At 70.1% G+C, this 57671-nt stretch carries 48 protein-coding genes and 2 pseudogenes (1 of these 50 running past the window's edge); 30 read left to right on the top strand and 20 right to left on the bottom strand.

The annotated features are described in order from the left end of the window. Both A4R44_RS20170 and A4R44_RS47395 read left to right on the top strand, forming a co-directional pair. Positions 1-1269 carry the 3' portion of a hypothetical protein gene (locus A4R44_RS20170; RefSeq protein ID WP_067582804.1) on the top strand. It extends 318 nt beyond the left edge of the window, so the window shows 1269 of its 1587 coding nt (coding positions 319-1587); its start codon lies off the left edge, out of view; the stop codon is at positions 1267-1269. Between the two features lie 131 nt (positions 1270-1400). After that, positions 1401-1667: a YciI family protein gene (locus tag A4R44_RS47395; RefSeq protein WP_232791692.1), complete on the top strand. Its 267-nt coding sequence runs from the start codon at positions 1401-1403 to the stop codon at positions 1665-1667. Between the two features lie 45 nt (positions 1668-1712). On the opposite strand, the pseudogene A4R44_RS45945 reads toward A4R44_RS47395, so the two are convergent. Next, positions 1713-2994: pseudogene (locus A4R44_RS45945) on the bottom strand (TrpB-like pyridoxal phosphate-dependent enzyme); the annotation flags it as partial. Positions 2995-3263: 269 nt separating this feature from the next. On the opposite strand from A4R44_RS45945, the gene A4R44_RS20160 reads away from it, so the two are divergent. Continuing rightward, the gene (locus A4R44_RS20160; RefSeq protein ID WP_067582798.1) at positions 3264-4043 is read left to right on the top strand and encodes a PIG-L family deacetylase; all 780 of its coding nucleotides are present in this window, start codon (positions 3264-3266) and stop codon (positions 4041-4043) included. Positions 4044-4844: 801 nt separating this feature from the next. Here A4R44_RS20160 and A4R44_RS20155 read toward each other — a convergent pair. From A4R44_RS20155 to pucD, 3 genes are all read right to left on the bottom strand, one after another. Continuing rightward, on the bottom strand, positions 4845-5327 hold the full coding sequence (locus A4R44_RS20155; protein ID WP_067582795.1) for a (2Fe-2S)-binding protein: 483 nt from the start codon (positions 5325-5327) through the stop codon (positions 4845-4847). Then, on the bottom strand, positions 5318-6196 hold the full coding sequence (locus A4R44_RS20150) for a xanthine dehydrogenase family protein subunit M (RefSeq protein ID WP_067582792.1): 879 nt from the start codon (positions 6194-6196) through the stop codon (positions 5318-5320). Before A4R44_RS20150 ends, A4R44_RS20155 begins: the two co-directional genes overlap by 10 nt. A 194-nt stretch (positions 6197-6390) precedes the next feature. Beyond that, a complete protein-coding gene (gene pucD / locus A4R44_RS20145; protein WP_067582789.1) occupies positions 6391-8715 on the bottom strand; it encodes a xanthine dehydrogenase subunit D in 2325 nt (774 codons plus the stop codon). Positions 8716-8797: 82 nt separating this feature from the next. On the opposite strand from pucD, the gene A4R44_RS20140 reads away from it, so the two are divergent. Continuing rightward, on the top strand, positions 8798-9793 hold the full coding sequence (locus A4R44_RS20140; RefSeq protein WP_067582786.1) for a LacI family DNA-binding transcriptional regulator: 996 nt from the start codon (positions 8798-8800) through the stop codon (positions 9791-9793). 25 nt (positions 9794-9818) lie between these two features. On the opposite strand, the gene A4R44_RS20135 is transcribed toward A4R44_RS20140, so the two are convergent. After that, positions 9819-10802, bottom strand: a complete 984-nt coding sequence (locus A4R44_RS20135; protein ID WP_067582783.1) for an amidohydrolase family protein — start codon at positions 10800-10802, stop codon at positions 9819-9821. 340 nt (positions 10803-11142) lie between these two features. Here A4R44_RS20135 and A4R44_RS20130 point away from each other — a divergent pair, with 340 nt between their 5' ends. The 7 genes from A4R44_RS20130 to mtnA all read left to right on the top strand — a co-directional run bounded on the left by A4R44_RS20130 (position 11143) and on the right by mtnA (position 19822). Further along, positions 11143-12549 (top strand): amidohydrolase family protein, encoded by a 1407-nt coding sequence (locus A4R44_RS20130; RefSeq protein ID WP_067582780.1) that lies wholly within the window; start codon positions 11143-11145, stop codon positions 12547-12549. Positions 12550-12584: 35 nt separating this feature from the next. Further along, positions 12585-13946, top strand: a complete 1362-nt coding sequence (locus A4R44_RS20125) for a nucleobase:cation symporter-2 family protein (RefSeq protein WP_198545368.1) — start codon at positions 12585-12587, stop codon at positions 13944-13946. A 211-nt stretch (positions 13947-14157) separates the two neighbouring features. Further along, on the top strand, positions 14158-15519 hold the full coding sequence (locus A4R44_RS20120; RefSeq protein ID WP_067582777.1) for a nucleobase:cation symporter-2 family protein: 1362 nt from the start codon (positions 14158-14160) through the stop codon (positions 15517-15519). 9 nt (positions 15520-15528) lie between these two features. After that, a complete protein-coding gene (locus A4R44_RS20115) occupies positions 15529-16134 on the top strand; it encodes a UbiX family flavin prenyltransferase (protein ID WP_067582774.1) in 606 nt (201 codons plus the stop codon). Then, positions 16131-17486: a UbiD family decarboxylase gene (locus A4R44_RS20110; protein ID WP_198545367.1), complete on the top strand. Its 1356-nt coding sequence runs from the start codon at positions 16131-16133 to the stop codon at positions 17484-17486. The genes A4R44_RS20115 and A4R44_RS20110 overlap by 4 nt, the downstream gene beginning before the upstream one ends. Positions 17487-17499: 13 nt before the next feature. Beyond that, complete coding sequence (locus A4R44_RS20105) at positions 17500-18480, top strand: GTP-binding protein (protein ID WP_067582768.1); 981 nt, start codon at positions 17500-17502, stop codon at positions 18478-18480. 376 nt (positions 18481-18856) lie between these two features. Further along, on the top strand, positions 18857-19822 hold the full coding sequence (mtnA, locus tag A4R44_RS20100; RefSeq protein ID WP_067582765.1) for an S-methyl-5-thioribose-1-phosphate isomerase: 966 nt from the start codon (positions 18857-18859) through the stop codon (positions 19820-19822). A gap of 49 nt (positions 19823-19871) precedes the next feature. Here the strand turns inward: mtnA and A4R44_RS20095 are convergent, their stop codons facing one another. Together A4R44_RS20095 and A4R44_RS20090 are read right to left on the bottom strand one after the other, a co-directional pair. Continuing rightward, a complete protein-coding gene (locus A4R44_RS20095; protein ID WP_198545366.1) occupies positions 19872-20087 on the bottom strand; it encodes a ferredoxin in 216 nt (71 codons plus the stop codon). A 2-nt stretch (positions 20088-20089) separates the two neighbouring features. Then, positions 20090-21280, bottom strand: a complete 1191-nt coding sequence (locus tag A4R44_RS20090; protein ID WP_067582760.1) for a cytochrome P450 — start codon at positions 21278-21280, stop codon at positions 20090-20092. Between the two features lie 123 nt (positions 21281-21403). Here A4R44_RS20090 and A4R44_RS20085 point away from each other — a divergent pair, with 123 nt between their 5' ends. The 3 genes and pseudogenes from A4R44_RS20085 (at position 21404) to A4R44_RS52455 (ending at position 22905) form a co-directional block, all read left to right on the top strand. Continuing rightward, positions 21404-22120 (top strand): bifunctional 2-polyprenyl-6-hydroxyphenol methylase/3-demethylubiquinol 3-O-methyltransferase UbiG, encoded by a 717-nt coding sequence (locus A4R44_RS20085; RefSeq protein WP_067582757.1) that lies wholly within the window; start codon positions 21404-21406, stop codon positions 22118-22120. Positions 22121-22225: 105 nt separating this feature from the next. Continuing rightward, positions 22226-22564 (top strand): annotated as a pseudogene (locus A4R44_RS52460) (maleylpyruvate isomerase N-terminal domain-containing protein); the annotation flags it as partial. Between the two features lie 8 nt (positions 22565-22572). Continuing rightward, the gene (locus A4R44_RS52455; RefSeq protein ID WP_338080271.1) at positions 22573-22905 is read left to right on the top strand and encodes a hypothetical protein; all 333 of its coding nucleotides are present in this window, start codon (positions 22573-22575) and stop codon (positions 22903-22905) included. Here A4R44_RS52455 and A4R44_RS20075 read toward each other — a convergent pair. Then, positions 22902-23297, bottom strand: a complete 396-nt coding sequence (locus A4R44_RS20075) for a hypothetical protein (RefSeq protein ID WP_067582754.1) — start codon at positions 23295-23297, stop codon at positions 22902-22904. The two genes, A4R44_RS52455 and A4R44_RS20075, sit on opposite strands and share 4 nt — an antisense overlap. After that, positions 23294-23806, bottom strand: coding sequence for a MarR family winged helix-turn-helix transcriptional regulator (locus A4R44_RS20070; protein WP_198545365.1), 513 nt, complete (start codon positions 23804-23806; stop codon positions 23294-23296). Before A4R44_RS20070 ends, A4R44_RS20075 begins: the two co-directional genes overlap by 4 nt. A gap of 91 nt (positions 23807-23897) precedes the next feature. On the opposite strand from A4R44_RS20070, the gene A4R44_RS20065 reads away from it, so the two are divergent. From A4R44_RS20065 to A4R44_RS20045, 5 genes are all read left to right on the top strand, one after another. Next, positions 23898-25334, top strand: a complete 1437-nt coding sequence (locus tag A4R44_RS20065; RefSeq protein ID WP_067582748.1) for an FAD-dependent monooxygenase — start codon at positions 23898-23900, stop codon at positions 25332-25334. Then, positions 25335-26753, top strand: a complete 1419-nt coding sequence (locus tag A4R44_RS20060) for an MFS transporter (RefSeq protein ID WP_067582745.1) — start codon at positions 25335-25337, stop codon at positions 26751-26753. Positions 26754-26880: 127 nt separating this feature from the next. Further along, the gene (locus tag A4R44_RS20055) at positions 26881-28089 is read left to right on the top strand and encodes a cytochrome P450 (protein WP_067582743.1); all 1209 of its coding nucleotides are present in this window, start codon (positions 26881-26883) and stop codon (positions 28087-28089) included. A gap of 70 nt (positions 28090-28159) precedes the next feature. Then, entirely contained in the window at positions 28160-28726 is a 567-nt protein-coding gene (locus A4R44_RS20050; RefSeq protein ID WP_067582740.1) for a TetR family transcriptional regulator, read from the top strand. Between the two features lie 619 nt (positions 28727-29345). Beyond that, a complete protein-coding gene (locus A4R44_RS20045) occupies positions 29346-29600 on the top strand; it encodes a hypothetical protein (protein ID WP_067582737.1) in 255 nt (84 codons plus the stop codon). Between the two features lie 27 nt (positions 29601-29627). On the opposite strand, the gene A4R44_RS20040 is transcribed toward A4R44_RS20045, so the two are convergent. Next, on the bottom strand, positions 29628-30254 hold the full coding sequence (locus A4R44_RS20040; protein ID WP_067582734.1) for a YigZ family protein: 627 nt from the start codon (positions 30252-30254) through the stop codon (positions 29628-29630). Between the two features lie 551 nt (positions 30255-30805). Between A4R44_RS20040 and gltB the strand changes: the two genes are divergently transcribed. Both gltB and A4R44_RS20030 read left to right on the top strand, forming a co-directional pair. After that, a complete protein-coding gene (gltB, locus tag A4R44_RS20035; RefSeq protein ID WP_095213472.1) occupies positions 30806-35338 on the top strand; it encodes a glutamate synthase large subunit in 4533 nt (1510 codons plus the stop codon). 65 nt (positions 35339-35403) lie between these two features. Then, positions 35404-36855: a glutamate synthase subunit beta gene (locus A4R44_RS20030; RefSeq protein ID WP_067582727.1), complete on the top strand. Its 1452-nt coding sequence runs from the start codon at positions 35404-35406 to the stop codon at positions 36853-36855. Between the two features lie 126 nt (positions 36856-36981). On the opposite strand, the gene A4R44_RS20025 is transcribed toward A4R44_RS20030, so the two are convergent. Both A4R44_RS20025 and A4R44_RS20020 read right to left on the bottom strand, forming a co-directional pair. After that, complete coding sequence (locus A4R44_RS20025) at positions 36982-38628, bottom strand: amidohydrolase (RefSeq protein ID WP_067582724.1); 1647 nt, start codon at positions 38626-38628, stop codon at positions 36982-36984. Positions 38629-38633: 5 nt separating this feature from the next. After that, positions 38634-39938, bottom strand: coding sequence for an MFS transporter (locus tag A4R44_RS20020; protein WP_067582721.1), 1305 nt, complete (start codon positions 39936-39938; stop codon positions 38634-38636). 100 nt (positions 39939-40038) lie between these two features. Between A4R44_RS20020 and A4R44_RS20015 the strand changes: the two genes are divergently transcribed. Both A4R44_RS20015 and A4R44_RS20010 read left to right on the top strand, forming a co-directional pair. Further along, positions 40039-40914 (top strand): LysR family transcriptional regulator, encoded by an 876-nt coding sequence (locus A4R44_RS20015; RefSeq protein WP_093576255.1) that lies wholly within the window; start codon positions 40039-40041, stop codon positions 40912-40914. Positions 40915-41049: 135 nt separating this feature from the next. Beyond that, complete coding sequence (locus A4R44_RS20010; protein WP_067582715.1) at positions 41050-42288, top strand: hypothetical protein; 1239 nt, start codon at positions 41050-41052, stop codon at positions 42286-42288. On the opposite strand, the gene A4R44_RS20005 is transcribed toward A4R44_RS20010, so the two are convergent. Beyond that, on the bottom strand, positions 42272-42736 hold the full coding sequence (locus tag A4R44_RS20005; protein ID WP_067583016.1) for a phage tail protein: 465 nt from the start codon (positions 42734-42736) through the stop codon (positions 42272-42274). The two genes, A4R44_RS20010 and A4R44_RS20005, sit on opposite strands and share 17 nt — an antisense overlap. Positions 42737-42889: 153 nt before the next feature. On the opposite strand from A4R44_RS20005, the gene A4R44_RS20000 reads away from it, so the two are divergent. Both A4R44_RS20000 and A4R44_RS19995 read left to right on the top strand, forming a co-directional pair. Further along, positions 42890-43984 carry a sensor histidine kinase gene (locus tag A4R44_RS20000; protein ID WP_095213471.1) on the top strand — a complete coding sequence of 365 codons (1095 nt, stop codon included), beginning with the start codon at positions 42890-42892 and terminating at the stop codon, positions 43982-43984. After that, entirely contained in the window at positions 43978-44619 is a 642-nt protein-coding gene (locus A4R44_RS19995) for a response regulator transcription factor (RefSeq protein ID WP_067582712.1), read from the top strand. The genes A4R44_RS20000 and A4R44_RS19995 overlap by 7 nt, the downstream gene beginning before the upstream one ends. A gap of 171 nt (positions 44620-44790) precedes the next feature. On the opposite strand, the gene A4R44_RS19990 is transcribed toward A4R44_RS19995, so the two are convergent. Together A4R44_RS19990 and A4R44_RS19985 are read right to left on the bottom strand one after the other, a co-directional pair. Further along, positions 44791-46269, bottom strand: coding sequence for a cobyric acid synthase (locus tag A4R44_RS19990; protein WP_067582709.1), 1479 nt, complete (start codon positions 46267-46269; stop codon positions 44791-44793). Further along, positions 46266-47270 (bottom strand): cobalamin biosynthesis protein, encoded by a 1005-nt coding sequence (locus tag A4R44_RS19985; RefSeq protein ID WP_067582706.1) that lies wholly within the window; start codon positions 47268-47270, stop codon positions 46266-46268. The genes A4R44_RS19990 and A4R44_RS19985 overlap by 4 nt, the downstream gene beginning before the upstream one ends. Positions 47271-47306: 36 nt before the next feature. On the opposite strand from A4R44_RS19985, the gene A4R44_RS19980 reads away from it, so the two are divergent. The 3 genes from A4R44_RS19980 (at position 47307) to A4R44_RS19970 (ending at position 50095) form a co-directional block, all read left to right on the top strand. Then, positions 47307-47912 carry a bifunctional adenosylcobinamide kinase/adenosylcobinamide-phosphate guanylyltransferase gene (locus tag A4R44_RS19980; protein ID WP_067582703.1) on the top strand — a complete coding sequence of 202 codons (606 nt, stop codon included), beginning with the start codon at positions 47307-47309 and terminating at the stop codon, positions 47910-47912. A gap of 10 nt (positions 47913-47922) precedes the next feature. Beyond that, positions 47923-48936, top strand: a complete 1014-nt coding sequence (cobT, locus tag A4R44_RS19975; RefSeq protein ID WP_067582701.1) for a nicotinate-nucleotide--dimethylbenzimidazole phosphoribosyltransferase — start codon at positions 47923-47925, stop codon at positions 48934-48936. A gap of 403 nt (positions 48937-49339) precedes the next feature. Next, positions 49340-50095, top strand: a complete 756-nt coding sequence (locus tag A4R44_RS19970; RefSeq protein WP_232791683.1) for an adenosylcobinamide-GDP ribazoletransferase — start codon at positions 49340-49342, stop codon at positions 50093-50095. 54 nt (positions 50096-50149) lie between these two features. Here the strand turns inward: A4R44_RS19970 and A4R44_RS19965 are convergent, their stop codons facing one another. After that, complete coding sequence (locus A4R44_RS19965) at positions 50150-50386, bottom strand: hypothetical protein (protein ID WP_067582698.1); 237 nt, start codon at positions 50384-50386, stop codon at positions 50150-50152. A 394-nt stretch (positions 50387-50780) separates the two neighbouring features. On the opposite strand from A4R44_RS19965, the gene A4R44_RS19960 reads away from it, so the two are divergent. Next, positions 50781-51980: a hypothetical protein gene (locus tag A4R44_RS19960; RefSeq protein ID WP_232791682.1), complete on the top strand. Its 1200-nt coding sequence runs from the start codon at positions 50781-50783 to the stop codon at positions 51978-51980. Here A4R44_RS19960 and cobC read toward each other — a convergent pair. From cobC to A4R44_RS19940, 4 genes are read right to left on the bottom strand one after another with little or no spacing between them, the layout of a single operon-like run. Then, on the bottom strand, positions 51958-52983 hold the full coding sequence (gene cobC, locus A4R44_RS19955) for an Rv2231c family pyridoxal phosphate-dependent protein CobC (protein WP_067582695.1): 1026 nt from the start codon (positions 52981-52983) through the stop codon (positions 51958-51960). The genes A4R44_RS19960 and cobC overlap by 23 nt on opposite strands. Then, positions 52976-54328, bottom strand: a complete 1353-nt coding sequence (locus tag A4R44_RS19950) for a cobyrinate a,c-diamide synthase (protein WP_067582692.1) — start codon at positions 54326-54328, stop codon at positions 52976-52978. The genes cobC and A4R44_RS19950 overlap by 8 nt, the downstream gene beginning before the upstream one ends. Then, entirely contained in the window at positions 54322-54936 is a 615-nt protein-coding gene (cobO, locus tag A4R44_RS19945) for a cob(I)yrinic acid a,c-diamide adenosyltransferase (protein WP_067582689.1), read from the bottom strand. Before cobO ends, A4R44_RS19950 begins: the two co-directional genes overlap by 7 nt. Next, entirely contained in the window at positions 54936-56909 is a 1974-nt protein-coding gene (locus A4R44_RS19940) for a putative cobaltochelatase (protein WP_067583000.1), read from the bottom strand. Before A4R44_RS19940 ends, cobO begins: the two co-directional genes overlap by 1 nt. Before the next feature lie 70 nt (positions 56910-56979). On the opposite strand from A4R44_RS19940, the gene cbiE reads away from it, so the two are divergent. Next, a partial coding sequence (cbiE, locus tag A4R44_RS50520; RefSeq protein ID WP_232791690.1) for a precorrin-6y C5,15-methyltransferase (decarboxylating) subunit CbiE occupies positions 56980-57671 on the top strand: 692 nt, incomplete at its 3' end.

Raw genomic sequence — 57671 nt, 5'->3', positions numbered from 1 at the left:
GTGGGCATCACCGCGTTGGTGAGCCTGCTGGCGTTCCTCGGCTTGGTGTTCTACGGGCTGCGGTTCGGAGCCGGCGCCGCGCTCGTCGGTCTCGTGTTCACCGTGCTGCAGCTGGCATTCGTAGTGCTGCTGTACCGCGTGGTGATGGCCGCGCTCGGTGCGCTGCTGACCTCGCGCAAGGGCAAGGAACTGGGCATCATCCTGGTGGCGCTCACCGGATTGTCCGGCGTCGCGGTGAACTACGTGATGAACAGCGTCGGCCCGGCCATCGTCAGCGGCCGGATGCCCGGCTTCGTCAGCGTCATGCACGCCCTTCCCTCGGGCTGGGGCACTCTCGCGGTGCACGCGGCCGGAGCCGGCGAATGGGGCACTGTCGGCGGTCTCTTCGCCGCGTTGCTCGCCGTCGTGGCGGTTCTGGTCGTGCTCTGGGGCGCTCTGCTGGCCCGCCAGGTCACCACTCCGTCGTTCCGCGGTGCCTCCCGCACCCGCGCGAAGAGCACCCGCACGCGACGCAGCCTGCTGCCCGCGACTCCGGTCGGCGCCGTGGCCCGCAAGGAGCTGCACACCTGGTGGCGAGACGCCCGCCGACGCGTCGCCCTGCTGTCGACGCTGCTGATCGGCTTCGTCATCACCGTCGTGCCAGCCCTGTCCGGCGGCGGTGGCCGGTCGGTGATGCTGCCGTATTTCGGTGTCGCAGTAGTGCTTTTCGCCTCGATGCAGTCCGGCAACCTGTACGGAATGGACGGCAGCGCCCTGTGGCACACGCTGGTCGTCCCCGGAGCCGAACGCGCCGACATCCGCGGCCGCCAGCTGGCGTGGGCCCTGATCGTCGCACCCGTGGCCGTGGTGCTGGCCCTGGTCCTGCCCGGCGTCACCGGCGTACCAGGCGCGTACCCATGGGTCCTCGGCCTGGTCCCGGCCACACTGGGTGCCGGCGCCGGGGTCCTGATGCTGCAATCGGTCTTCCTGGCCTTCCCCCTGCCGGATCAACGCCGCAGCGGCAGCCCGTGGTCGTCCGGCGGACGCCCCGGGTGCGCCCGAGCCGCCCTGATGCTGGCGACCACGCTGCTCATCGTGCTCGGTGCGTTGCCGGTGGTGGCGCTGTGCGTGGCCGGGAAGCTGGCGGACCTGCCGGTGCTGCAGTGGCTCGGCATCCCCGCCGGGATCGCGACCGGCGTCGCGCTGGCGTGGTGGTGGGGTTCGCTCGCCCAGCAACGGCTGGTGACGCGGGGCCCGGAGCTGCTGGCGACCGTCTCCAAGGAACGGTGACGGATTTTCTTGCCGAGGTGTCGGATGGTGTCGCACGCGTTCGTGGCCACGAGCGGTCCCGCTGTTTGAGGAGTTCGCCAGGAAGCAGTAGCTGCTGGCCGTCCAGGGAGACGAAACCACGCTGGAGGCCGGTGCCGGGCTGGCCGCCGCACCACCAAGGGCACCGACGACAGGAAGCCGCCGGTGCCTGGGTATTCGTCGGCGGCTTGCGCCCCGCGCACGCCATCACCGTCGTCCGCCCCGCCAACGGCACCAGCACGATGACCGACGGCCCGTTCGCCGAAACGAAGGAGCAGCTGGACGGCTTTGGGGTGATCCAGTGGTGGACCGCCCCATCGAGTACGCCCGTTCGCCAACGGCCCCGAGGACGTTGCGTGCCGCTGGACGCGGTCTGCTGAGCCGAGCACGGCCGCTTCCCGCGGCCCGTCGGCCGCTCTCCTTCGGGGCAGCGCCGCCAACGATTCCTCCAGTGCCGTGTCCGGAAGTTCGTTGTCGACCATGTCGCCCGCCAGATACGCGCCATACGCGGGCAGGTCGAGGTGCGCGTGTCCGCAGAGCGCTGTCAGGATCACCTTCTCTTCGCCGGACTCCTTGCAGCGCAACGCTTCTTGGATGCACGCGGCCAACGCGTGCGTCGGCTCGGGCACGGGAATGATGCCTTCCGTGCGGGCGAACTGCACACCCGCGGCGAAGCATTCCTGCTGGCCGATCGCGAGCGCATCGACGAGACCCAGCTCGTAGATGTGCGAGATCAGCGGCGACATGCCGTGGTAGCGCAGGCCGCCGGCGTGGATCGGGTCCGGGATGAAGCCGTGGCCGAGCGTGTGCATATTCAGCAGGGGCGTGAGGCCGGCGGTGTCGCCGAAGTCGTAGGCGTAGCGGCCGCGGGTGAGGGAGGGGCAGGCGGCCGGTTCGACCGCGCGGATCACCGGGTTCATCCGGCCCGGCCAGTTTTTCCCGCAGGAACGGGAAAGCGAGCCCGCCGAAGTCGGAGCCGCCGCCGGTGCAGCCGACGAGCACGTCCGGGGTGTCGCCGGCCAGTTCGAACTGCCGAAGCGGTTCCTCGCCGATCACCGTCTGGTGCAGCAGCACGTGGTTGAGCACGCTGCCCAGCGCGTACCACGCACCCGGATCCGCCGCGGCCTGTTCGACGGCTTCGCTGATCGCGATCCCGAGGCTGCCCCGTCGACCGCGGGTTCTCCGCCGGGATCGCCCGGCCCGCGGCGGTGCGGTCCGATGGACTCGGGTACACCTGCGCGCCGAAGGTCTCCATCATCAGCTTGCGGTACGGCTTCTGGTCGTACGACGCGCGCACCTGCCAGACCTCGCAGGACAACCCGAACGTGGCGCGCGCGAACGCCGGCGCGCTTCCCCACTGCCCGGCCCCGGTCTCGGTGGTGAGCCGGGTGACGCCCTCGGCCGCGTTGCAGAACGCCTGCGGCGCAGCGGTGTTCAGCTTGTGCGAGCCGACCGGGCTGACGCCCTCGTACTGGTAGAAGATCCGGGCCGGGTTCCGAGCGCCTTCTCCAGCCTGCGGGCGCGGTAGAGCGGGGACGGACGCCAGAGCCGGTAGACGTCCCGGACTTCCTCGGGAATGTCGAGGTAGCGCTCGGTGGTGACTTCCTGCTCGATGAGCGCCTGCGGGAACAGCGGAGCCAGGTCCGCGGGCTCGCGGGTTCCCGGGTGCAGCGGCGGAGGCGGCGGCTCGGGCAGGTCCGGCACCACGTTGTACCACTACGCCGGGAGATCGGCCTCGTCCAGGAGGCATTTCGTGCGTTCTGCCATGACGCCTTCTCGGACCGGCGGATCCCAGCGTAAGCCGGGCGGCGGGAGAAGCCAACCGCCGGAGCGCGCGAGGGGACCCCTCGCACCGATAAAGCGGCAGGTCCGCCCGGGTAGCCGGCCTGTCCACAATGGAGGGTGTGGCTGATTCCCCGGAAGCCGTTTCGGGTGGGCGCCGGTTTTTGTCGGTGGGTGCCGGTAGGTTCGCTGGCATGGCGACATTGGTGACGTTCCACGCCCACCCGGACGACGAGGCGATCATGACCGGCGGCGTGATGCGCAAAGCGGCCGACGAGGGGCACCGGGTGGTGCTCGTGGTGGCCACGCGCGGAGAAAAGGGCGAGATCCCCGAGGGCCTGCTCGACGACGGCGAGCAGCTCGCGGACCGCCGGGTGCAGGAGACGCGGGCAGCGGCCGAGGTGCTGGGCGTCTCGCGAGTGGAGTTCCTGGGATACCAGGACTCCGGGATGATGGGCGACCCTTCCAACGACGGCCCGGACACGTTCTGGAGCGCGCCGGTCGAGGAAGCAGCGGAGCGGCTGGCGGCGATCTTGCGCGCGGAGTCGGCCGACGTGCTCACGGTGTACGACGATTTCGGTGTCTACGGCCACCCGGACCACATCCAGGTGCACCGAGTCGGCATGCGCGCGGCCGAACTCGCGGGCACGCCGCGGGTCTACCAGGGCTCGGCGAACCGCGACCGGATGCGCCGAGCCGCCGAAGCCGCGCGCGCGGCGGGCGAGGAAGGCGGCCCGGACGAGGACATGATCATCGGGAAACCGGAAGCCGAGCTGACGGCCGAAGTGGACGTCACGGCGTACCTGAAGGTGAAGCGGGCGGCGATGCGGGCGCATCGGAGCCAGATCAGCGAGGAGTCGTTCTTCCTGGCGCTGCCGGACGACAAGTTCGGCGAGGCATTCGGGACGGAATGGTTCATCCGGGAAGGACAGGGGCCGGGGGTGACGGAGACGGATCTGATGAACGGCCGGTGACCGGGACTGGCCAGCCGTAGGGCGAGGGGCTCCGGGCGGGTTGCGGGGTCCGGGATCCGTTCGAGCAACCGCCGGGCATGAGCTGCCGCCCGGACGGCGACCCCGCGACCAGCTCGGCGAACCATCGGACGCGGGTTGCCGTCACGAGCCGCACGCCCGGGGGCAAGCCCGCGCGCCCGGATCGCCGTCACGAGCCGCACACCCGGGACAAGCCCCGGGGCCAAGCCCGCGCGCCCGGATCGCCGTCACGAGCCGCACACCCGGGACAAGCCCCGGGGCCAAGCCCGCGCGCCCGGATCGCCATCGCGAGCCGCACACCCGGGACAAGCCCCGGGGCCAAGCCCGCGAGTGCAGGTTGCCGTCACGAGCCAAACATCGGCACGGGTGTGCTCTCGAACCGAGCCATTTTCATGGACCGCGGAACCGAGGCGGGCTCGGGCGAGATGTCGGGCGGTGGCATTCCGGCACGGATCGGAGGTCCGGAGCCGGCCATCGTAGCCGGTACCCGGTATGCGGCGAGCCGTCCGCTGGCTGGGCGGAAGCGACCGCCTAGCGTGGGCGGCGATCCACGAGCACCCTCGAACTGCGCCCTCCCCGCACAAGACCACATGCACCGACGCCGCGGACCCCAGCTCAAGTCGACTCGACAGAAGCGACCCACCCAACCTCGACAGCGATCCACGAGCACCCCGAACTACGCCCTCCCACACAAGACCACATGCACCGATGTCGCGGAGGCTTGAGTCGCGGACGTGTTCCACCGTTCGCCGCAGACTCGCGGGCGTGAGCTGCCCGCAAGCATCATGCGGGCCCCGCAGTCTCCCCTACTCGGGCCGAGGCCAGGCGGACTGCGTCCAGGATCTTCTCGTATCCCGTGCAGCGACACAGGTTCCCCGCCAACGCCTCGCGGATCTCCGGATCCGAAGGGGCACCCGCCCGGTGCACCAGTTCGTGCGCGGCGACGATCAACCCCGGCGTGCAGAAGCCGCACTGCACAGCACCGGCGTCGACGAAGGCTTGCTGTACCGCGTCCAGCTGGTCGCCGTCCGCGAGGCCTTCTACGGTGCGGACATTCCTGCCCTCGGCTTGGCCTGCCGCGACCAGGCACGAACACACTGGGGTACCGTCCAAATACACTGTGCAGGAACCGCATTCGCCTTGTTCGCAGGCGTTTTTCGAGCCCGGCAAACCCAGTTGGTCGCGCAGCACGAAGAGCAGGCTCTGTCCCTCCCACACCTCGTCGACGGTGCGCGGCTCGTCATTGACAGTGAGGTTCAGGCGCATTTCGGCTGCCCGCCTTTCCGATAGTCTTCCCAGGCCCAGCTCAACGTCCGGCGGGCCAGTACGGCGATCGCGTGGATGCGGTAGTCGGCGCTGCCCCGGACGTCGTCGATCGGGGACGCGGCGCTCGCGGCCAGTTCGCCGAAGCGGCGGACAACCGTGTCCGGCAGCGGAGTGTGGGAGGTCCACGCATCAGACAGGGCGTCGCGGAGGAAGTCCTCGGCGGCGGTCGCTCGCCGCGGGGTCGGGGCGGCGGAACCGACGGCGGCGCCTATCCAGCCGGTTTCCGGGGCCAGGTCCAGGGCGAATGAGCACACTGCGATGACCATCGCGTTGCGGGTGCCGACTTTCGCGAACTGCTGTGGGCCGGTCGCCACCGGGAGGTGGACGGCGGCGATCAGCTCGTCGGGGGCCAGTGCGTTGCGCTTGACGCCTTGGTAGAACTCTGTCGCCGGGATCAGCCGGGTGCCGCGGACGGACGCGATCTCGATCGTTGCGTCGCAGGCCAGGAGCATCGGGTGGGTGTCGCCGGCGGGAGAGGCCGCGCCCAGGTTTCCGCCGACGGTGCCCCGGTTGCGGATCTGCGGGGAGCCGACGGTGCGGCTCGCCATCGCCAGGCCGGGGAGGCGAGTGCCTAGCTCGGTGATGATTCGCGTGTACGACACGCCCGCGCCCAGGCGGATCCGGCCGTCTTTCTCGGTCCACCCGGCCAGGTCCTCGATCCGGGTGAGGTCCAGCAGCGCGGTCGGGCGGCGGTGGTCGAAGTTGAGTTCGACCAGGACGTCGGTGCCGCCGGCAAGGGGGACGGCGTCCGGGCGGTCGGACTTGGCGGCCAGGGCTTCGGCCCAGGTCGCGGGGGTCAGGAAATCCACGGGGCACCTCCAGGAGGCGGCTGCCGGTCAGGGACGGAAAAGAGGGGCGGGATCGTGGGCCTGGCGAGGAGCGGAGAGGGAGGCCAGGCCAAAGCGGAGCGGAGAGGGAGGCCAGGGCAAAGCGGTGCGGAGAAAAGGCCCCGCCGGACCGCTGCGCACGAGGTGGTCGGTCAGCACGCGAGGGGCCGCCGCGCTCACGAAGCGGCACGGCCCTCGGCTAGCGCGATGTCGTCCGGGCGGATGGGGGCGTTCGGCAAGGGCAGGCCGGTCGCGGAGCGGAGGGCGTTCAGGATCGCGGGGGTCGACGACAGGGTCGGCGGCTCGCCCACGCCGTTCAGGCCGTACGGCGAGTCCGGGTGCGGGAATTCGAACAGGCTGATCGGCATCGGCGGGACGTCCAGCACTGTCGGGATCAGGTAGTCCGTGAAGGACGGGTTGCGCACCCGGCCCTCGCGATCGACCAGGATTTCCTCCATCAAAGCCAACCCAAGTCCCTGTACGCTGCCGCCTTCGATTTGGCCTTCGACGGCCAGCGGGTTCATCGCCTTGCCGACGTCCTGCGCGGTCGCCAGCTCGACTACCTTCACCAAACCCAGTTCGACATCCACGTCCACCACGGCTCGGTGGGCGGCGAAGGCGAAAGCGATGTGCGCGTTGCCCTGACCGGTTTCCGGGTCGATGCCTTGGGTGGGGCGGTGGTGGTATTCGAAGGTGTGCGAGACGGTGTCCGAACCTACCAGGTCGGCGATAGGGCACACCGGATCTCCGCCGCTGTCCAGGACGTGGTCATTGCCGAGCGACAGGGCTGAAGCTGGCAGGCTGCAGGCGTCAGCGGCGCGGCGCAGGAGTTCCCGGGCGATGTGGCGGCAGGCGCCTTGCACGGCGCCGGTCGACATCCACGTCATGCGGGAAGCGGACGCGGAACCAGCGTCGCCGATGTGGGTGTCGGCGGGGAGGACGACTACCCGGGAAACGCCCAGTTCCGTGCTCGCTACCTGTGACTGCACCGTGGTGACGCCTTGTCCGCATTCCGCGGCCGCGGTGTGCACCGAGACCACCGGGGCACCGTTCACCACGGTCAAGGCGACTCGGGCCGTCGAAATGTCGTCGACGCCTCCGGAGTAGCCGATCGCTTTCACCCCGACCGCGTAGCCGACTCCGCGACGCACCCCCTCGCCGTGCGTCGTGTTGGCGGCTCCGCCGGGCAGGGAAAGCAAATCCGCAGCACCGGCCGGCGGCAGCGGACGGTCGCGAAGGGCTTGCAGCAGTTCCGCGACCGGGGCTGGGCCGTCGACGGCTTGGCCGGTGGGCAGAACGGTGCCCGTGGTCATGGAGTTGCGGAGGCGCAATTCCATCGGGTCCATGCCTAGTTCGCGCGCCAGTTTGTCCATATTGGACTCGCAGCCGTATGCCGATTGGACTGCGCCGAAACCGCGCATTGCGCCGCAGGGCGGGTTGTTCGTGAAGACCGCCAGGCCGTCGATTTCGGCATTCGGGACGTCGTACGCGCCGGTGACGAAATAGCAGGCGTTGGCGATGACTACCGGCGAAGTCGAGGTGTATGCGCCACCGTCCAAAATCAGGCGGGCTTTGACATAGACCAGACGGCCGTCCTTGGTGGCACCGTGTTCGTAACGCATCTTGGCCGGATGGCGGTGTACGTGGCCGAAGAAGGATTCGTAGCGGTTGTAGGACATCTTGACCGGACGGCCGAGCCGCAGGGCGAGCATGCAGGCGTGCACGTGGACCGAGAGGTCCTCTCGGCCGCCGAAGGCGCCGCCGACACCTGCCAGGGTCAGTCGCACTTTTTCTGTTGGCAAGCCCAGACACGGGGCCAGTTGTTCGAGGTCTTTGTGCAGCCATTGCGAGGAAACGTAGAGTTCGACGCCACCGTCCTCGGAAGGAATCGCCAGGCCGGATTCCGGGCCCAGGAAAGCCTGGTCCTGCATGCCGACTTCGTACTCGCCGGTGACGACGACATCCGCTTCGGCGCGGGCTCGTGCCGGATCGCCGTGCCGGATTTTCACGTGCCGCACCAGGTTGCCGTCCGGATGAATCGGGCGGACGCCCTTGTCCAGGACCGTCGTCGGATCGGTGACCGGGTCAAGCGGTTCGTAGTCGACGATGATCAGTTTCGCCGCCTGACGGGCGGTTTCCGGGTCGTCGGCGGCGACCAGCGCCACCGGTTCGCCGTGGTAGCGGACCTCGTCGACGGCGAGGACCGGCTGATCGGCGGATTTCATGCCATACGTTTTCGCACCGGGTACGTCCTCGTGGGTGAGCACGGCGTGCACGCCTGGCTGGGCGAGGGCCTTGCTCGTGTCGACGGACCGGATCCGCGCTGCCGCGTACGGGCTGCGCAGCGTGGTCGCCCAGACCATGCCCTCGATCCACAAATCCGACGAATAGGCGAACCTGCCGGTCACCTTGGCGGTGCCGTCCGGACGGAGGGCGCTTTCGCCCACCCCGGCGGCTTTCCCGGTTTCCGCGGCGCGTACCAGCGAGTCCACAGTGACCACCAGCTTTCCTGCGTTGCCGACCGCACGGATTCAACACGTGTAGATCGGGACTGTCAACGGCTCTTCGGGTATCGTCCGGCGCATGCAGCGGGTCACCCGGGACGATGTCGCACGGCTGGCGGGCACCTCGCCGGCCGTGGTCAGTTACGTGCTCAACAACGGCCCGCGTCCGGTCGCGCCCGCCACGCGAGCGCGGGTCGAACAAGCGATCGCCGAGCTCGGCTACCGGCCGAATCTCGTCGCGCGGGCGTTACGCTCCACCCGCAGCAACGTGCTCGGGCTGGTCGTGCCGGACAGCAGCGAGGGCTACTTCACCCAGCTCACCCATGCGGTCGAGCGGGCCGCGTTCGCTCGCGGATCCCTGGTGCTGCTCGGGAATTCGGCGTTCTCCCGGGAGCAGGAGCTGCGGTACGCCGAATCGCTGGCGAACATGCGCGTGGACGGTCTGCTGCTGGTCCGCGCCGAGGTCGCCGGAGCGGCGGCCACCCACTCCGCTTTGGACGTTCCGGTCGTCTACCTGCATCACCACGCCCCGGCCGGCACTGCCGCGCCGTCGGTGGTGCTGGACAACAAAACGGGCGGACGGTTGACCACCGAACACCTGCTCGGGCACGGCTACCGGGAGATCGGCTGCCTCACCGGAACCGCGCGGTCCGGGCCGGTGGCCGAGCGGGCCCGAGGCTGGACCGAGGCGATGCGGGCGGCGAAGCGGAGCGCGGGCAACGTCGTCCGCACCGGTCTCGATCGGCATGCCGCACGGGCCGACATCCGGCGTTGGTTGCAGTCGCCGGAGCGGCCGCGCGCGATCATGGCGACGGCGGACGGGCTGGCGCTCGACACGCTGACGGTCGCGGCGGAACTCGGCTTGAGCGTGCCGAAAGACCTTGCGGTGATCGGCTTCGGCGGCACCGACGCCGCCGCGCACAGCTGGCCCGCGCTGTCCACTGCCGGACATTCCTTCGACGATTTCGCCGACGCCGCAGTGTCCACTCTGGACCAGCTCCGCGAGAACACCCAGCCGGAAGACCGCATCCTCGACGTCCGCCTGACCGCGCGCGCCAGCTGCGGGTGCGATTGAACTCGCAACTGACGCGCCAACGGAATCAGGAGTTAGCGGCCTCTGCCCACGCTGAAGGCGTATAGCCGAGATAATGCGACGCGTGCGTATTCGCCGCGGAAGCCTGCGGAAGGTCGCCGCGCAAGTACGCCTCGGCTTCCGCCTTGTCCTTCGGCGGCGGCGTCGGCGCGAGGCCGAGCAGCTTGGCCATGTTGTTGCCGAGGTAGCCCTCCAGGTCGTCCTCGGACAGGTTCAGGCCCTGCGGCGGCTGGTGGCACAGCACTTCCAGCTCCCGCGCCCACATGCCGGGCTCGTTCGGCGGAGAATCGGTGCCGAAGACCAGGTCGCTCTTCTTCATCTCCTTGGCGAATTCGACGATCCGCGACTGCAGCAGCCAGCCCGATTCGCCGATCACGTTCGGCGAGTCCTGGATCATCCAGAACGCCTCGAAACAGTAGACGCCGCCGGTCTGGATGCCGAAATGGCCGAGAATGAACGTGACGTTCGGGAACTCGCGGATGATCGGGTAGAACTGGGTCGGGATCGAGTACGGCCCGTCCCCGGTGTGGATCAGCACGATCACGCCGAGTTCGTCGCACACCCGCAGCACCGGCCGCAGCCAGTCCAGCGCCCGGTCCGGGCGGTAGGAGTGCATGTTGGCGTGCAGCTTCAGCATCTTGTAGCCGTATTCCTTCACGTGGAAGGCCAGCTCCGCCGCGCCGTTTTCCGGCCCGAACCGCGGGTTGTACATGAAGTTGCCGACGAACCGGTCCGGGTACCGCTGCACCAGCGAGGTCACGTACGCCTGGTATTCGCGGATGCCTTCACGGCCGGTTTTGTTGCCCTCGCGCCAGGTCGTGTTGCCCGGCGGCGGCATGATGCAGCTGACGTCCACGCGCCGCGGCTTGCCGTTGATCCAGAATGGACCGTCCATCATTTCCAGCGTGCGCTCGCCGGTGAACGGGGTTCCGGTGTGCCGCCAGGCTTCGTCGACGAGATTCGTCGGATGGACATGGGTATCGATAATCACCGGATGTCTCCTTACGCAAGACTTGAGTAAAGGACTCCCCGGCCGCGCTTCACCGCACCTACGGGACCCGGAAGCGCGATCCGCGCTCCGGCGCAACCGAGTGCAACATCTTCGCCGCCCGGTGTCAACACATGATCGCCGGATGCGTTGCGCGGCAAGACTTTTCCAGACGATGCTCTTGACACCGGTGCCGCGAGGGCTTTGCATTGAACGACCCGGCGGTGCTGCCGGGCGCCGGTGACCTCCCGTTTCGGGCCAACCGTTCGGCCAAGTGCCTCCAGCCGCGCGCTGGAGACGACCGCCGGGCCGGGTCCGACCCCGCCCGGGGAAGGGCGGCCCGATGTCGGCTGCGGAACCGGAACCCTGCGATCTCCTGCTGACCGGCGGCACCGTGGTGACCGTCGACGACCAGCGCACTGTCCACGACAACGGCCACGTCGCGATCATCGGCGGCCGGATCGCCGGGGTCGGCGAAGGACCTGGCACCGAGCGCTGGCACGCCGCCGAGGTCATCGACTGTCGCGGCAAAGCCGTGCTGCCCGGTCTGGTCGACGGGCACAACCACCTCTACCAGGCGCTCGCTCGCGGGCTCGGCGAAGGCATGTCGATCGTGCCGTGGCTGTGCGAGTTCATGTGGCCGTATTCGATCGCGATCACCGGGCCCGAAGCAGTGGCCGGGGCACGGCTCGGTGCGGTCGAAGCGTTGCGGGCCGGCATCACGACGGTGATCGACAACCATTACGCGCCAAGCGATCTTGAAACGACGCTCGCCGTCGCCGACGTCATCGAGGAGGCCGGGCTGCGCGGTGCGGTCGCGCGCGGCATGCTGGGCGAACGCACCGAAATCGCCGATCGCCGAGGACAGCCGATCGAGCTGTTCCGCTATTCCAGCGAGGACGAATTCGCGATCACCCGCGAGGCGATGGAGCACCGGCCGCCGGCCGCCAAGGTCGCGGTGTGGCCCGCCGCGCTCAACCTCTGTTACGTGGAGCAAAAACTCGTCCGCCGGACGGTCGAACTGGCCCGGGAATTCGGCACTCGCTGGCACACCCATTGCTGCGAGAGCGAAACCGATCCGGTCAGCTACCTCGAAACCCACGGGGTGCGGCCGGTCGAATGGCTCGCGAAAGAAGGCCTGCTCGACGAACGGGCCACGCTCGCGCACGCGATTTGGCTCGACGAAGCCGAAATCGAGCAGGTCGCGGCAACCGGCGCGGGAGTTTCGCACAACCCGGCGTCCAACGGCTACCTCGCGTCCGGTACCGCGTGGATCGCGAGCATGCGCAAGCAGCACGTCCCGGTCGCGCTGGGCACCGACGGTCCCAGCTGCGGCCATCGGCAAGATCTTTTCGAGGCCATGAAACTCAGCGTCTTCGGCCAGCGAACGGCCACTTTGGACCCGACGGCGCTGCGGGCCGAGGACGCGCTGGAAATGGCCACCCGCGATGGGGCCCGTTACGCCGGAATCGACGCGGGCGTGCTGAGCGAGGGCAAACTCGCCGACGTCATCGTGACCGCGCTCGACCGTCCGCACGTGCGCCCGGTGCACCGGGCGGTCGCCGCGCTCGTCTACTCCGCCCGCGGGTCCGATGTGGAGCTGACGATCGTGGGCGGGGAGATCGTCTACCGCGCCGGACAGTGCGTCCGCGTCGACGAAGCGGCCGCCGCCGACGAAGCGGAACGGCACGCGGCCCGGCTGCTGGAACGCAGCGGCATGGGCGGACTGCTCACTCCCTGGGCGCGGTGATCCGCGCTCCCCCTTTCCCCGCTGTGGAGGAAACCATGCGATTCCGTCCGCGCACCACCCGAGCCGAAGCCACCACCCGCGACGCGGTCGACACCGTCCCCCGGTTCCGGCAGATGCTCCCGCTCGGCATCCAGCACCTGCTGGTCGCCTATTCCGGAATGGTCACCGTCCCGCTGCTGATCGGGCTCGGCGTCGGCCTGTCCACCGCGCAGATCGCCACGCTTGTCACGGCGAACGTGCTGGTCAGCGGCATCGCGACGCTATTGCAGACGCTCGGGATCGGCAACGTCGGCGTCCGGCTGCCGATCGTGATGGGCTCGACCTTCACCGGCATCACCCCGGCCATCATCGTCGGCAAGGAGGCCGGGCTGCCCGCGGTCTTCGGCGCGACGATCGTCGCCGGACTGCTGACCTGGCTGGTCGCGCCGTGGTTCAGCAAGCTGATCCGGTTCTTCCCGCCGATCGTGACCGGGACGATCATCGCGATCATCGGATTTTCGCTGCTGCCCTCCACCGCGACGCTGATCGCCGGGTCCAACCCCAGTGCGTCCGACCACGGTTCGGCCGGACGGCTGATTCTCGGGCTGGGCACCATCGCGGCGACGGTCTGCTTGGAACGGTTCGCCCCGCCCGCAGTGCGCCGTTTCGCGATCCTGATCGCGCTGGCCGCCGGCACTCTCGTGGCGATTCCGCTCGGCATGGCCGACTTCAGCTCGGTCGGGCAGGCGGACTGGGTCGGCCTCGTCAAGCCCTTCGAGTTCGGCCTGCCGACGTTCGCGTTGTCCGCGTTGCTGCCGATGATCATCGTGCAGCTGGTGAACATGGTGGAATCGACCGGCGACACGCTCGCCATCGGGCAGATCGCCGGCCGCGCCGTCGGGCCGCGCGAGATTTCCCGGGCGCTGCGCGCGGACGGGATCGGCACCGCGTTCGCGGGCGTTTTCGGCTCGTTCACCGTCGTCACCTTCGGCGAGAACGTCGGGCTGGTCAGCATCACCCGTGTGATGAGCCGGTTCGTGGTGGCCACCGCGGGCGCGGTGCTGGTGCTCATGAGCCTGGTGCCGAAACTCGGCGCGGCCGTCGCGTCGCTGCCCGGGCCGGTGCTCGGCGGCGTCGGCGTGGTCATGTTCGGCACTGTCGGAGCGGTCGGCCTGCGCATCATGAGCCAGGCGGATCTGAGCAACGGCCGCAATATCTTGATCGTCGCCATCTCGTTCGGCTTCGGGCTGCTGCCGGTCGGCGCGCCGGAGTTCTACCAGCATCTGCCGGTTGTCGTGCAGACCGTGCTGACGAGCGGCATCGCCGCCGGCGGCATCGCGGCGTTCCTGCTGAACCTCGTGCTCAACCGCCGCGAGCGGGCTCCGCGCACCGGGCCGGAAGCCGCGCCCGGGTATTGACCCTCGGCGGCTTCCGATGCACCATAGTCGAAACTCCTTGCAGGGAAGGAAAAATCTTCGGACATCCCCTAACCCCGTAGGTGCGGCGGCAGGATTCGCGCGCGGCCGGGGGTCATCGCCGCCGGCAGCCCGTCCGGCTCCGGCGACGCCCCGCGATCCGCCCGGCCCGGCCGTTTGCCCGGCCTCGCCGGCCCAACGAGGTGAGGGAATCATGGCCAGTCACCCGTCTCCCCCGTCCCCGGTGGACGAACGTCCCCGATTCGGCCCGCTGGTGCTGCTGGGTTTGCAGCACGTGCTCGTGATGTACGCCGGTGTCGTCGTGGTGCCGATCGTGGTCGGCGCCGGACTCGGGCTGCCGCAGTCGCAGATCGCCGACCTGGTCAGCGTCGACCTGGTGCTCGCCGGGATCGGCACCATGCTGCAGGCGTTCGGCGTCTGGAAATTCGGCATCCGGATGCCGCTCGTGGTCGGTGCCGCGTCCAACGGAATCGTCCCGATGGTGCTGATCGGCAGCACGCAGGGGCTGTCCACAGTGTATGGCTCGCTGCTCGTGGTCGGCGTGGTCTGGGTGCTGATCGCGCCGTTGTTCAGCAAACTGCTCAAGCTGTTCCCGGAAGTCGTCACCGGAACCGTCATCACCTTGATCGGGCTGACCCTGATTCCGGTCGGGCTGAAGCTCATCGCCGGTTCCGATCCGTCCGCGCACAACTACGGTGCGCCAGCGAATCTCGCGCTCGCCGGGTTCACGCTCGCGCTGATCGCGGTGTTCTACCGGGTGTTTCGCGGCCTGCTCGGCCAGCTCGCGATGCTGATCGCGCTGACCGTCGGGGCGATCGTCGGCTGGCTGACCGGGCTGGGCTCTCTCGCCGGAGTCGCCAACGGTCCCGTTTTCGGATTGCTGAAACCACTGCACTACGGAGCGTTGCATTTCGACATTCCGTCAATTCTGCTGTTCCTGGTGATCGTTTTCGTGCTGATGGTCGAGGCGTCCGGACAAGGCCTCGCCGTCGGGCAGGTGGTCGGCAAGAAGGTCGGACCGCGCGACATCGCCAATCTGCTCCGGGTGGACGGACTGCTCACCGCACTCAGCGGCGTGTTCAACGGTTTCGCCTACACCACCTTCGGCCAGAACATCGGACTCGTCGCGCTGACGAAGGTGCGCAGCCGGTATCCGGTCGCGGTCGGCGGCGTGATTCTCATCGTTTTCGGGGTGGTGCAACCGGTCGGCCGGGTGATCGCGGCGATCCCGCAACCAGTGATCGGCGCGGCCGCGGTCGCCACGTTCGCGGCGCTGACCGTGTCCGGCATTCAGCTGCTGTCCCGAGTGGACTTCAACCAGACCGGCAATCTGGTGATCGTCATGCTGTCGCTCGGCGTCGGCCTGATCCCGGCTGGCGCCCCGGACTTCTACCAGCAGTTTCCCTTTGCCGCTCAAGTTTTCCTCAAGAGCGGCGTGGCTACCGGAACCGTACTGGCGGTCCTGCTGAATCTGCTTTTCTTCGCTGTCCGGAAACGACGGCCGGAAGAACCGCTCGTGCACCGAGAACCCGCCGCAAAGCTTTCCCAGTCCTGAAAGGGCGTCATGGGCACCGAACCGCAGCGGCCCCGGCTGATCGTCGGCATCACCGGGGCCAGCGGACCGCACCTGGCTGTCCACCTGCTGACCGCGCTGCGCAAGCTCGGCACGGTGGAAACGCATCTGGTCATGTCGCGAGCCGCGCACCGCACCATCGAACTGGAAACCGGCATGCCGCCCGCCGAGGTCGCCGAACTGGCCGACGTCCGCCATGCGCGCGGGGACATCGCCGCGTCGATCGCGTCCGGTTCCTTTCGCACCATGGGCATGGTCGTCGTGCCGTGCTCGATGAAAACCGTCGCCGGGATCGCCCACGGCTACAGCGACGAGCTGCTCGTGCGCGCCGCCGACGTCACGCTGAAAGAACGCCGTCCGCTCGTGCTGGTGGCCAGGGAGACCCCGTTGAGCCTCGTGCACCTGCGCAATCTGGTGGCGGTGACCGAGGCGGGCGCGACCGTGCTGCCGCCGGTGCCCGCCTTCTACCACCAGCCCGAGTCCATTGAGGACATCCTCGCCCACCTGAGCGGCAAGGTGCTCGACCAGTTCGGCATCGAGAACGAACTGTTCGCGCGCTGGCAGGGGCCGCCCGTCTCGCAAGGAGTTTCGCGGTGAACCAGGATCCGCACGCTTTCCTCGCCCAGTATCGCCGCGATTTTCCCGAAGACGTGCTCGTCCTCGACGATCCCGTCCCGGCCGACGAGGGCGTCACCGGGGTGATTTACGAACTCGCCGCGGCCGGACGGCACGAGATGGTGCTGTGCCGGAAGGTGACCGGACTTGACGTGCCGGTGGTCAGCAACATGTTCGCTTCGCGGCAACGCATCGCGCGCATGCTCGAAACCGGACCGTCCGGTTTGCACAGTGCCTACCAGCAGCGAGCACTCCGGGCGGTGCCGCCGCGAGCGGTCGACAGCGGGCCGGTGCTGGACGACGTGACAACGGATGTCGACGTGGCGGCCATCCCGATGCTCCGGCACTTCGCCAGCGACCGCTCCCGCTACGTCACCAGCGGAATCATCGTCGCGGAGGATCCGGACACCGGCGTCGGCAACCTGAGCTATCACCGGGCGATGCCGCATTCCCGCACCGAACTGGCGACCAGTCTCCATTCTCGCGGGGATCTGTGGCGGATGCTGCAAAAGTACGCCGAACGCGGCGAGCCGATGCCGGTCGCGATGGTGCTCGGCGGACATCCGTTGTTCATGCTGGCCGCGTCCGCGCGAGTCGGCTACGACGTGGACGAGCGCGCGGTGGCCGGCGGGCTGTTCGGCGAACCGCTGGAACTCGTGCGTACCCCGCGGCACGGCATCGGCGTCCCGGCTTGGTCGGACTTCGTGCTGGAAGGCACGATCGACGCCTCCGAGCACGCGGACGAAGGCCCGTTCGGCGAGTTCTCCGGCTATTCCTCGAATCGCTCGACCAACAACCTGCTCCGCGTCCAGACCGTCCTGCGCCGCTCCGACGCCATGCTCATCGACGTCGTCGGCGGCAATACTGACGAGCATCTGAACCTCGCGCGGGTGCCACGAGAATCGGAGATGGCGGAGAAACTCAGAGCGCGCTTCCCGGACGTCACCGCCGTGCACTATCCGACGTCCGGCACGCACTTCCATTGCTACGTCGCGCTACGCCAGCGACGACCGGGTCAAGCCCGGCAGGTAATGCTCGGCCTGCTCGGCTGGGACCCGTATGTGAAGACCGTGATCGCGGTGGACGAGGACGTCGACGTCACCAGTGACAGCGCCGTCCTCTGGGCACTCGCCACGCATTTCCAGCCGCACCAGGACTTGTTCACTGTGGACGGTCTGCCCGGCTCGCCGCTCGACCCGTCCTCGGGCTCCGACGGCACGACGTCCCGGATCGGCCTGGACGCGACCCGCGGCCCGCACTTCGACGGCAACCGCATTGTCGTCTCCGCGGAAGCACGCCAGCACGCTCGCCGGATTCTCGGCGGGAACGTTTAAGGAGGGAATCATCATGGCCACAACCCCGGTGACCGTACTGACCGGCTTTCTCGGCTCCGGCAAGACCACGCTCGTCAACCACATCCTCACCGCGAACCACGGGCACCGGATCGCGGTGATCGAGAACGAGTTCGGCGAGATCCCGATCGACAACGCGCTCGTGCTCGGCGGCGACGAGAAGATCATCGAAATGAGCAATGGCTGCTGCCTGTGCTGCACCGCGCGCACCGATCTGATCGAAATCCTGCAGTCGCTGCTGCGCCGCCGCGAACAGTTCGACCGGATTCTCATCGAGACCAGCGGCATGGCCGATCCGAACCCGGTCGCGCAGACGTTCTTCGTGGACGACGAGGTGTCTTCGGCCTTCGCGCTGGACGCGATCGTGACGCTGGTCGACGCGCGGCACGTCGGCAGCCATCTCCAGGAGGGCGAACACGACGGGGTCGGCGGCCAGGTGAGCAACCAGATCGCGTTCGCCGACCGGATCGTGCTCAACAAGATCGACCTGGTCACCGCGCCGGAAATCGAGGCACTGCGCACGCGGCTTCGCTCGGTCAACGCGACCGCGGACATCCTCACCTCCACCTACGGCAGCGTTGACCTGGACGACATCCTCGGCATCAACGCCTTCGACCTGAACCGCACCGTCGCGGCCGACCCGGACTGGCTCGAAGACGAATCGCACCACCACGACCCGACGCTGGAATCGGTGTCCATCGAACTCGACTATCCCCTGGACCGCACCGCGTTCGAGCAGTGGCTCACCGCTTTGCTGGCCGAACGCGGCGACGACCTGTACCGGTTCAAGGGAATCCTCGCCTTCGACCGCAAGACTGTGCTGCAGGGCGTGCATCGGATCTACGAACTGACCGATGCCGGTGAATGGGGCGCCACGCCCCCGGTCAGCAAGCTCGTCCTCATCGGCCGGAACCTCGACCGCACGGAGCTGACCGGCACCGTGTCCCATTGCAGTTTGGCCGCGGCCGGGCAGTGATTCAGGCGAGTGCCGCGGTCGACGAGCTGGCCCGGAAAGCCCAGGCAGGTCACGCTGACCAGCGTGCACCCGGTGGTGAACGCCGCCGCGAGGGCCGGCTCGCCGGAGGCGGCCACGCAGGTCACCGTGCGCACAACGTCCTCCGGGGTCGCGCCGGCCTGAGCGAGCGCGACCCCGATGTTGGCGACGACCTGGTCCACCTGCGCTGGGGACCACCTTGCCGTCGAAGGTCAGCGGACACTGGCCGGCGAGGTGCACGCGGTGGTCGCGTGGGGTGGATGCGGGGAGGGCGGGTTCTGCCGTTGAATGGTCACGAGGCGGATCGTCGCTCGCCGCAGCGGCGTTCCGCCACGGGATTTCCACGACGGGAGGACGTATGCGCAGGACCATCGACTGGGCCGACGGGGCGATCGTGATCGTGGACCAGGTCGCGCTTCCGGGCGAGTACCGCACGCTCACGCTGCGCACGGTGACTGAGCTGGTCGACGCGATCCAGCGGCTGGCCGTCCGCGGAGCACCGGCGTTGGGAGCGGCGGGCGCTTTGGGGGTCGCGCTGGCGGCCCGTCAGGGCGGGGATGTGCGGGCGGAGGCGGACCGGATCGCGCACGCCCGGCCGACGGCGGTCAACCTGGCTTGGGGCGTTTCCCGGGCACTGGACCGGTTGCCCGACGGCGCCGACGCGGTGCTCGCGGAGGCGCAAGCGATGCTCGACGAGGACGAGCAGCGCAACCGCGCGGCGTCGGCGAACGCGGCGGAGGTCGTACTGGGTGCGTGCCCGCGCAGGCCGTTGCGGCTGCTCAGCCACTGCAACGCAGGGCACTTGGCGACCGTCGCGTGGGGCACCGCGCTCGGGGTCGTCTGGCACCTGCACGCACGCGGACTGGTGGAATCGGTGCTGGTGGACGAGACACGGCCATTGCTGCAGGGGTCCCGGCTGACCGCTTGGGAACTCGAGCAGGCCGGAGTGCCCTACCGCGTGCAGCCGGACGGCGCGGCGGCCGCGGCGATGGCGCGCGGACTGGTCGACTGTGTGCTGGCCGGCGCGGACCGGATCGCGGCGAACGGCGACGTGGCCAACAAAATCGGCACCTACGGGTTGGCCATTTCGGCCGCGCACCACGGTGTTCCGTTCGTGGTGGTCGCACCGACGTCCACAGTGGACAAAAGCATCGCCGCCGGGACGGACATCGACATCGAGGAACGTGCGCCGTCCGAGCTGACGGAGTTCGGCGGGGCGCGGGTCGCGCCGAAGGGGGCGGCGGTGTTCAACCCGGCCTTCGACGTCACGCCGGCAGCGCTCATCACCGCAGTGGTCACCGAGGACGGCGTGTTCCGTTCGTGAGCCTGACGCCGGAGAAGCCGTGGGGGCCCTCGCGAACCGCCCGCGAGAGCTACGGGCGTGGGCCGACGACCTCGGCCCCGTCCCGCACGGTGATCGCCATCGCGGGGCAGGAATCCGCCGCGTCCAGCACGGTTTCGTCCGGTTCCACCGTCTCAGCGACAGCCCGCGCGGTCGCGCCGTCCAGCACGAACGTCTCCGGCAGCAACGCCGCGCACATCCCGCTGCCGATGCACGTCCCCCCGTCGACCTCGATCTTCCAGGTCATCGTCACCACCCTATCGGCATCGACCGCGGCCCGCGAACCAGCATCTGCGTCTTCCACTCAATATCCCCGGCGAGCCGCAGTCCCGGCAACTCCCGGGTCAACGCCCGCAACGCCTCCTGCAGTTCCAGCCGTGCGAGCGGAGCACCCAGACAGTGGTGCACCCCGTGCCCGAATCCGAGATGGTGGTTGTCCCCGCGGTCCAGAACGAGCTGGTCCGCGGTGGCGAACCGCAGCCGGTCGCGGTTGGCCGCACCGATCGCCACCAGCACCGGTTCCCCCTGGCGCACCAGGACATCGCCGACCTCGACGTCCTCGGTCGCGTACCGGGCGAACCCAGCACCGGCGCCGAGCGGCACGAAGCGAAGCAGTTCCTCCACCGCAGCCGGGATGAGCGACGGGTCCGCGCACAACCGGTCCCAGTGCTCGTGCTGGTCCAGCAGCGCATACACGAAGTTGGGAATCTGGCTGGCAGTCGTTTCGTGGCCGGCGACCAGAATCCCGACGCACAGGTCCACCAGCTCCAGCTCCGTGAGCCGGTCCCGCACGTCCCGGGCCTCGATGAGCGCGGTCATCAGATCGTCCTGCGGCTGCGCACGGTGCTCGGCAATCAACCCAGCCATGTACGCCCGCAGCTCCTCGCGGCTGCGCTCCGACTCCTCCGGCGTGAGCCGCGTCGTCGACAATGCCGCGTCGCTCCACTCGCGAAACTGCGGCCGGTCCGCCACCGGCACGCCGAGCAGCTCGCAGATCACCGCGACCGGGATCGGCAGTGCGTACAGATCGACCAGGTCAGCCGGTTGCCCGTGCTCCCGCAGTTCCTTGATCAGGTCGTCAGCCAGCCGCGCGACCCGCGGGCGCAGTTCTTCGACCCGCCGCGCGGTGAAGGCCTTCGCGACGAGGGTGCGCAGCCGGGTGTGATCCGGCGGGTCCATCGAGAGGATGCCGCCCGGACGCCGGTACTCCGACATCCGCGGTTCGTCGCTTTCCTGCGCCAGCGCGCGGGAAAACCGCCGGTCCCCGAGCACGAGACGCGCGTCGGCGTAGCGGGTGGCGAGCCAGGCGGCCTCGCCGTGCGGCATCTGGACGCGGATCATCCCGGCGTTCTCGCGGGCGGCGGTGTAGGCCTCGTTGAGCGCGAGGCCCGCCTCCTCGTTGAACGGGTAGGCGAGCGGTTCGGTGTGCGTGGTGGTCATGCCAACGACTCCCCGGATCCCTTTGTAAGCAGGTGCTTACATGCCTACACCTGAGGTCGGCCGCGCGTCAATCCGCCAGGAGCTTCCGGAAAATCCCGAGACAGCCGCCCTAGGCTCGATCCGGTGACGTGGACGAACGATGCCGCCGTCCAGCAGTGGAACTCCGGGAGCGCCCGGGCATCGATGGAAGCGACCGCCGAGCGCGGGGACTTCGCCAACCAGCATCTGCTCAACCCGGTCCTCCTGCGGCTGCTCGGCGACGTGCGCGGCCGGCGGGTGCTGGACGCGGGCTGCGGCAACGGATACTTCAGCCGGATGCTCGCCGGGCGCGGGGCCGAGGTCACCGGGATCGAACCGGCGGAGAGCCTGATTTCGTTCGCGCGGGAGAAATCCACGGAAGTTTCCTACGTGCGGGCGGAGCTCGCCCGGCTGCCGGAACTCGAACCGTTCGACGCTGTCGTGTGCGGCATGGTGCTGACGGCGATTCCCGGGTGGAAGCCCGCGATGCGCGCCTGCGTCGAGGCGGTGCGCCCGGGCGGGCTGTTCGTGTTCGCCATCACGCACTCGGCGTTCGAGGAGTTGTCCGGCATCTGGCGGAAGTACGGCGAGTACCGCCAGAAGGAGCATCTGGCGGAATACGAGATCGCCGGGCGGGACGCGTCCGGCTTCCACCGGCCGATTTCCGCCTACCTCACCGAAGTGGCCGCACCCGGATGCCGGCTGCGGGAGGTCGTCGAGCCGGGGCTGGATCCCGCGGTGGCGGACGGGATCGAAAGTTACCTGCGCATGCCGAACTTCTTGCTCGTTTCGGCCGAAACCGCCTGCCCGCTCAGCCCATAGCCGCTTCCCGAACGACCCGGCCGCGACCGGGTTGCCGACAGCGTGGTCGCATGCTGGACCACGGCCTGGATTTGTCCGACATAACCCGCGAAGCCGCCCTGCCGGATTTGCTCGCGGAAGGCGACGACCTCGACGCGGTGGTGTCCGCCGAACCCGACTGGTCGAGACCGACCCCGGCCGGGGGGATGGACGATCGCCCATCAGATCGCGCATCTCGCGGCAGCCGACGCGAACGTCGTCCTCGCTGTCCGCCAGCCGGAGAAGTTCGCCGCGGTGCTGGACGAAGACGCCGACGCGGTCGCGGCCGAGGGAGCCGCGCGACCGCGTGCGGAGTTGCTGGACCATTGGCGCGCCGGCCGTGCCGAAGCGGCGGCGTTGCTCGGCGAGGTCCCGCTGGACCAGGCGTTTCCGTGGTACCGCTCGCTCGCGGTGGCGCTTCGGCTGATGGAAACGTGGGCGCACGGGCAGGACATCTTCGACACCGTGCGCGTCGAGCGCCGTCCGACCGGCTCAAGCACATCGCCGCGCTGGGCGTGGCCGGGCGCGGGCTGTCGTTCCACGCCGCCCGGCTGCCGCTGCCGACCGCGCCGATCCGGGTCGAACTGACCAGCCCCGAGTGGGTCGTCTGGGGTGGGGGCCCGGACGACGCCGCACAGCGAATCCGGGGCAGCGCAAGGGATTTCTGCCTTCGCCTCACCCAGCACCGCGGCTTGGCCGAAACCGGGCTGGCCGCGATCGGCGAGGACGCGAAGGCGTGGCTGGAGAACGCCCGAGTGTTCCTCTAATGCCTCGGCCGCAGCAACGCGACCCCCGCCGACAACGCACTTGTCGACGCGACGTGAATCGCCAGCGCCTTCCGATTCGGCGCCCACACCCCCGTCGTCGGGCCACCAGACCACATCGCCGCCACGAAACCGCCTGCGGCACAAGCCATTGCCCGCCACAGCGCGGGCGAGCGATCCCGTCCGGCCGCCAAACCGGCGCCCACCGCACCGAAAGCGCCCGCGGTGATCAGGGCTTCGCGGGCCATGTGGTACTGCACGTGACCTTCGCCGTGGCGGACCTCCGGTGCGCGGTAGCTCGGATCGGTGATGTGCGTGACCGTCTGCCACACCGAGGGCGCGGCGGCGGCCAGGCCCGCGACGATGGCCGCCGCACCAAGGGTTTCCCGCTTCATTGCTCGTCCTTTCCTTTGAGGTGGTGCGAGACCCGCCGCAGCGCGTCGTTCACCACGTCGATGGTTTCCGGGTCGAGAGCCTTCGCGATTTCGCGTTCGATCTCCGTCTTGAGCTCGAACGACGCGAGCGCCTGCCGCTTGCCTTCCGCGGTGAGGGAGACGAGCACCGAACGCCGGTCGTCCGGGTCCTTGTCGCGGCGGACCCAGCCGCGCGCCTCCAGCCGGGTGATCCGGTGCGTGACCGAACCCGAGGTCAGCTCGACCGCCGTCATCACCTGCCCCGGCGTCAGCCGGTGCCCGGGCGCGCGCTTGAGCGCGGCGAGCATCTCCAGCTCCCACAGCTCGATCCCGTGCGCGGACAGTTCGCGGCGCATGGCCAGTTCCAGCTGGTGCGCGACCCGCCGCAGCCGGTAGGACAGCGACTTCGCGCCGAGCACGTCCTCGCCGCCGCCGCCGCGCCGGACGGCGTCCACCAGGTCGTCGACCGCGTCCCGGGGCGCAGTGTTCACCGGCGCAGCCCTTTCTCTCGACATCAAGACAGTGAGAGAATACCTTGACATCAAGAGAGTTCGCCAGCGGAACATCGACAAAGGGGGAAATATGGACATCGAGGTCGCGGTGATCGGCGCCGGACCGGTGGGCATGACGGCGGCCGCGTTCCTGTGTCAAGCCGGGGTCGCGGTCCGGGTCTTCGAGGCGGATCCGGACCGCGCGGCGCAGTCGAGGGCGACGACGATCCACCCGCGCACCCTTGAGGTTTTCGACTCGATCCCGCACGAGCGGGGGTCGCTGGCCGCACGCCTGGTCGCTGCCGGGAATCCGGTGCCTGCCGCGCATTTCGCGACCCTGCCGAACCGGTTGGACTACAGCGGGCTCGACACCTCGTTCCCGTTCGTGCTCCTGCTGCCGCAGCCGGAAACCGAGCGGCTGCTCGCCGAGCATCTCGCCGGGCAGGGCGTCGTGGTCGAGCCCGGGTGGAAACTCGCCGACCTGACGCAGGACGGGCAAGGCGTCACCATCGTCTCGGAAACCGGTGACACCCGGCGGGCCGGTTACGTCGTCGGCGCGGACGGCGCACACAGCGCGACCCGGCATGCACTCGGCCTCGACTTCCCCGGAACTCCCGCATCCACCATGGGATTCCTCGCCGACGTCAAGCTGGAACGCCCGCCGGCCCAGCCGCACAACTGGGATCACGAACGCGGCTCGTACAGCGTTCTGCCGCTGCCCGGCGGCATTCACCGCATCTTCGGCCACGAACCCGGCGACGTCGGCCTCACGCCGGAGGAAGCCGCGCGCCGTCAGGCCCAGATCCCCGACGAGGCCGAACTGCGTGCGACGCTCAAACGGCTCACTGACGACGATTTCGGCATCACCGAGGTGCTGTGGTCGTCTCGGACCGGCGACACCACGCGCCATGTCGAGCAGTACCGTACCGGCCGGGTGTTCCTCGCCGGAGACGCCGCGCACGTCCACCTTCCGGCAGGCGGCCAGGGGCTCAACGTCGGCGTGCAGGACGCGGCGAACCTCGCGTGGAAGCTCGCCGCGGAGGTGCGGGGACGCGCGCCGCGGCGGATCGTCGACGGCCCGCAGTCCTACGACGCCGAACGCCGCCCCATCGCGGCCCGGCTCGCGGCGAACACCCTCGCCCAGGCCGCGCTCATGGTCACCTTCACGCCGGGCGGAAAAGCGTTGCGGGACTTGATGTCCGACCTCATCGGGCGCAACGGCGACACCGCGGACGAGCTGCGCGGCTGGCTGTCCGGGCTGGACGTTTCCTACGCCGAAGACGGCAGCCTCGCCGGCCGTCGAGTACCCAACCTCCCGCTCGCCGACGGTCGCACCCTCCATCGTGCGCTGCGGCCGGACCGGTTCACTCTCGTGGCTTTCGGCGCCACCGCCGCAGCCGGCGAGCATGTCGTGCGCTCGACCCGAGACTGGCACGGCTTGGCCGCCGTCCTCGTCCGCCCGGACGGATACGCCGCCGAAGTCTGGACCGCGGGCGAAGAGATCACCACCGGCTGGACGGAGCACTGAATGGGAGCCGGCACCGCACGCGGCCGTTTCGGCATTCTCGCGATCCTCTGCTCCAGCATCCTCGTGGTCGCGATGGACAACACGATCGTCAACGTCGCGCTCCCGGTCATCCGCACCGATCTCGACGCGTCGATCAACGGCCTGCAATGGACGATCGACTCCTACACGCTCGTGATCGCCTGTTTCCTCATGCTCGGCGGGGCCACCGGAGACCGCCTGGGGCGCAAGCGAACCTTCCTGGCCGGGCTGGTCCTTTTCGGACTCGGCTCGCTGCTGTGCAGTGTGGCCCCGTCGATCGGCTGGCTGGTCGCCGCGCGGATCGTGCAGGCGCTCGGCGGCGCGATGCTGAACCCGGTCGCGATGTCGATCATCACGAACGTCTTCGCCGACCCCGGCGAGCGGGCGCGGGCGATCGGGGTGTGGGGGTCGATCGTCGGGATCTCGCTGGGCGTCGGCCCGGTGCTCGGCGGCGTGCTGACCGAGAGCATCGGCTGGCGGGCGATTTTCTGGGTCAACGTGCCGGTGGTCGTCGCGGCGCTCGCGCTGACCGCGCGCTACGTGCCGGAATCGCGGGCGCCGCACCCCCGTCGCCCGGATCCGGTGGGACAGGTGCTGGTCGTGGTGCTGCTCGGGTCGGCGGTGACCGCGGCGATCGAAGGCCAGCGGCTGGGCTGGGGTTCGCCGGCGATCCTCGGACTGGCCGGGCTCGGCGGGCTTGCCTTGCTCGCGCTGATCCGCTGGGAACTCCGCCGCCGGGAACCGCTGGTGGAGCTGCGCTTCTTCCGGAGTGCGCCGTTCTCGTCGGCCACGATCAGCGCGGTATGCGGGCTCGCCGCGTTCGGCACGTTCCTGTTCTTGTCGCCCCTGTACCTCCAGGACGAGCGCGGGCTGTCGGCGTTGCAATCCGGTCTGATGCTGCTGCCGGCCGCCGTGGCCGTGACGATCGCCGCACCGCTGTCCGGCCGTCTCGTCGCCACGCGCGGCGCGCGGATTCCGCTGCTGGCCGCGGGGATCTCGATGACGGTCGTCGCCGTCTTGCTCACCACCGCCTCCGGTGCCACGCCGCTGTGGATGCTCGCGATCGCGTACGGGGTGTTCGGCCTGGGCTTCGGGCTGCTGAATCCGCCTGTCACCAACGCCGCGGTCAGCGGCATGCCCCGCTCCCAGGCCGGAGTCGCCGCCGCGGTCGCGTCCACCTCCCGGCAGGTCGGGCAGACACTCGGCGTCGCGGTCGCGGGCAGCATTCTCGCCGCCGCAGCCACCCCGCTCACCGGATACGCCACCGCCTGGTGGGCCGTCGCGGGCGGGACCACGGTGATCATCGCGCTCGCCATCCTCGCCACCACGGCTCGGGCGCGAGCGGGAGCCGAACGGGTAGCCCGCCGTTTCGCCGACGAGCCGCTCACCGAACCGGTCTAACCGGGGCGGGGTGAATCGGGCAGAGCCGTGGTCCTTCCGTCGCCTGTCCCGATCAACGGCCCCATGACGGTGCGGGCGTCTCCAGAGTGGAAGATGCCCGCACCGTCGGAGGAAAGGCGCCATCCGCATGTCCACCCCGCCCGAGACCCCGGCCCTTCCGACCACCCGCCCGGCCGGCTGCCCGTTCGATCCGCCCGCCGAGTACGCCGCGCTGCGGGAGACCTCGCCGGTGTCGCGGATCCGCTGCCCGGCCGGGTTCGACACCTGGCTGGTCACCCGTTACGACGACGTCCGCGCCGTGCTCGCCGATCCGGCGTTCAGTTCGCGCGGAGCCTCCTCCGCGCACGTCAAAGCCGATCTGGACCCCTACGACGAGGTCGGCCCGGGTTCGATCATCCAGCTCGACGGCGCGGAGCATTCCCGGCTGCGCAAGATGGTCGTCGCCGAGTTCACCGTGCGGCGGGTGGAGCGGCTGCGCGAGTACGTCCGCGAGCAGGTCGAACGGCACCTCGACGCCATGCTCGCCAAACCCGGCCGTGCCGACCTGGTCCAGGACTTCGCGCTGCCGATCCCGTCGCTGGCGATCTGCGAGCTGCTCGGCGTCCCGTACGCCGACCGCGAGCTGTTCCAGCGCCAGAGCAGCCTGCTGGTCAGCACCGGCCAGGACGCGGGCACCACGGATCAGGCGTTCCGCGAACTGGCCGGTTACCTGGGCGCCCTGTTCGGCGGCAAACAACGGGACCCGCGGGACGACCTGTTCAGCAAGCTCATCGTCCGCGCCGAGGCGTCCGGCGAGCCGCTCGACCTGGACGAGCTGGTCATGCTCGGCCTCAGCCTGCTGGTGGCCGGGCACGAAACCACCGCTAACATGATCGCGCTCAGCGCGCTCTTGCTGCTGGAACACCCGGACCAGCGCGCGCAAGCCCTCGCCGATCCGCCGCGCGCGGTCGAGGAGCTGCTCCGGTACCTGTCGGTCGTGCAGTTCGGTGTGCTGCGGTACGCCACCGAGGAGGTCAAGGTCGGCGACCAGACGATCGCCGCGGGTGACTGGCTGATCGCCGCGCTGAACTCGGCCAACCGCGACGAGGATCGTTATCCGCGGGCCGGCCAGCTGGACTTCACCCGCGAATCGCCGCGCACGCACGTCGCCTTCGGGTTCGGCGCGCACCAGTGCGTCGGCCAGCAGCTCGCACGGGTCGAAATGCAGGAAGCGCTCACCGCGTTGTTCCGCCGCGTGCCCGGCCTGCGCCTGGCAGTGCCGAAGGAATCTTTGGCGTACAAGCACAACACGCTCGTCTACGGCCCCGAGGAGCTGCCGGTCGCCTGGTCCGCGTAGTTCGTCCGGCCGATCCGCGACCCCTCGGGTTAACCTCGTCGCGCACACCAGCGCACACCAGGGGGAACCGATGGACGCGGACCAGCCTTCGCGCAAACGCGACGCGACGGCGACCAAGGCCGCGCTGCTGGACGCCGCGGCCGAACTGTTCGCCGACCGCGGCTTCGACCGCACGACGGTGCGCGACATCGCGAACCGCGCGGGTGTCAACCAGGCGCTGCTGTTCCGGTACTTCGGCAGCAAAGACGCGTTGTTCGAGCACGTGATGGCACGCGGCGGCCTGGCCCAGGTCGAGACGACCCCGCCGGAACGGCTGTTCTCCGCGGCGCTGCGGAGCCTCCTCGAACGCGACGACCCGGCGTCCCGCTCGATCGAGACCTACCTGCGGTCCTCGGGCACCGACCGCGCCGACGAGGCGCTGCGCGCGCAACTCGACGCCGAGTACACCCGCGCGCTGTCCGGGCTCACCGACGCGCCGGACGCCGAACTCCGCGCCGACCTCGCGATGGCCTGGCTGCTCGGCATCGGGCTGGTCCGCTCGATCACCCGCAAGGACCCGCTCGCCACCGCGCCCGCCGACGAGATCGAGCGGCTCATCGGCCCGGCTGTGCGCACCCTGCTCGAACGCAGCAAGTAGCTCGCCGCCCGCGCTGACCGGAGAAGTCCGTGAAGGGACCCCTCCCGGCTGTCGCGGAATGCCGTCGGTCTTGACGCAGCTTGAGTTCCTGGCGTTGGCACCGAAGTCCGCGAGGGGCGCTTTGGGGAATCGAAGACCAGTCCCAAGCCTGGCGGCCGCGGACTGTCCATAAAGGACGTCAACCTCAGCTGGATGCCCGCTTGATGCCCATCTGACCGTTTCCGCCGGCCGGTTGGCGGCCCCCTGTCCACAGCGCACTCTGTGCGCGACTATCTGACGGTCACCTGCGAAGCGCGCGGCGCGCCGGAATACGAGTTCGCCGCGGTCGGCTCGTTCGTTTCGAGCGGCGAATCGGCATTTCCGCGGAGTCTTCCGCTCGCTCGCGGCTGCCCTCCCGCCGTTGCCTCGCGCACCCGCTTCCGCACGGGTACCCGCTCCGCAGGAACCTACTTTCGTATCCCTCGCGAACGCATGGCGGGGCGCATGAGGGGCACCCCCGAGAATACCCGCGACATACCCCCGTAAAAAGGAGTGAAATACGCGACAATCCGCCACTCGCGACGGACACTGGAACCGTTCCCGGGGTACACCAGGGGCCGGGACAGAAGGAGGAACCGCCGTGACTGCCGAGTTGAACCATCGGGAGCGGGCAACCCTGCGTGCTGTCGCCGAAGGGCACGCGGAAATCAGCTGCAGCTGCGAACCGGACCTGTTCGTCGACGGGCTGAGCTGCTGCGACCAAGGGACGGTCCGCGATCTCGTCCGCAAGGGCCTGATCGAACCCGCCGAGTGCGGAGCGTACGGCGCGCGAGTGCGCGCGGTGCTCACCGAGGCCGGGGTGCGGGCGTTGGGCGGAAAGCCCGTCGCGGCTTGATCTTCCGAGCCTGAGCCAGGGTGCGGGCTATCGGCGCACCCACTCCTCCCCCAGCTCGGCCGCGACCGCCTCGCCGCCGGTGAGGTCGGCCAGCCAGCTGCTGAATCGGTCTTCCTCGCCGGGAGCCAGCCCGACCTCGAAGTGCGCCGCCGCCTCGAATCGCGTCTCGTGCAGCACGTACGGCGAGGCGCGGAGATCGTTTTCGAAGCGGCCCGCCCGGGTGTAGTCCATCGTTACCTCGAACAGCCGCAATCGCCGGTACTCGACCAGGCCTATCGCGTCGAGCGCGTCCGACACCGCTTGCCCGTACGCGCGGATCAACCCGCCCGCGCCGAGCAGCACCCCGCCGAAATGCCGCGACACCACCGCGACCGTGCCGGTGACTTCGCGGCGGCGCAACACCTCCAGCATCGGCACCCCGGCCGTCCCGGCGGGCTCGCCGTCGTCGCTCGAACGCTGGGTACGGCCGTCCGGGCCGAGGACGAACGCGTGACAGTGGTGCCGCGCCGCGGGCTCCGCGCGCCGGCGGGCCGAAATGACCTCCCGCGCGGCCGCTTCGCCGTCGACCGGAGCGAGCGCGCACAGGAACCGTGAACGCCTTATTTCGATCTCGTGCAGCCCGGCCACTGCCACGGACAGATAACGATCAGTCATCGGCGGTCCCCCTCACGCCCCCCAGTCAACCAGCAGCGAACGCGGGGTTGACACCGGGCATGCAGGCAGGTTTACGCAGGTCAGCGGCTTCGCTGACCGAGTGGCGGGAGAGACGGCCCGACATATGGGAGTACCCCGGAGGGCGTCAACGTATGCGTGGCCTTTCCCACGAGAGCGCGATGACGTATGTCGATCACAGCGAATTCACACTATCGTCATAAGACCCGGCGAACCCGGGAGTCACCACCACGCGCCCCGGCTGGCCCCCACCACACAGGCTGACCGACCCCGGCGCGTGTGCCTGTACAGCGACGTGCAGAACTTTTTCCGCCGCCCATCGCCGTGCGGTGACAAACCATCCGGCACCCGGCCCGGTCGTCGACCGGCCGCGCATCGCGACGCAGTGCCGCGCCCCGCGAGAGCGAAGACACCGGATGGTTTCCCTTCTCGACTGACCATCGCGGTTTCGGACCACTTCGTTAACCGGTTCAGTGATGAACCCCCTTCGGAGTCAAAGAAACCGTGCCAACGCCCTTGGGAGGCGGCCAGCCGTGACCCACCGTTCGAGCACCCCGGCCACTGACGGCCTCTACGACCCCGCTTACGAGCACGATGCCTGCGGGGTGGCGTTCGTCGCGGACCTGACCGGTCGCCGAGACCATCAGATCGTGGCGAAAGCCCTTGTCGCGCTGAAAAATCTGGAACATCGCGGGGCACGCGGGGCGGAACCGGACACCGGGGACGGCGCGGGCCTGCTCATCCAGGTGCCCGACGCGTTCTACCGCGAGGTCGCCGGGTTCGAGCTGCCACCGGCTGGCAGCTACGCCGTCGGCACCGCGTTCCTGCCGCAGGACGAAAAGCGCCGCGGCCGCGCCATGACCACCATCGAGCGGATCGCCGCCGAGGAGGACATGCGCGTGGTGGGCTGGCGCGAGCTGCCGGTCGACACCGCGCACTGCGGCCCGACCGCCGCGCAGACCATGCCGCACTTCACCCAGCTGTTCCTGGCCGGGCGCAAGAACAACCTCGACGGCCTCGCCCTTGAGCGCGCCGCTTTCTGCGTGCGCAAGCGCGCCGAGCACGAGCTGGTCGAGGATGACGTGTACTTCCCGTCGCTGTCCTCGCGGACGATCGTCTACAAGGGAATGCTGACCGAGCCGCAGGTCGAGAAGTTCTTCCTCGACCTCGCCGACGAGCGCGTGACGAGCGCCATCGGCCTGGTGCACTCCCGCTTCTCCACCAACACTTTCCCGTCGTGGCCGCTCGCGCACCCGTACCGCTACGTGGCGCACAACGGCGAGATCAACACGCTCAAGGGCAACCGCAACTGGATGGACGCCCGCGAGGCGCTGCTGGAGACCGACCTGGTCCCGGGCGACCTCAAGCGGATCTACCCGGTCATCACGCGCGGCGCGAGCGACTCGGCGTCCTTCGACGAGGTGCTGGAACTGCTCCATCTCGGCGGGCGGTCGCTGCCGCATTCGGTGCTGATGATGATCCCGGAGGCGTGGGAGAACCATCAGGAAATGGACCCCGCGCGCCGCGCCTTCTACGAATTCCACTCCACGCTGATGGAGCCGTGGGACGGACCGGCGCTGGTGGCGTTCACCGACGGCGCGCAGATCGGCGCGGTGCTGGACCGCAACGGCCTGCGCCCCGGCCGCTACTGGGTCACCGACGACGGGCTCGTGGTGCTCGCCAGCGAGGTCGGCGTGCTGGAGCTGGACCAGGCGAAGATCGTCCGCAAGGGACGGCTGGAGCCGGGCCGGATGTTCCTCGTGGACACCGTCGCGGGCCGGATCGTCGAGGACGAGGAGATCAAGGGCCAGCTGGCTTCCGAGCACCCGTACGACGAATGGGTCGACGCCGGCCTGCTCCGCCTGGAGGAACTGCCCGAGCGCGACCGCGAGGTCCCGCTGCACGCCGCGCTCGTGCGCCGGCAGCAGGCGTTCGGCTACACCGAGGAAGAGCTGGAAACCATCCTGGAGCCGATGGCCCGCACCGGCGCGGAGCCGATCGGCTCGATGGGCAACGATTCGCCGCTCGCGTCCCTTTCGTCGCGTTCGCGTCCGTTGTTCGACTACTTCATCCAGCTCTTCGCCCAGGTGACCAACCCGCCGCTGGACGCGATCCGCGAGGAGCTGGTGACCGCGCTGGGCACGCAGATCGGCGCGGAGCCGAACCTGCTGGCCGCGGACGCTTCCTCGTGCCGCCGGATCGTGCTGCCGTTCCCGGTGCTGGACAACGACCAGCTCGCGAAACTGGTGCACGTCAACGACGACGGCGACCTGCCGGAGTTCCAGGCGGTCACAGTCATGGGCCGGTACAAGGTGCACGGCGGCGGCGAGGCGCTGGTGCAGCGGCTCGACGAGATCCGCTCCGAGGTGTCCGAGGCGATCGAGGACGGCGCGCGGCTGATCGTGCTGTCCGACCGCGGAGTCGACGCCGACCACGCGCCGATCCCGTCGCTGCTGCTCACCGGCGCGGTGCACCACCACCTGGTGCGGGAGAAGACGCGCACGCAGGTCGGCCTCATCGTCGAGGCGGGCGACGCGCGCGAGGTGCACCACATCGCGCTGCTGGTCGGCTACGGCGTGGCCGCGGTGAACCCGTACCTGGCGATGGCGACGGTCGAGGAGATGGCGCACGGCGGCCTCATCCCGGGCGTGACTCCCAAGCAGGCCACCACGAACCTCATCAAGGCGCTCGGCAAGGGTGTCCGCAAGACCATGTCCAAGATGGGCGTGTCCACTGTGGCCTCGTACACCGGCGCGCAGATCTTCGAGGCGGTCGGCCTCGGCGCCGAGGTGATCGACACCTGTTTCACCGGAACCACTTCGCGGCTCGGCGGCGTCGGCTTCGACACGCTCGCCGAGGAGGTTTCGCAGCGGCACGTGCGGGCCTTCCCGGTCGACGGCGTCCGGGCGAGCCACCGCGAGCTGGAAACCGGCGCGGACTACCAGTGGCGGCGCGAAGGCGAACCGCACCTGTTCAACCCGCAGACGGTGTTCAAGCTGCAGCACTCCACGCGCGCCGGGAAGTACGACGTCTTCAAGGAGTACACGAAGGCAGTCAACGACCAGGCCGAGAAGCTGCTGACGCTGCGCGGGCTGTTCGACTTCAAGTTCGGCGACCGCACGCCGGTGCCGATCGAGGAGGTCGAGCCGGTTTCGGAGATCGTGAAGCGGTTCGCCACCGGGGCCATCTCGTACGGCTCGATCTCGATGGAAATGCACCAGACGCTGGCGATCGCGATGAACCGCCTCGGCGGAAAGTCGAACACCGGCGAGGGCGGCGAGGACCCGGAGCGGCTGTACGACCCGGAGCGGCGCAGCGCGGTCAAGCAGGTCGCCAGCGGCCGGTTCGGCGTCACCAGCGAATACCTGGTGAACTCCGACGACATCCAGATCAAGATGGCTCAGGGCGCGAAGCCCGGCGAGGGCGGGCAGCTGCCCGGCGGCAAGGTGTACCCGTGGATCGCGAAGACGCGGCATTCCACGCCGGGCGTCGGGCTGATCTCCCCGCCGCCGCACCACGACATCTATTCCATCGAGGACCTGGCGCAGCTGATCCACGACCTCAAGAACGCCAACCCGGACGCGCGCATCCACGTGAAGCTCGTGTCCGAGGTCGGCGTCGGCACGGTCGCGGCGGGCGTGTCCAAGGCGCACGCGGACGTCGTGCTGATCTCCGGCCACGACGGCGGGACCGGCGCCTCGCCGCTGTCCTCGATCAAGCACGCGGGCGGACCGTGGGAGCTGGGCCTGGCCGAAACGCAGCAGACGCTGCTGGCCAACCGGCTGCGCGACCGGATCGTGGTGCAGACCGACGGCCAGCTCAAGACCGGCCGCGACGTCGTGATCGCGATGCTGCTCGGCGCCGAGGAGTTCGGGTTCGCGACCGCGCCGCTGGTGGTGTCGGGCTGCGTCATGATGCGCGTGTGCCACCTCGACACCTGTCCGGTCGGCGTCGCGACGCAGAACCCGAAGCTGCGCGAGAAGTTCAGCGGCAAGGCGGAGTACGTGGTGAACTTCTTCGAGTTCATCGCCCAGGAGGTCCGGGAGTACCTGGCGGAGCTGGGTTTCCGGTCCGTCGAGGAGGCCATCGGCCACGCCGAGCTGCTCGACAAGCGCAAGGCAGTCCAGCACTGGAAGGCCGCCGGGCTCGACCTGTCGCCGATCTTCCACGTGCCCGAACTGCCGCCGCGCGCGGTGCGCCACCAGAGCGTCAAGCAGGACCACGGGCTGGACAAGGCACTGGACAACACGCTGATCCAGCTCGCCGAGGGCGCGCTGGCGGCGGGCGACAAGGTGCGGCTGGAACTGCCGGTGCGCAACGTGAACCGGACCGTCGGCACCATGCTCGGCTCGGAGCTGACCAAGAAGTGGGGCGGCGAAGGGCTTCCCGACGACACCATCGACGTCACCTTCACCGGCACCGCGGGCCAGTCGTTCGGCGCCTTCGTGCCGAAGGGCATCACGCTGCGGCTCTACGGCGACGGCAACGACTACGTCGGCAAGGGCCTGTCCGGCGGGCGGATCATCGTGCGGCCGCCGAAGGAATCGCCGATCGTGGCCGAGGACCACATCATCGCGGGCAACGTGATCGCCTACGGGGCCACGAGCGGCGAGATCTTCCTCCGCGGCCAGGTGGGCGAACGGTTCTGCGTGCGCAACTCGGGCGCGCTGGCGGTCGTCGAGGGCGTGGGCGACCACGGCGGCGAGTACATGACCGGCGGCCGGATGGTCGTGCTGGGCAAGATCGGCCGCAACTTCGCGGCGGGCATGTCCGGCGGTCTCGCGTACGTGCTGGATCTGCCGGCGCACCGGGTCAACCCGGAGATGGTCGACATCGACCCGCTGGACACCGCGGACGTGGACTTCCTCCGCGAAACCATCGAAAAGCATTACAACGAAACCGAATCCGCCGTCGCGCGGGCCTTGCTGGCGGACTGGGACAGTGCGGTCGACCGGTTCGGCAAGGTCATGCCGAAGGACTACAAGCGCGTCCTCGCCGCCCAGGTGGCCGCGGAGCGCGATGGCCGGGACGTGAACGAGGCGATCATGGAGGCAGCTCATGGCTGACAATCGCGAAGCCAGTTATGAGTGCCGACTGGGTGCGGGTATCCCGCAGAACACGGAGGCCGCACATGGCTGACCCCAAGGGCTTTCTGACCACCACGCGCGAGGAACCCAAGCGGCGTCCGGTGGACCTGCGGCTGATGGACTGGCGAGAGGTCTACGAGGACTTCGCGACGACCAAGCTGGAAAAGCAGGCCGGGCGCTGCATGGACTGCGGAATCCCGTTCTGTCACCAGGGCTGTCCGCTCGGGAACCTGATCCCGGAGTGGAACACGCTGGTGTGGCGTGAAGACTGGCAGCAGGCCGCGGACCGGCTGCACGCCACGAACAACTTCCCGGAGTTCACCGGCACGCTGTGCCCGGCGCCGTGCGAAACCGCGTGCGTGCTCGGCATCAACGACGACCCGGTGTCGATCAAGCGGGTCGAGATCTCGATCATCGACCGGGCCTTCGAGGAAGGCTGGGTCACGCCGCAGGTTCCGGTCGCGAAGACGGGCAAGAAGGTCGCCGTCGTCGGGTCCGGTCCGTCCGGGCTGGCCGCGGCGCAGCAGCTGACCCGCGCGGGCCACACTGTCGTGGTCTACGAGCGCGCGGACAAGATCGGCGGGCTGCTGCGGTACGGCATTCCCGAGTTCAAGATGGAGAAGTTCCGCCTCGACCGCCGCCTCGACCAGATGCGGGCCGAGGGCACGGAATTCCGGACGTCGGTGAACGTCGGCGTGGACGTCACCGTCGAGCAGCTGAAGTCCGGCCACGACGCGGTGGTGCTGGCGGGCGGCGCGACGGCGTGGCGCGACCTGCCGATCGAGGGCCGTTCGGCCGAGGGCGTCTACCAGGCGATGGAGTTCCTGCCGCCGGCCAACCGGGTCGCGGCGGGAGAGCTTGAGGAGTCGCCGTACTCGGCCAAGGGCCTCGACGTCGTGGTCATCGGCGGCGGCGACACCGGCGCGGACTGCGTCGGCACGGCGCACCGGCAGGGCGCGAAGTCGGTGACCCAGCTGGAGATCATGCCGAAGCCACCGGAGTCGCGTTCGGACGCGCACCCGTGGCCGACGTATCCGATGATCTACCGGGTCACCTCCGCCCACGAGGAGGGCGGCGAGCGGCTGTACTCGGTCAACACCCAGGAGTTCCTGTCCGACGAGGACGGACGGGTGCGTGCGCTGAAGCTGGTCGAGGTGCGCAACGAGGGCGGCAAGTTCGTGCCGGTCGAGGGCACCGAAACCGAGCTGCCCGCGCAGCTGGTGCTGATGGCGATGGGTTTCCTCGGCCCGCAGCGCGAGGGCCTGCTGACCGAACTGGGCGTGGAGCTGGACCAGCGCGGCAACGTCGTGCGGGACAAGAACTTCCAGACCACTGTGGACAATGTGTTCGTGGCGGGCGACATGGGCCGCGGGCAGTCGCTGATCGTGTGGGCGATCGCGGAGGGCCGCTCGTGCGCGGCAGGCGTGGACGCCCTCCTGACCGGCCGGGGCGTGCTCCCGGCCCCGATCGCGCCGACGGACCGGCCGATCTCCTGAGGACTCGGAGCGGGCGCGTCAACGTCGCCGCGCCTGCTCCGTTCAGTTTCGGGATCAGCGCGGCACTGCCGCCGCGCTGGCCCCGGCTGCCGGGCGGGTGCGACAACGACGTCGCACCCGCCTTTCTTATTTCGCGGCCCCGTCGTTGTAGACGACCTCGCCGCCCACCACAGTCGCGCCGACGCCGATCTCACCGATCTTCGCCGAGTCGACCGCCAGCAGATCGTCGCTCAACACCGTGAAGTCGGCGAGCTTCCCCCGGCTCAGCGTGCCCTTGACGGCCTCCTCATGCACCGCGTACGCCGAACCGACCGTGTACGCGCGCAACGCCTCCAACGCAGTCACCGCTTCCTCCGGCGCGATCGGCTGCCCCGACGCGGTCCGGCGGTTGACCATGTCGTGGATGCTCAGCAACGGCGACGCCGCGACCACCGGAGCGTCCGTACTGCCCGGCAGCACCACCCCGGCGTCGAGGAAGCTCCGCATCCGATACGCCAGGCGACTGCGTTCCGGGCCAAGCGCGGCGAGGAGCCCATCGCCGATCTCGGACAGGAAACGGCCCTGGGGCACGGGAATCACCCCAAGCCGAGCGATCCGAGCGACAGCGGCGTCATCGGCGACCGCGCAGTGTTCGATGCGGTGCCGGACGTCCTCGCGCGGATACTTCTGCTGAGCTTCCTCGTACGCGTCGAGCACGGCTCCGAGGGCCGCGTCGCCGATCGCGTGCGTGGCGATCTGCCAGTGGCACCGGTGGGCTTCGAGGATGTAGCGGCGCAGTTCGTCCGGCTCGAACAGCATCAGCCCCTGGTTGCCGGGGGTGTCCTCGTACTCGCAGCACATCGCGGCGGACCGGCCGATCAGCGAACCGTCGGAGAGGATTTTGACCGGGCCGATGCGCAGCCGGCCGTCGCCGACGCCGGTGCGCACGCCGAGGTCGAGCCCGAACCATTCACCGCCCGGTTCAAACGGGCCGCAGTCGCGCAGTGCGGTGATGTAGGGCATCACTGTCATCCGCACGCCCAGCTGGCCGCGTTCCCTGGTGCGCTGGAAGGAATCGAGGTCGGCGCGGCCATGGCCGATGCCCTCGACGGTGCCGATGCCGGGTTCGGTGACGCTGGTCAGGCCGTCAGCGAGGGCGGCGTGCGCGCCCGCGGCGATGTTGGCGATGACCTCTTCAGTCGGCTCGGGGCGCAGCAGGCGATCGACGAGGACGGTCGCGCGTTCCTGCAGCAAGCCGGTGGCGCGGCCGTCGTCGTCGCGCACCACGGTGCCGCCCGGGACATCCGGTACGCCCAGCCGGTCCGGATATCCGGCCAGGGCGAAGGCTTCGGTGCTCGCTACGGCCATGTGCCGCGACGTGTGCGCGAGCCAGACCGGCCGCCCTCCGGCGGCGCGGTGCAAGGCTTCGGCGGTGGGGTGCGCGCCGATCTTGTTCTGGTCGTAGCCCGCGCCGGTGACCCAGGCGCCGGCGGGCAAGGTCGCGGCTCGTTCCGCCACCGCGCGGTAAAGCGCGTCGAGGGTCGGCGCGGCCTCGGCGGAGACGTCCAGTTCCCGGATCAGCTTGCCGCGCATGCTCAAGTGGTGATGCGCGTCGTTGAGGCCGGGGACGACCGGCGCGCCGCCGAGGTCGACCACCACGTCCGCGGCGAGACCGCGGACCTCGTCGTCGAATCCGGCGATCCGGCCGCCGAGCACGCCCAGCGCGGTCGCTTGCGGACGGTCCCGGTCCAGCGTGGTAAATCGTCCATTGTGGAACAACGCATCGAGACGCACTGGGATCATCCTTGTCGGGTCAGGGTTTTCTCGGAGTCGGTGACGGCCGCGGTTCGGCGGGCGAGCGCCAGGACGCAGGTCAGCGTGAGCGTGAGCAGCACGACGTGGTAGATGACGACCGGCCAGATCGCGCCGTGCGTCGCGTTGAGCAGCGCCTGCGCGATGAACGGCGTGGTGCCGCCGAAGATGGTGCTGCACAGCTGGTAGGACAGCGAAATTCCGGTGTAGCGCAGGTGAATCGGGAAGCCGCGGGTGAGGAATCCGGCGAGCACCGCGTAGTAGCCGGAGCCGCATACGGTCGCGACCGCGATGCCGGCGAAGGCCAGCCCCGGGTTGCCGGACGCGATCAGCAGGTACATCGGCACGGTCACCACGATGTTGCAGCCCAGCGAGACCGCCATGAACCGGGTTTCGCCGACGCGTTCGGCGAGCCGCGCCGCGACCGGCTGCCAGCAGAACTGCACCACGGACGCGCCGAGCAGCACGTACAGCATGGTCTGGCGGCCGATGCCGAGTTCGTTCGTGGACCAGGCGAGGACGAACGTGTTGCTGAAGTACGCGGCCGCGATGCCCATGATGCTCGCGCCGATGCCGAGCAGCACGGTTCGCCATGCCGTCCGCAAGACCTCGGCCAACGGCACCTTCGCGACGGCAGCTTTCGCCTTGGCCCGCACGAACTCCGCCGGTTCCTCGACCTTCAGCCGGATCAGCAAGCCCAGCGCGACCAGCACCCCGGACAGCAGGAACGGCACTCGCCAGCCCCAGGTCAGGAACTGCTCGTCCGGCAACGCGCTCACGGCGAGAAAGACCACTGTGGACAGAATCGACCCGGCGGGCGAGCCTTGCTGGGCGAACATGGCGAAGTACGACCCGCGTCCGGCGGGCGCGTTCTCGGCGGCGAGCACGACCGCGCCGCCCCATTCCCCGCCGACCGCGACGCCTTGCACCGCGCGCAGTGCGACGAGCAGCAACGGCGCGGCGATGCCGATCTTGGCGTACGTCGGCAGCAGCCCGACCGCGAAGGTCGCGAAACCCATCAGCAGCAGCGTGCCGACCAGCGTGTTCTTGCGCCCGACCCGGTCGCCGAGGTGCCCGAACACGATCCCGCCCAGCGGCCGGGCGAGAAAGCCGACCCAGAACGTGCCGAACGCGGCGAGCACGCCGGTCGCCGGGTTCAGCCCGGGAAAGAACAGCTTCCCGAAGACCAGCGCGGACGCGGTCCCGTACAGGTAGAAGTCGTACCACTCGATCGCCGTCCCGGCGAAGGAGGCGAGCGCGGCCCGGCGGCCGATGGCGGTCTGGTGGTTCACGGGCAACTCCCTGGCGGCGGTGTTCCTCAGAGTCTTCGTCCCGGGACCTATGCTGTCCAATACCTGTCCGGCCCCATTCCGATACCTTGGAGGCATAGGCGTGGAACTGCGTGTGGTGCGTTATTTCCTGGCCGTCGCGCGGGAAGGCTCGGTCACCGCCGCGGCGCGCGCGGTGCGGGTCGCGCAACCGTCGCTGTCGCGGCAGCTTCGCGCGCTGGAAACCGAACTCGGAGTGGCGTTGTTCTCGCGATCGCCGGGCTCGCTGACCCTCAGCGCGGCAGGCACCCGGTTCGTGCCGATCGCCCAGGACCTGGTGCGCCGGGCGGAGGAGGCGGGCGCGGTGATGGCCGCGATCGGCCGCACCGAGGACACCCCGCTGACGCTCGTCGCGCCGCCGAGCACAGTGGACAGTCTGCTGGCGCCGTTCATGGCCACCGGCAAAGCCGGACCGGTGCTGCGGGACGCCTTCCCGGTCCCGCCGGACCAGGTTTTCGACCGGCTCCTGCACAGCAGCGCCGACCTCGGCATCTCGACGTCCCCGCCGCCCGCGCAGCTGGAAACCGCCGCGCTGGGCCGGGTCCTGGTCAGCGCGCAGGTCCGGCCCGGCCACCGCTGGTACGCCGCGGAGTCGATCCCGCTGCCCGAGCTGGCCACCGAGCCGTTGCTGGTGATGAACCGCAGCAACGCCGCGCGCCTGGTCGTGGACGAGGCGTTCCACCGCGCCGGGCTCGTCCCGTCCGAACTGAACGAGACCGGCTCCCCGAGCATCGCCCAAGCCCGCGCCGCCGGCCGCGGCGAGGTGTGCCTGGTGACCGACCTGGTCCGGTTCGGCCTGCGCTCCGTCCCGATCGAAACCCCCGGCGGGAGGCTGACGGTGCCGCTGTACGCCGGGTGGCGGCGGGATCACTACGCCCGGCCGTCGATTCTGGCGTTGATCGAAGGGTTACGGGAGTTTCGTGGCGCGTCGGGCACCTGAGGGGCAACGAGGTCTGCCCGGCTGGCGCGGCGGCGACGCGGGCGACCGCCGCCACCAGCACCGCACACCCGTGCGCTCCACTTCTTCACCCGACTCGGTGACCCGGTGCCCCGATCCGTGCTAAACAGTGCGGCGATGGGAAAACTGACCCGCCGGGCCCGGGCCACGGCCGACTATCTCTTCTTCGTCGGAGCCGGGGAATGGCCGGTCGCCGTGTCCGCGCTCGGGGTCGTGCTCGGCGCGGTCACGATCCTGCCGAGCGCGTTCGGCGTCGCCGTGTCGGTTATCGCGCTCCTGCTCGGCCTGCTGACCCTCGTACGCGACATCCGCTTGCTGCGGAAACGGTGGGCCGGCTACGAGTTCACCGCGATCGTCGCGCCGTTCCCGATCGCCGACACCCCGCCGCCGCATGCCTATCCCGACGCGCAGTACCTGGCGGTTCCCTCCCGTGGCACCGCATTGGTCAGCGACGCCATCGACGCATCGCTCACCGAAACCGCCTTCAGCGTCACCGTCGCCGAGGATCCCTACCGGCTGCCCGCGAAGCTGAAGGCCACCGCGCCGCACGTGCTGCCGTTGCGGGCTCGCGGCCGGTTGCTGTTCAACGGCCCGATCGTCGGCATGCGCGGCGAACCGCTGCCGGTCGCCGGAGCGCGTCCGGCGCCGATCGTCCTGCATCGCGCCCGGTTCTTCGACGCGATGTGCAGCAACGAACTGGCGTCCCTGCGCATCACGAACTCCGCCGACGGCCACGAGTACGACCTGCGCAACGAGGAGCTGACCGACTCCTCCGGTGCGCTGAGAACCCTCGCCGCGAGCACGCTCGCCGATCTCGTCGGCGTCTCCACGATCGCGTTCACCTCGGACGGCCTGCTCGTCGTGGTCCGCCAGTCGGCCCGCAACTCGGCCAGCGGGCTGCTGCTCGCGCCGTCCGGAAGCGGCAGCCTGGAACCGCGGGATCTTCTTACCCCGCAGGGAGGAACCCGCCGGACCCTGCACACCGCGGTGTGCGCCGGAATGGAACGCGAACTGTGCGAAGAGGCGGCCGTCCGGCCCGACGAGATTTCCGGGACGCGGCTGACCGGCTTCGCCCGCTGGCTCGAACGCGGCGCGAAACCGGAGTTCTTCGGCGTGACCCGGCTGTCGGTCGACAGCACCGAACTGACCAGCCGCCGCACGAAGGGCGCGGAACGGCTTTACAGCTCCGGAGTCACCTTCCTGGAGATCGATCTGGCCGCGCTAGGCCAGGAACTGACCGACGGCGTACCGGTGGCCGAAGCGAACGCACTGCCGTCCCGGCTGCGCGACGACAGTTCCCTGCCGCTGCTGCTGTGCCTGCGCAGCGCGGCGCTGCGGTTCAGTACGCGTTCTTGATGACGAAGTAGGACCCGCGGATCGTCCCGGCGAGCTTCGACTTCTGGCGCGCGAACTTGAACTTCCCGTCGAGTTCCCCCGGGACGTCCATCCCGTCGGAAAGCTTGAACCCGACGGCCCGCTTGCCGCCCTCCGCAAGGGTGTACATGACGTTGACCGACAGGCCGCTCTCGTAGAACACGTAGGCGATCCGGATGCCCTCGACCTCGAACTCGGTCGCCTCAAGCGGCCGCGAGGAAATGACGAGATCGCGTTCTTCCCGGAGAATCCGGTGCACCCAGCCGACGATCTCCGGGACCTCGGCCGCGGGCTCGACGGTGAACACGTGGCCGTACTTGTTCTTGAAGTAGCGCGCCTCGTTCGCCCGCAGTCCGGCGAGCGCGTCCGCGACCGGGGAGGACTCCAGGCCGGCTGTCGACACGGCGGCGAAATCGACGGCGTAGGACATGTTCCGCACTCCCGGGCTGGGTTTGATCGCGACGCTCGGCAGAATACCCGGGGAAAGCCCTTCGGCAACCGGAGCGCGGCACCGTCCGCCGAACCCCGATTTCCCTCGAAGACGCCCAGTGGGGGAATTTCGCGCAGGGCTTACGGTGACGGGGTGCGCACCCACCTGATCGACCTGGCCGTGGCGCTCGCCGTGCTCGGCCTGACGCTGGCCGGCGACCTGCCGGACGCGGACCACCCGTGGTTCTGGCCGGCCGCCGTCGCGGTGATGTTCCTGGCGGTGTTGCTGCGCCGCCGGTTCCCGCTGCCCGCGATGCTGGTCTCGGTCGGCGTCGCGCTGGCCACGCCGCCGCTGTGGGGCACCTCCGTCACTCTTTACACGGTCGCTTCGCTGCGCGGGCTCCGCTGGCCGACCGCGGTCGCCGTGCTCGCGGAAACCGGGCTGGTGGTGTCGTTCTCCCGGCCGTCGCGCCTGCCGGACTGGAAGACGTTCGGGCTCGCCCTGGTCATGGAGGTCGTCGTCCCGGTGCTGGCCGGGCTCTGGATGCACCAGCGCGCGGCCTTGCTCGCGGCCCTGCGCGAGCGCGCGGAGCAGGCCGAACGCGAGCGCGACCTGCTCGGCGAGCGGGCCGTGACGGCCGAGCGGCGGCGGATCGCGCGCGAGATGCACGACGTGGTCGCGCACCGGGTCAGCATCGTCGCGCTGCAGGCGGGCGCGCTTTCCGTGCGGGCCAAGGACGACGAGACCGCGCAGCTCGCCGAGGTGATCCGCGAATCGGGTTCCGCCGCGCTCGACGAATTGCGCGGCATCCTGAAGGTGCTCCGCGACGACGGCCCGGAGCCGCGTTCGCTGCCGGATCCGACGCTGGGCGGGGTCCGCCAGCTCGCCGACGACCTCGCCGCCGCCGGTGCGCGGGTGCGCGCCAGCCTGCCGGAACCGATGCCGGACGTGCCCGATCCGATCGGGCGCGCGGCGTACCGGATCGTGCAGGAAGCGCTCACGAACGCGGCGAAACACGCGCCGGGGACGGCAATCGAGGTGCGCCTGTCCGCTTCCGACGACGACCTGGTGGTCGAGGTGGCCAACCCGCTCGCCGATTCGTCCGGGCTGCCCGGCGCGGGCTACGGCGTGATCGGCATGCGCGAGCGCGTCACGCTGACCGGCGGAACGCTCCGCGCCGGTCCGGACGGCGCGGGCAGTTACCGGGTGCGGGCCGCGTTCCCGTTGCGAGCGGAGGAATCGTGCTGAAAATCCTGCTGATCGACGACGAGGTGCTCGTGCGCAGCGGCATCCGGATGATCCTGGAGTCCGATCCGGGGATCGAGGTGGTCGCGGAAGCGGGCGACGGCCGCGAAGCGCTCGCGCTCGTCCGCGAGCACCGTCCCGACCTGGTGCTCACCGACGTGCAGATGCCCGAGGTCGACGGCCTGGAGGTGACCCGGCTGGTGACCGCCGAACCGGACGCGCCCGCAGTCGTCGTGCTGACGACGTTCGACCTGGACGAGTACGTGCACGAGGCGCTTCGCCGCGGTGCCACGGGTTTCCTGCTGAAAGACACCCCGCCGCGCGAGCTGGTCACAGCGATGCACGTGGTGGGCAGCGGCGAGGCGATGCTGTCGCCGTCCATCACCCGGCGGCTGCTGACGCACTTCGCCACCGCCGCCACGCCGACGCCCGCCCGCGCCCGGCTCGAACCGCTGACGCCGCGCGAACGCGAGGTCGCGGTGGCCGTCGCACAGGGTTCGAGCAACGCCGAGATCGCCCGCGGGCTCGGCCTCAGCGAGGCGACCGTGAAGGTCCACTTGGGACGGATCATGGCCAAGACCGAGGCCGCGAACCGCACGCAGGTCGCGATTCTGGTGCACGACGCCGGGCTCGCCTGAATCGTCGTCCCGCGCCGGGCGCCCCGGGTTCTGTGCTCGACGCCGGATCGAGGGCCGCTTCCGGAGGGAACCCCATGCCGCCGCCGAAACCGGCCGGCCCGAGCTGCTCGCCCGGGCAGCACGCGGCGTGCACCGGCTTTCCCGCCACCGGCCGGGTCGTGCACTGACCGGTCAGGGCGCGCCCGGCGGCACGAACGGCAATCCTCCCGGCGCACCCGCCTCCGCGAGCGCCATCAGCATCCCGGTGTCCACTTCGGACTGGATCGCGTCGGCCAGCCGGTCCAGCATGTCCTCGCGCAGGTCCGCGAACCCCGGCGCACCCTCGGCCGCCTGCCATTCGATGCCCGCCTGCGCCGCCGCTTCGGCAAGCCAAGCACGCCGGAACCCGTCGTTTTCCATGGCGCCGTGCCACGTCGTGCCCCAGACCGGACCGACGCGGTAACCGTCCAAAAACGACTCCGCGTCCGCCGGGCCTGCGCTGCCGTGGTGGATCTCGTACGCGTCCACGCGATGCCCGCGCCATTCGCCAGCCGGACGGCCGAGCACCTTCTCCGCCGAGAACGTCACGCGCGTCGGCAAGAGCCCAAGTCCTTCTACCAGACCAGCCCCGGATTCGACATCGTCCTCAATGGACTCCGCGAGCATCTGGTACCCGCCGCAAATCCCCAGCACCGGACGCCCGGCCGCGGCCCGCGCCGTCACCGCGTCCGCCAAACCCCTGCCGCGCAACCACTTCAGATCGTCCACAGTGGCCCTCGAACCCGGCAGCACGACCAGATCCGCCGCGGCGACGGTATCCGGATCGGCAGTCAGGCTCACCGTCACACCGGGCTCCGCCGCGAGTGCGTCCACGTCGGTGGCGTTGGACGCCCGCGGGAACCGCACGACCGCGACGCGCAACCCGCGTTGAGCGGCCTCGTGCCGCCATCCGGCCGCGGCGAGGGCGTCCTCGGAGTCGATCCACACGCGGTCCAGCCACGGCAGCACGCCGAGCACCGGCCGTCCGGTGACCTTCTCCAGACTGTTCAGACCAGGCCGCAGCAACCCGGCGTCGCCGCGGAATTTGTTCACCAGCCAGCCCGCGACCAGCGCCTGGTCCTCGGCCGACAGCAACGCGAGCGTGCCGAACATCGCCGCCAGCACCCCGCCGCGGTCGATGTCGCCGACGACCAGCACCGGCAGCGAAAACCGCCGGGCCAGACCCATGTTGACGTAGTCGCCGGAACGCAGGTTGATCTCCGCCGGACTGCCCGCGCCCTCGCAGACGACCAGGTCGCACCGTTGCCGCAGTTCGGCAAACGCGCTGAAGGCGATCTCGGCGAGCCCAGCCCGTCCGGTGGCGTACTCCCCGGCTTCGAGGGTGCCGTACGGCTTGCCGAGCGCGACGACGTGACTGCGCCGGTCGCTGCCCGGCTTGAGCAGCACCGGATTCATCGCCGCTTCCGGCTCCACCCGCGCGGCCCGCGCCTGCAGCCACTGCGCGCGGCCGATCTCCGCACCGTCCGCGCAGACCATCGAGTTGTTCGACATGTTCTGCGCCTTGAACGGGGCGACCCGCACTCCGCGCCGCGCGAACCAGCGGCAGATTCCGGCGGTGACCAGGCTTTTCCCGGCGTCGGAGGTGGTCCCGGCGATCAGCAGCCCGCTCATCCCGCCACCGTAATGCCCGCGGCGGCCGGTCCGGCGGGCCGCCCCGCGCTCCGCGGCCCGCCGGACCGGGCCACCGCGATCCCCGCCGCGACCGCCAGCGCCGCCGCCCCGACCAGCCGCGACAACCGCACCGCCCGGCGCAGATCGCTCGCCCCCGGCGGACGTCCGTCACCCAGCGTGCTCCGCCGCTCGGCCTCGCCGTGATACGTATTCGTGCCGCCGAGCCGGATGTCCAGCGCCCCGGCGAAAGCAGCCTCGACCTGTCCCGCGTTCGGGCTCGGATGCGCACTCCCGTCGCGTCGCCAAGCCCGCCAGGCCGACCGGGCGTGTCCGCCGGCGAGCGGCGCGGTCACCGTCGTCAGCACCGCGCCGACGCGCGCCGGCACCAGATTGGCCCAGTCGTCGGTGCGCGCGGCGAACCAGCCGAAGTCGCGGTGCCGTGCCGAGCGGTAGCCGACCATCGCGTCGAGGGTGTTCACCGCGCGGTATCCGAGCAGCCCCGGCACGCCCGCGACCGCGCCCCACAGGAGCGGCGCGACGACCGCGTCGGAGGTGTTCTCGGCGATCGATTCGGTGGCCGCGCGGGTCAGCTCGGCCGCGTCGAGGCCGGTGGCGTCGCGTGCGCAGAGGTGGCTGAGCCGCTTCCGGGCGGCGGGCAATTCACCCGATTCGAGTAATCGCGCCATTTCGCGCCCCTCCGCGGCGAGCCCGCGACCGCCCAGGACGGCCCACGTCGCCGCGGCAGTCAGGACAAACTGGACACCTGGCCGGTTCCGGGCCGCTCTCTCAGCGAGGATTCCGAGCCCGGCCGCCGACCCCGCGCAGACCGCCGCGTACGCCGCCCCGCGCGGCTTGGAATCGGCCCACCACCAGCGTTCCAGCTGGCCAGCGGCGGTGCCGAAGGCCGCGACCGGATGTCCCCGGCGCGGATCGCCGAACCAGGCGTCGGCGGCGTATCCGGCGATCAGCCCGGCCGCGGTGACGGCTTGTCGGAGTGGCACGTGGCGAACCGTAGCGCTAGGGAGAGAATGCCGGGTATGACCAAGCTGACGCACCGGCTCGCCGGGTCTCTCGAAACCCTGGCGCAGGCCCTCCGCCGGTACGGACGCGACGACGGCAAGGTGCTCGTTCTCGGCGGGGTTCGCTCGGGCAAGTCGAGGCACGCGGAGCGGCTCGTCGCGCACCACCCCCACCTCGTGTACGTCGCTCCCGGGCTGCCCCCCTCGGCCGACGACCCGGAATGGGCCGCCCGCGTCGAGGCGCACCGGGCCCGCCGCCCGCACCACTGGACGACGGTCGAGACCACCGACCTGGCGACCGTGCTGCGCAACGCGACGAGCCCGCTGCTGATCGACTGTCTCGGGACCTGGCTGTCGCGGGTCCTCGACGAGGTCGGCGCGTGGTCGGGCAAAACCGGCTGGGAGCGCAGACTGGACGACCGGCTGGAGGATTTCCTCGCCGCGTGGAGCCAGGCCCGAGTGCCGATCGTCGCGGTCAGCAACGAAGTCGGCAGCGGTGTGGTGCCCGCAACGGTGTCCGGGCGGCTGTTCCGTGATGTGCTGGGCGCACTCAACAACCGGGTGTCCGCCGACAGCGACCGGGTTTCGCTCATCGTCGCCGGGCGGGCGCTCGACCTTCCGTGAGGAGCCAGCCGTGCCGAGTTACGCCATCCCCGTCCCGGACGCCGCCGCCCGCGCCGCCGCCTTGGAGCGGCTGGACGGCCTGGTCAAACCGGTCGGCTCGCTCGGCCGGCTGGAAGAACTCGCGGCCTGGCTGAGCGCCGCGCACGGGGTGGTCCCGCCGCGCCCGCTGGACGACGTCCGCGTGGTCGTCTTCGCCGGCGACCACGGGGTGTCGGCGCAGTCGGCGTATCCCCGCGAGGTCACGGCGGCGATGGTGCGCGTGTTCCTGGCCGGGCGAAGCGGGGTAACGGTCCTCGCGGCACAGGTCGGGGCTTCTGTGCGGGTAGCCGACATCGCCGTCGACTGGGACGCCGCGGACGTTCCCGCCGAAGTCACCGCGCACAAGATCCGCCGCGGTTCGGGCGCCATCGACGTCGAGGACGCTTTGGCTCCCGGCGAGGCGCTCGCGGCTTTTGAGGCGGGCCGTGCCATCGCTGCTTCGGAGTCCGCTGCGGACGTTCTCATCCCGGGCGACATGGGTATCGGCAACACCACCGTTTGCGCCGCGGTCGTGGCTTCGGCCCTTGGCCTGCCCGCGGCGGAAGTCGTGGGCACCGGCACCGGGGTGTCCGGTGAGGCTTTGGAACGCAAGACCTCGGTGGTCGCCGCTGCTGTGTCGCGACGCCCCGTGACCGATCCCTTCGACCGCCTGACCGCCCTCGGCAGCGCCTGCCTCGCCGCAACGGCCGGGTTCCTGGTGGAAGCGGCCGTCCGGGGCATCCCCGTGCTGCTGGACGGCATCTTCTCCGCGACGGCGGCGTTGGCGGCCCGGGACATCGCGCCGGGCGCGGAGCAGTGGTGGCTGGCTGGCCATCGTTCGACGGAGCCGGCGCAAGCGTTTGCGTTGAAGGCGCTGGGGTTGACGCCGATCCTGGACCTGGGTTTGCGGCTCGGCGAGGGCAGCGGCGCGGTGCAAGCGGTGCCGGCCCTGCGGGCGGCTCGTGCGGTGATCGCGGAGATGGGTTTGCTGGCGGACCTCGGGTGACCGGCGTGCAGGGTTCGCCCGGGGATCGGTTCGAGGCTTGGTCCCGCGAGGGCTCCGCGGTTCAGCACAGGGCTCGTTCCTCGGCTCGGCTCGAGGTGGGGTCCGGCGGCCAGCCCGAAACCCGGATCGTGGCCCGGCTCGGAGTTCGGTTCCAGGTGGGAGCCGACGACGTTCAGCCGGCGGCTCGATCGACGGCTCGGCCGACAGCACCGCCGACGGCTCGATCGACGGCTCGGCCGGTAGCACCGCCGGCGGCTCGGTGGGCGGCTCAGCCGACAGCACGGCTGGCAGCACGGCCGGCGGCTCAGCCGACAGCACGGTCGGCGGCTCGACGCGCCGAGGACCGCCCCCATGCCACGTTGGGTGCGCTAAACGCACCCAACACCACGTCGGGGCGCAACCCGTGATCCCGCTCAGCGACGGCATCCGCCTGGCCGCAGGCACCCTGACCACCGTCCCGGTCCCCGCGCCGCGCACGATCGACCGGCGGGTCGCGGGGGTGGCGATGGTGCTCGGCCCGCTCGCCGCGCTCCCCCTCGCCGCGGTCGCGGGGCTCATCGTGGCGGGCGGGGTCGCGCTCGGGCTCCCCGCCCTGGCCGTAGCCGCACTGGCGCTGGGGGCGGTAGCCCTGGGCAGCCGCGGATTGCATCTCGACGGCCTAGCCGACACCGCCGACGGGCTCGGTGCCTCCTATGACCGCGCGAAAGCCCTCGACGTCATGCGCCGCGGAGACTCCGGGCCCACCGGTGTCGCGACGCTGCTCTTCGTCCTGCTCGTCCAGACCGGCGCGCTGACCGGCGCGATCGCGCACGGGCACGGGATCGCCACCGCGATCCTGTCCGTCCTCTGTGGACGGTGCGTGCTCTCGCTGTGCTGCGCACGAGGGATCCCCTCGGCCCGTCCGGAGGGGTTGGGCGCGACGGTCGCCGGATCGGTCCCGGTCCTGGTGGCCGCGGTGGTGCTCGTGCTGGCGGCGGGATGTGCCGCGCTGACGCCGGGTTTTCCGTGGTGGCGCGGGGTTCTCGCGGTGGCGCTCGGGTACGCGGCCGCAGCAGTGCTACTGGCCCGGTGCGTCCAGCGCATCGGCGGAGTGACCGGCGACGTCCTCGGCGGTTGCGTCGAGGTGGCGGTCGCCGCGGCGCTACTGGCGACCGCCTGAATCAGCAAACGAAATCGCCGGCGCATACGGCAGCGAGGTCGGGGCTTCGTCGACCTACCAGGCGTATTCCAAACCGGACAGCGCTCCCCGGCTGACCCACACGAGGATCTCGCCGACATCCGCCACCCAGGCGCGCCGGGGGAACACACCGTTCAGCTCGCCGTCCGGGACGGCATCGGGCACCGTGAGGTCGACGCTCACCGAACCCGGAGCCCAGGCCGCGACGACTTCCGCCCGGTCTGCTTGCGCGAGCAGCACCGCGCGCTCATCCGAGTTCAGCGGCCGCGGCATACGAAGAACTCCTCGATCCACGCACTCTCCGCGCGAAGTCGTCGATCGCCGCGTCGGTCTCGGTGGCTGGACGCACGGCCCTGCGCGGCGTCGTCGATTGCCTGCCGGCCGTCGGAGGTTCGGCAGATCCGCAGCGCCACGGCAAGTTCCGCCACCGGGAACGACTGCCAGGCGCCAACCGTCGACGACCTCCAAGTCGGCTTCCACGTCGACGAAGACGTCGCCCTCGCTCCGGTAATCCAGATCCGAGGTGTCGAAACGGGAGTACGCGAACTCCACCATCGCCCCCCACGGCCAAATCCCCCCAGAACACGGCCGGACCGTCCCAGGCTGCGGCGGGAGCTGAATCCGTGTTACCAAGGGAGTGCCCGCGACGTATGACCGAGGGGACCTCGTGGCACCCAGCTCGCCCGGATCCGCGCACCTTACCCGGCGTCGGCTGTTCCAGTTGTCCGCCGGTCTTCCGGTTCTCGCCACGGCTGCCTGCGGTTCGACGCCGGACAGCCCAGCTCCGAACCCCGCCGCACCCAAGCCGGACGGAGCGCTCGGAGCGAATTTCAACGCCGATCCGGACACCATGGGCTGGGACGAGCTCCGGCGATCCGGCACGAAGTGGGTGCGCGGGTTCACCGCGATGCCCGATCTGGACAAGCACGACGCCGCCGAAAACCCGACGATCAAGAAACTGCGGCAAGCGGCCGATCGCCAGTACGGCACTGTGCTGTCGCTCAAGTTTCCGTACTTTCCTGATTCCCGCAAACCGATTCCGCGGCCCGGAACCCCGGCGATGCAAGCCGATCTCGCGCGGGTCGGCAAAGTGCTGCCCGCGGTCATGGACAAGGTCGACATCCTGGTGATCGGCAATGAGCCGTTCATCGAATGCCCGCAGTCCGACTGGAACAACGGCGCGCTCAACGAATTCTACGAGACCGTCGCCGCGCAGGTGATCAAGCAGCGCAAGGGAAAGACCGTCCTCTACATGGGCGCGCTCAACAACCTCGAAGATCCCCAGTGGACTGGCACCGGCACGGAACGCTGGATGGCCTACGTCCGCGACACGCCGGAGATCGAGGGCACCGACCTCCATCCGCACGTCGGCGCGCCGGACCAGGTTCGGGCGTTTCTCGATTACACCCTGCCCAGGCTGGGCGGCAAGAAGTTCCTCGTCACCGAGTTTTCGCTGGTCCAGCTGTGGAAGAAGCATCTCGCCGACCGGATCTCGGCCGAGTACGCGGGCAAATACCACGTGCCGAAGGACACCAAGGTCTGGCAGGTTATCCGCAACGCGCTGCACCAGCCGTTCGCCCAGGCGCGGTGGGACGATTTCCTCCGCACCAGCCCGTGGTTCGAGAACAACAAGGGCTTCCTCACCGACCAGATGACGAAGTTCCGCGCGACCGGCAAGCTCGCCGTCGCCGCCTACGGGATCGATCAGGGCATTGCCGCGCTCAACGGCGGGGACTTCGGACCGGATACCCCGCCGTGGCTCCTCAACAGCGTGTTCGCGCGGGCGACCGTGCAGAAGAATCCCGACGGCACAGCAGCGCCGAATTACGCTTGGCTAGACGAATTCACCGCGCTCCAGAACCATTAGCCAGCGCGGCGAGGAAGGCGTCCGTCGTCGCGCGGTCGCGGACCGCAATACGCAGGTGGTCTGCGCCAAGACCAGGGAACGTGTCGCCGCGGCGGACGGCGTAGCCTGCTTCGCGCAGTCGCGATCGGACGTCCGCGCCGCCGGGGATTCGGACCAGCACGAACGGGCCGCGCGGGGTGCCGGGTACGGGAATTCCCAGTGCGGCCAGGCCGGACTCCAGGTAGTCGCGGTCGGCTTCCGCGGCGGCGGCCAGCTTTTCGGCCTCTTCCAGGGCGGCGGGGCGGCAGCAGGCGACTGTGGCCACAGCGGCCAAAGTGGACACTGACCAGGGTGGCTGTACCGCGCGCAAACGGGCGATCAGCGATGGCTCGCCGAGCACGTATCCGGCTCGCAGGCCCGCCAAGCCCCAGGTTTTGGTGAGGCTTCGCAGCACCACCACGCCCGGGATTCGTTCTCCGGCAAGGCTTTCGACTTCGCCGGGGACGGCGTCGAGGAAAGCTTCGTCCACCGCGAGCACCCGTCCGGGACGCGCCAGGGCCCGCAGCGAATCGGCGGGATGCAGGACCGACGTCGGGTTGGTCGGGTTGCCGACGAAGACCAGGTCGGCCGAATCAGGGACCGCGGCGGGAGCTAGGCGGTAACCGTCCGCTTCGGACAGGATGACCCGGTCGACCGGGTGTCCGGCGGCGCGCAGAGCGGCTTCCGGTTCGGTGAATTGCGGGTGGACCACCACTGCGTGCTCAGCGGGAAGCGAAGCCAGCAGCGTGAACGCTTCCGCGGCACCGGCGGTCACCAGGACGTCGTCGAAATCCCGGCCGTGCCGGGCGGCGACGGCTTCCGCGGCGCGGGTTGGGTCCGGGTAGGCGGCCAGGTCGTCCAGCGCGGCGGCGAGTTCCGCACGCAGCCACGAAGGCGGAGCCGGGAGCCGGACGTTCACCGCGAGGTCGACGAGACCCTCGCCGACCTCGCGATCGCCGTGGTGGTGGAGGTCGTAATCAGCCATGGACCGCTGCCAGGGAATGGGCGCGCACCCGCGAGGCGAACCGGTCCGCCAGTTCGGGATGTCCGGCCCAGTGCACGTGCAGGTAGGACGCGTGCAGGGAGGCCGAAGCGAACCCGTCCAGGCTGCGATCCCAGCCCCACGCGGCGGTTTCCCCGTGCGCGGGCGTGATTTCGGTGCGGTGGAATTCGTGCCCGGTGACCCGCTGCCCGGCCGCCGCGAGCACGTTGTCCGCGACCGAGACGGCCCGGCGGTAGCCGAGCTTCCCCCGCGACGTCATGGTCGCATCCGCGGCGATGGCGCCGACCATCGGCAGCCCGTCCAGCGAACGACACAGGTACAGCAAGCCCGCACATTCCGCGCTCACGGGCATTCCGGCGTCGATCGCCGCGCCGACGGCCGTCCGAAGTTCCACATTGGACGACAACTCGGCGGCGTGCACCTCCGGGAATCCGCCGCCGAAGTACAAACCGGCGCACCCCGCAGGCAAGGTCTTGTCCCGCAAGGGATCGATGTCCACGACGTCGATTCCGCGAGCGGCCAGCAGTTCGATGTTCTCGGCGTAGCGGAAGGTGAACGCCGGACCGCCTGCGGCGGCGAGGGTCGCACGCGGACCGGCCCACCCCGGACCGGCAGTCCACAACGGACCAGTCAGCGCGGGAGCAGTTCGAGCCACCCGCGCAATGGCTTCGAGATCGACCCCAGCGGCGACCCATTCCGCCAGTTCCGGCAGCAACCGCTGGGACTCCGCGGCCCGTTCGGCGGCCGGAACCAGACCGAGGTGCCGGCTCGGCGCATGCACGTTTTCGTTGCGCCGCAAGGCACCCAGCAACGGGACGCCGGTCGCTTCCAGCGCGGTGACGATCTCGTCCTCGTGCCGTTGCGAGCCCAGTTTGTTCAGGATCACCCCGGCGAGCCGGACGCGCGTGTCGTACTGCGCGAACCCCAGCACGGTCGCCGCGACGCTGCGCGAAGCCGCCGAAGCATCGACCACCAGCACGACCGGCGCGTTGAGCAACCGCGCGACATGCGCGGTCGACGCGTAGCCTTCGGTGCCCAAAGCGCCGTCGAAAAGGCCCATCACGCCTTCGATGACCGCGATGTCCGCGCCCGCGGAACCGTGGCGCAGCAACGGAACCAGCGTGTCCTCGCCTTGCAGGAACGGGTCCAGGTTACGCGCGGGCCGGCCGGTGGCGAGCGAATGGTAGCTGGGATCGATGAAGTCCGGGCCGGCCTTGTGCCCGGACACCGCGTGCCCGGCGCTGCGCAACGCGGCCATGAGGCCGGCCGCGATGGTGGTTTTGCCGTGCCCGGAACCGGGTGCGGCGATAACGACCCGTGCTACCACTCGATCCCCCGCTGGCCCTTCTGCCCGGCGTCCATCGGGTGCTTCACTTTCGTCATTTCGGCGACCAGATCCGCGGCCTCGACCAATTCCGGCGGCGCGTAGCGGCCGGTGATCACGACGTGCTGGTGCCCGGGCCGGCCGGCCAAAGCGGACACCACGTCGTCCACTTCGAGCCAGCCCCATTTGAGCAGGTAGCTGAATTCGTCCAGGACATAGAAATCGTGCGTTTCGGCGGCGAGCCTGCGTTTGATTTCCGCCCAGCCTTCCCGGGCGTTGGCGGCATGGTCCGCTTCGGAACCCGGCTTGCGCGACCAGCTCCAGCCCTCGCCCATTTTGTGCCACTCGACCGGACCGCCCTGCCCGATGTCGTCGTGCAGCTTCCCGAGCGCCTTGAACGCGGCTTCCTCGCCGACGCGCCATTTCGCCGACTTCACGAACTGGAACACGCCGATCGACCAGCCCTGGTTCCACGCGCGCAACGCCATGCCGAAGGCCGCGGTCGATTTGCCTTTCATCTCGCCGGTGTGCACGGCGAGCAGCGGACGGTTGCGGCGCTGCCGGGTGGTGAGCCCGTCCTTCGGCACGACAGCCGGTTTTCCCCGCGGCATCAGGCAGCCCTTCCCGTCCGTTCGCGCACGGCCGAGGCCAGCGATTCAGCGGCCACATCGGACAGTGGCACGTGCTCGGCTCCCAGGCGGCCCGCCAGTTCCGCGGCCAGGCCGAGGCGCATCCGGCCGGTCTCGCAGTCCATCACGATCGTCGTCACGTCGGTGAGCAAACCCGCGGCGGCGTTGGCCCGCGCCACCGCGTCGGAACCGCTCGTGGCGCGGCCGTCGGTGACGAGCACCAGCAGCGGCCTGCGGCGCGGATCGCGGATCGCCTCGACCCGCAGCACCCGCGCGGCTTCCAGCAATCCCTCGGCCAGCGGCGTACGGCCGCCGGTCGGCAAGCCCTCCAGCCGGGCCGCGGCGGCTTCGACGCTGATCGTCGGCGGGAGCGCCAGCTCGGCGTCCGTGCCACGGAAGGTGACCAGACCGACCTTGTCCCGCCGTTGGTAGGCGTCCAACAGCAGGGACAGCACGGCGGTCTTCACTTCCCGCATCCGCGTCCGCGCGCCCATCGAACCCGACGCGTCCACGCAGAACAGCACCAGATTGCCTTCGCGGCCTTCGCGCAGCGCGAACCGCAGATCCGCGGACCGCACTTCGAGACCGGCCCCGGATCGGCCCCGCGCCTGCTGATGCGGTGCGGCGGCACGGATCGTCGCGACCAGATGCGGCCGCCCGTCCCGCACGCTGGGCGGCTGCACGCCGATCGTCCGGCCGGTGTCGGTGATCGCGCGCGACCGACGGCCCCGTTCGCCCTCGCCGGTGCCCTTCACCCGGAACACCCGCGCACGAAAGGTATCCCCGGCGCCGACCGTCTTCTGCGGCGAAGACCCATTGCCCGAAGGCTCGGAAGGCCCGGAAGACGGAGCGCCCTCGGAAGGGCCGCCGTCGTCCGGAAGCGGCCCGCCGTCGTCCGGACCCGGCCCGCCGCCGGAAGGCCCGTCGTCGTCCGGTCCGTCCGGAGGCTGCGCATCCTCCAGCGCCTGTTCCAGCTGCTCCTCGGAAATCCCCGGCGCGTCGAACGGATTCCGCCGCCGCCGGTGCGGCAATGCCAGCCGCGCCGCGACCCGGATGTCCTCGGTGGTGACCTCGGCGCGCCCGGCCCACGCCGCGTGCGCGACCGCCGTCCGCGCCGTCACGATGTCCGCGCGCATGCCGTCGACCTCGAACGACGCGCACACCTCGGCGATCTGCCGCAGCGCCGCGTCCGGCAGCTTCACCGACGGCAGAAGCCGTTGCGCCGCCTCGATCTCCGCCGCCAGCGCCGCGTCCGCCGAGGCGTAGCCGTCCGCGAAACCGTCCGGATCCGCTTCGTAGGCCAGCCGCCGCCGGACGACCTCGACGCGCTGCTCCGGATCCCGGCTCGACGCGACCTCGACGGTCAGCCCGAACCGGTCGAGCAGCTGCGGCCGCAGCTCGCCCTCCTCCGGGTTCATCGTCCCGATCAGCACGAACCGCGCCGCGTGCGAAACGGAAACGCCCTCGCGTTCGACCGTCGCCCGGCCCATCGCCGCCGCGTCGAGCAGCGTGTCCACCAGATGGTCGTGCAGCAGGTTGACCTCGTCGACGTACAGCAGCCCGCGATGCGCGGCGGCCAGCAGGCCGGGCTGGTAGTCGGTGACGCCCTCGGCCAGCGCCTTCTCCAGGTTCAGCGAGCCGACGACCCGGTCTTCGGCCGCGCCGACCGGCAGTTCCACCAGCCGCGCCGGCCGCCGGTGCGCGGGAACGCCCGCCGCGTGCGGGCCGTCCGGGCACGCCGGGTCCGGGCTGACCGGGTCGCAGGAGAACCGGCAGCTGTCCACTACGTCGACGCCCGGCAGCAGCCCGGCGAGCGCGCGCACCATGGTCGACTTCGCGGTGCCCTTTTCGCCCCGCACCAGTACCCCGCCGACCGCGGGCGAGATCGAGGACAGGACGAGCGCCAGACGCAGGTCCGGCATCCCGACGACAGCGGTGAACGGATAGGGCTTCAAGAGCACTCCCTCGTGGGTCGGCGTCCGGCCGATCATCGCACAACGAGCCCCTCGCTTAGGGTGGGAAATCGTGCGCGAAGAATCACGCCTGACGGTGGTCGGGATCGGAGCCGACGGGTGGGCCGGGCTCACCCCCGCGGCCCGCGACGCCGTGCGGCAGGCGGACGTCGTGCTCGGCGCGGAACGGCACCTGGCGACCTTGCCCGAAGGCCTCCGCACCCGGCCTTGGCCGAGCCCGCTGCTTCCCGCGCTCGACGGGATCCTGGCCGAGCAGACCGGCCGGGTGTGCGTGCTGGCCAGCGGCGACCCCTTCCTCTCCGGCATCGCCACCACCCTCCGTGACCGCGGCCACGCGCTCGAAGTCCATCCCGCCGTTTCGTCAGTGACACTGGCTCGCGCACGGCTCGGCTGGTCGTTCGAGGAAACCGAGGTCGTGACGGTCGTCGGCCGCGCCGTCCACCGCGTCGCGCGAGCCCTGGCACCCCACCGGAAACTGCTGGTCCTGGGCGGCTCCGCGGCAGAATTGCGCGAGCTGCTCAAGGCCCGCGGGTACGGCGATTCCGCCCTCACCGCCTTGGAAAACCTCGGCGCGGACGACGAACGGATCTCCGACGGCTGGACCCGCGACCCCGGTCCGCTCACCGTGTTCGCCGTGCTCTGCGACGGACCCGGGCTCCCGCTCATCGGTCTCCCCGACGATGCCTTCGAGCACGACGGCCAGCTCACCAAACGCGACCTCCGCGCCTCCGCCCTCGCCCGCCT

The sequence above is a fragment of the Amycolatopsis sp. M39 genome (genome assembly GCF_001651785.1).
Taxonomy (GTDB): Bacteria; Actinomycetota; Actinomycetes; order Mycobacteriales; family Pseudonocardiaceae; genus Amycolatopsis; species Amycolatopsis rubida.
The sequence above is the reverse complement of the archived record's forward strand: the minus strand, read 5'-3'. Positions and strand labels throughout refer to the sequence as shown.

Excerpts from the sequence above, each read along its gene's own strand:
- A4R44_RS20160 (WP_067582798.1), top strand. The coding sequence starts at position 3,264 with ATGGCGACATTGGTGACGTTCCACGCCCACCCGGACGACGAGGCGATC.
- A4R44_RS20155 (WP_067582795.1), bottom strand. The coding sequence starts at position 5,327 with ATGCGCCTGAACCTCACTGTCAATGACGAGCCGCGCACCGTCGACGAG.
- A4R44_RS20140 (WP_067582786.1), top strand. The coding sequence starts at position 8,798 with ATGCAGCGGGTCACCCGGGACGATGTCGCACGGCTGGCGGGCACCTCG.
- A4R44_RS20130 (WP_067582780.1), top strand. The coding sequence starts at position 11,143 with ATGTCGGCTGCGGAACCGGAACCCTGCGATCTCCTGCTGACCGGCGGC.
- A4R44_RS20125 (WP_198545368.1), top strand. The coding sequence starts at position 12,585 with ATGCGATTCCGTCCGCGCACCACCCGAGCCGAAGCCACCACCCGCGAC.
- A4R44_RS20120 (WP_067582777.1), top strand. The coding sequence starts at position 14,158 with ATGGCCAGTCACCCGTCTCCCCCGTCCCCGGTGGACGAACGTCCCCGA.
- A4R44_RS20115 (WP_067582774.1), top strand. The coding sequence starts at position 15,529 with ATGGGCACCGAACCGCAGCGGCCCCGGCTGATCGTCGGCATCACCGGG.
- A4R44_RS20105 (WP_067582768.1), top strand. The coding sequence starts at position 17,500 with ATGGCCACAACCCCGGTGACCGTACTGACCGGCTTTCTCGGCTCCGGC.
- mtnA (WP_067582765.1), top strand. The coding sequence starts at position 18,857 with ATGCGCAGGACCATCGACTGGGCCGACGGGGCGATCGTGATCGTGGAC.
- A4R44_RS20095 (WP_198545366.1), bottom strand. The coding sequence starts at position 20,087 with ATGACCTGGAAGATCGAGGTCGACGGGGGGACGTGCATCGGCAGCGGG.
- A4R44_RS20090 (WP_067582760.1), bottom strand. The coding sequence starts at position 21,280 with ATGACCACCACGCACACCGAACCGCTCGCCTACCCGTTCAACGAGGAG.
- A4R44_RS20075 (WP_067582754.1), bottom strand. The coding sequence starts at position 23,297 with ATGAAGCGGGAAACCCTTGGTGCGGCGGCCATCGTCGCGGGCCTGGCC.
- A4R44_RS20065 (WP_067582748.1), top strand. The coding sequence starts at position 23,898 with ATGGACATCGAGGTCGCGGTGATCGGCGCCGGACCGGTGGGCATGACG.
- A4R44_RS20060 (WP_067582745.1), top strand. The coding sequence starts at position 25,335 with ATGGGAGCCGGCACCGCACGCGGCCGTTTCGGCATTCTCGCGATCCTC.
- A4R44_RS20055 (WP_067582743.1), top strand. The coding sequence starts at position 26,881 with ATGTCCACCCCGCCCGAGACCCCGGCCCTTCCGACCACCCGCCCGGCC.
- A4R44_RS20050 (WP_067582740.1), top strand. The coding sequence starts at position 28,160 with ATGGACGCGGACCAGCCTTCGCGCAAACGCGACGCGACGGCGACCAAG.
- A4R44_RS20040 (WP_067582734.1), bottom strand. The coding sequence starts at position 30,254 with ATGACTGATCGTTATCTGTCCGTGGCAGTGGCCGGGCTGCACGAGATC.
- A4R44_RS20030 (WP_067582727.1), top strand. The coding sequence starts at position 35,404 with ATGGCTGACCCCAAGGGCTTTCTGACCACCACGCGCGAGGAACCCAAG.
- A4R44_RS20010 (WP_067582715.1), top strand. The coding sequence starts at position 41,050 with ATGGGAAAACTGACCCGCCGGGCCCGGGCCACGGCCGACTATCTCTTC.
- A4R44_RS20005 (WP_067583016.1), bottom strand. The coding sequence starts at position 42,736 with ATGTCCTACGCCGTCGATTTCGCCGCCGTGTCGACAGCCGGCCTGGAG.
- A4R44_RS19990 (WP_067582709.1), bottom strand. The coding sequence starts at position 46,269 with ATGAGCGGGCTGCTGATCGCCGGGACCACCTCCGACGCCGGGAAAAGC.
- A4R44_RS19980 (WP_067582703.1), top strand. The coding sequence starts at position 47,307 with ATGACCAAGCTGACGCACCGGCTCGCCGGGTCTCTCGAAACCCTGGCG.
- A4R44_RS19965 (WP_067582698.1), bottom strand. The coding sequence starts at position 50,386 with ATGCCGCGGCCGCTGAACTCGGATGAGCGCGCGGTGCTGCTCGCGCAA.
- cobC (WP_067582695.1), bottom strand. The coding sequence starts at position 52,983 with ATGGCTGATTACGACCTCCACCACCACGGCGATCGCGAGGTCGGCGAG.
- cobO (WP_067582689.1), bottom strand. The coding sequence starts at position 54,936 with ATGCCGCGGGGAAAACCGGCTGTCGTGCCGAAGGACGGGCTCACCACC.